49 protein-coding genes, 4 tRNA genes and 1 pseudogene are annotated in these 57,671 nt (G+C 52.9%); 18 read left to right on the top strand and 36 right to left on the bottom strand.

The features are described 5' to 3' along the window. Positions 1-43: 43 nt before the first annotated feature. From truB to rlmE, 12 genes are all read right to left on the bottom strand, one after another. Complete coding sequence (gene truB, locus CUC53_RS09350; RefSeq protein ID WP_100293907.1) at positions 44-991, bottom strand: tRNA pseudouridine(55) synthase TruB; 948 nt, start codon at positions 989-991, stop codon at positions 44-46. Position 992: 1 nt separating this feature from the next. Then, complete coding sequence (rbfA, locus tag CUC53_RS09345; RefSeq protein ID WP_100293906.1) at positions 993-1,427, bottom strand: 30S ribosome-binding factor RbfA; 435 nt, start codon at positions 1,425-1,427, stop codon at positions 993-995. Positions 1,428-1,480: 53 nt separating this feature from the next. Further along, the gene (gene infB, locus CUC53_RS09340; RefSeq protein ID WP_100293905.1) at positions 1,481-4,174 is read right to left on the bottom strand and encodes a translation initiation factor IF-2; all 2,694 of its coding nucleotides are present in this window, start codon (positions 4,172-4,174) and stop codon (positions 1,481-1,483) included. 24 nt (positions 4,175-4,198) lie between these two features. Next, positions 4,199-5,698: a transcription termination factor NusA gene (gene nusA, locus CUC53_RS09335; protein WP_100293904.1), complete on the bottom strand. Its 1,500-nt coding sequence runs from the start codon at positions 5,696-5,698 to the stop codon at positions 4,199-4,201. A 14-nt stretch (positions 5,699-5,712) separates the two neighbouring features. Further along, positions 5,713-6,171, bottom strand: coding sequence for a ribosome maturation factor RimP (rimP, locus tag CUC53_RS09330; protein WP_100293903.1), 459 nt, complete (start codon positions 6,169-6,171; stop codon positions 5,713-5,715). A gap of 164 nt (positions 6,172-6,335) precedes the next feature. Beyond that, positions 6,336-6,412: transfer RNA gene (locus tag CUC53_RS09325), tRNA-Met, on the bottom strand. Between the two features lie 88 nt (positions 6,413-6,500). Further along, positions 6,501-6,585, bottom strand: a tRNA-Leu gene (locus tag CUC53_RS09320). 7 nt (positions 6,586-6,592) lie between these two features. Continuing rightward, the gene (secG, locus tag CUC53_RS09315) at positions 6,593-6,919 is read right to left on the bottom strand and encodes a preprotein translocase subunit SecG (protein WP_100293902.1); all 327 of its coding nucleotides are present in this window, start codon (positions 6,917-6,919) and stop codon (positions 6,593-6,595) included. A 258-nt stretch (positions 6,920-7,177) separates the two neighbouring features. After that, positions 7,178-8,512 (bottom strand): phosphoglucosamine mutase, encoded by a 1,335-nt coding sequence (gene glmM, locus CUC53_RS09310; RefSeq protein ID WP_100293901.1) that lies wholly within the window; start codon positions 8,510-8,512, stop codon positions 7,178-7,180. Between the two features lie 16 nt (positions 8,513-8,528). Then, complete coding sequence (gene folP / locus CUC53_RS09305; RefSeq protein WP_100293900.1) at positions 8,529-9,374, bottom strand: dihydropteroate synthase; 846 nt, start codon at positions 9,372-9,374, stop codon at positions 8,529-8,531. Positions 9,375-9,433: 59 nt separating this feature from the next. Beyond that, positions 9,434-11,380, bottom strand: a complete 1,947-nt coding sequence (gene ftsH, locus CUC53_RS09300) for an ATP-dependent zinc metalloprotease FtsH (RefSeq protein WP_100293899.1) — start codon at positions 11,378-11,380, stop codon at positions 9,434-9,436. A gap of 45 nt (positions 11,381-11,425) precedes the next feature. Next, complete coding sequence (rlmE, locus tag CUC53_RS09295) at positions 11,426-12,055, bottom strand: 23S rRNA (uridine(2552)-2'-O)-methyltransferase RlmE (protein WP_100293898.1); 630 nt, start codon at positions 12,053-12,055, stop codon at positions 11,426-11,428. 97 nt (positions 12,056-12,152) lie between these two features. On the opposite strand from rlmE, the gene yhbY reads away from it, so the two are divergent. Continuing rightward, positions 12,153-12,449, top strand: coding sequence for a ribosome assembly RNA-binding protein YhbY (gene yhbY, locus CUC53_RS09290; protein WP_100293897.1), 297 nt, complete (start codon positions 12,153-12,155; stop codon positions 12,447-12,449). A 247-nt stretch (positions 12,450-12,696) separates the two neighbouring features. Here yhbY and greA read toward each other — a convergent pair whose 3' ends face one another. The 3 genes from greA to pomA all read right to left on the bottom strand — a co-directional run bounded on the left by greA (position 12,697) and on the right by pomA (position 14,978). Next, positions 12,697-13,173 (bottom strand): transcription elongation factor GreA, encoded by a 477-nt coding sequence (gene greA, locus CUC53_RS09285; protein ID WP_100293896.1) that lies wholly within the window; start codon positions 13,171-13,173, stop codon positions 12,697-12,699. Positions 13,174-13,322: 149 nt separating this feature from the next. Beyond that, positions 13,323-14,210 (bottom strand): flagellar motor protein MotB, encoded by an 888-nt coding sequence (locus CUC53_RS09280; RefSeq protein ID WP_100293895.1) that lies wholly within the window; start codon positions 14,208-14,210, stop codon positions 13,323-13,325. Positions 14,211-14,219: 9 nt separating this feature from the next. Then, positions 14,220-14,978 carry a flagellar motor protein PomA gene (gene pomA / locus CUC53_RS09275; RefSeq protein WP_100293894.1) on the bottom strand — a complete coding sequence of 253 codons (759 nt, stop codon included), beginning with the start codon at positions 14,976-14,978 and terminating at the stop codon, positions 14,220-14,222. A gap of 209 nt (positions 14,979-15,187) precedes the next feature. On the opposite strand from pomA, the gene xseB reads away from it, so the two are divergent. Genes xseB through dxs form a run of 3 tightly spaced genes read left to right on the top strand, consistent with a single transcriptional unit; the run spans position 15,188 to position 18,220 of the window. Further along, positions 15,188-15,439, top strand: coding sequence for an exodeoxyribonuclease VII small subunit (gene xseB, locus CUC53_RS09270; protein ID WP_100293922.1), 252 nt, complete (start codon positions 15,188-15,190; stop codon positions 15,437-15,439). Next, on the top strand, positions 15,440-16,330 hold the full coding sequence (ispA, locus tag CUC53_RS09265) for a (2E,6E)-farnesyl diphosphate synthase (protein WP_100293893.1): 891 nt from the start codon (positions 15,440-15,442) through the stop codon (positions 16,328-16,330). It begins immediately after the preceding gene. 21 nt (positions 16,331-16,351) lie between these two features. Next, positions 16,352-18,220: a 1-deoxy-D-xylulose-5-phosphate synthase gene (dxs, locus tag CUC53_RS09260; protein WP_100293892.1), complete on the top strand. Its 1,869-nt coding sequence runs from the start codon at positions 16,352-16,354 to the stop codon at positions 18,218-18,220. 132 nt (positions 18,221-18,352) lie between these two features. On the opposite strand, the gene glyA is transcribed toward dxs, so the two are convergent. From glyA to CUC53_RS09235, 5 genes are all read right to left on the bottom strand, one after another. After that, positions 18,353-19,606, bottom strand: a complete 1,254-nt coding sequence (gene glyA / locus CUC53_RS09255; protein ID WP_100293891.1) for a serine hydroxymethyltransferase — start codon at positions 19,604-19,606, stop codon at positions 18,353-18,355. Positions 19,607-19,926: 320 nt separating this feature from the next. Then, positions 19,927-20,838 (bottom strand): Gfo/Idh/MocA family protein, encoded by a 912-nt coding sequence (locus CUC53_RS09250; RefSeq protein ID WP_100293890.1) that lies wholly within the window; start codon positions 20,836-20,838, stop codon positions 19,927-19,929. A 259-nt stretch (positions 20,839-21,097) separates the two neighbouring features. Further along, positions 21,098-22,528 carry a PTS glucose transporter subunit IIBC gene (gene ptsG, locus CUC53_RS09245; protein ID WP_100293889.1) on the bottom strand — a complete coding sequence of 477 codons (1,431 nt, stop codon included), beginning with the start codon at positions 22,526-22,528 and terminating at the stop codon, positions 21,098-21,100. Between the two features lie 423 nt (positions 22,529-22,951). Continuing rightward, a complete protein-coding gene (locus CUC53_RS09240; protein ID WP_100293888.1) occupies positions 22,952-23,935 on the bottom strand; it encodes a MalM family protein in 984 nt (327 codons plus the stop codon). Between the two features lie 76 nt (positions 23,936-24,011). Further along, positions 24,012-25,331, bottom strand: coding sequence for a maltoporin (locus CUC53_RS09235; RefSeq protein ID WP_100293887.1), 1,320 nt, complete (start codon positions 25,329-25,331; stop codon positions 24,012-24,014). A gap of 638 nt (positions 25,332-25,969) precedes the next feature. On the opposite strand from CUC53_RS09235, the gene mscM reads away from it, so the two are divergent. Then, a complete protein-coding gene (mscM, locus tag CUC53_RS09230) occupies positions 25,970-29,242 on the top strand; it encodes a miniconductance mechanosensitive channel MscM (protein WP_100293886.1) in 3,273 nt (1,090 codons plus the stop codon). Positions 29,243-29,277: 35 nt separating this feature from the next. After that, on the top strand, positions 29,278-29,970 hold the full coding sequence (locus CUC53_RS09225) for a glycerophosphodiester phosphodiesterase (RefSeq protein WP_100293885.1): 693 nt from the start codon (positions 29,278-29,280) through the stop codon (positions 29,968-29,970). An 88-nt stretch (positions 29,971-30,058) separates the two neighbouring features. On the opposite strand, the gene CUC53_RS09220 is transcribed toward CUC53_RS09225, so the two are convergent. Further along, positions 30,059-31,222, bottom strand: a complete 1,164-nt coding sequence (locus CUC53_RS09220; RefSeq protein ID WP_100293921.1) for an FAD-dependent oxidoreductase — start codon at positions 31,220-31,222, stop codon at positions 30,059-30,061. A 293-nt stretch (positions 31,223-31,515) separates the two neighbouring features. On the opposite strand from CUC53_RS09220, the gene miaB reads away from it, so the two are divergent. The 5 genes from miaB to lnt all read left to right on the top strand — a co-directional run bounded on the left by miaB (position 31,516) and on the right by lnt (position 37,180). Continuing rightward, positions 31,516-32,949 carry a tRNA (N6-isopentenyl adenosine(37)-C2)-methylthiotransferase MiaB gene (gene miaB, locus CUC53_RS09215; RefSeq protein ID WP_100293884.1) on the top strand — a complete coding sequence of 478 codons (1,434 nt, stop codon included), beginning with the start codon at positions 31,516-31,518 and terminating at the stop codon, positions 32,947-32,949. A gap of 52 nt (positions 32,950-33,001) precedes the next feature. After that, positions 33,002-34,045 carry a PhoH family protein gene (locus tag CUC53_RS09210; RefSeq protein ID WP_100293883.1) on the top strand — a complete coding sequence of 348 codons (1,044 nt, stop codon included), beginning with the start codon at positions 33,002-33,004 and terminating at the stop codon, positions 34,043-34,045. Beyond that, positions 34,042-34,506, top strand: a complete 465-nt coding sequence (gene ybeY, locus CUC53_RS09205) for an rRNA maturation RNase YbeY (RefSeq protein WP_100293882.1) — start codon at positions 34,042-34,044, stop codon at positions 34,504-34,506. Before CUC53_RS09210 ends, ybeY begins: the two co-directional genes overlap by 4 nt. 100 nt (positions 34,507-34,606) lie before the next feature. Further along, complete coding sequence (corC, locus tag CUC53_RS09200; RefSeq protein WP_100293881.1) at positions 34,607-35,491, top strand: CNNM family magnesium/cobalt transport protein CorC; 885 nt, start codon at positions 34,607-34,609, stop codon at positions 35,489-35,491. 144 nt (positions 35,492-35,635) lie between these two features. Next, entirely contained in the window at positions 35,636-37,180 is a 1,545-nt protein-coding gene (gene lnt, locus CUC53_RS09195) for an apolipoprotein N-acyltransferase (protein ID WP_100293880.1), read from the top strand. A gap of 265 nt (positions 37,181-37,445) precedes the next feature. Here the strand turns inward: lnt and CUC53_RS09190 are convergent. The 13 genes and pseudogenes from CUC53_RS09190 to CUC53_RS09130 all read right to left on the bottom strand — a co-directional run bounded on the left by CUC53_RS09190 (position 37,446) and on the right by CUC53_RS09130 (position 48,567). Continuing rightward, positions 37,446-37,530, bottom strand: a tRNA-Tyr gene (locus tag CUC53_RS09190). 33 nt (positions 37,531-37,563) lie between these two features. Beyond that, a tRNA-Tyr gene (locus tag CUC53_RS09185) sits at positions 37,564-37,648 on the bottom strand. A 333-nt stretch (positions 37,649-37,981) separates the two neighbouring features. After that, positions 37,982-38,206, bottom strand: a complete 225-nt coding sequence (gene nqrM / locus CUC53_RS09175; RefSeq protein ID WP_100293878.1) for a (Na+)-NQR maturation NqrM — start codon at positions 38,204-38,206, stop codon at positions 37,982-37,984. A 9-nt stretch (positions 38,207-38,215) separates the two neighbouring features. Beyond that, entirely contained in the window at positions 38,216-39,253 is a 1,038-nt protein-coding gene (locus CUC53_RS09170) for an FAD:protein FMN transferase (RefSeq protein ID WP_100293877.1), read from the bottom strand. A gap of 3 nt (positions 39,254-39,256) precedes the next feature. Further along, positions 39,257-40,480: an NADH:ubiquinone reductase (Na(+)-transporting) subunit F gene (nqrF, locus tag CUC53_RS09165; RefSeq protein WP_100293876.1), complete on the bottom strand. Its 1,224-nt coding sequence runs from the start codon at positions 40,478-40,480 to the stop codon at positions 39,257-39,259. A gap of 33 nt (positions 40,481-40,513) precedes the next feature. Beyond that, on the bottom strand, positions 40,514-41,110 hold the full coding sequence (nqrE, locus tag CUC53_RS09160; protein ID WP_100293875.1) for an NADH:ubiquinone reductase (Na(+)-transporting) subunit E: 597 nt from the start codon (positions 41,108-41,110) through the stop codon (positions 40,514-40,516). Positions 41,111-41,113: 3 nt separating this feature from the next. Beyond that, entirely contained in the window at positions 41,114-41,746 is a 633-nt protein-coding gene (locus tag CUC53_RS09155) for an NADH:ubiquinone reductase (Na(+)-transporting) subunit D (protein WP_100293874.1), read from the bottom strand. Continuing rightward, positions 41,739-42,527, bottom strand: coding sequence for a Na(+)-translocating NADH-quinone reductase subunit C (locus tag CUC53_RS09150; protein ID WP_100293873.1), 789 nt, complete (start codon positions 42,525-42,527; stop codon positions 41,739-41,741). Before CUC53_RS09150 ends, CUC53_RS09155 begins: the two co-directional genes overlap by 8 nt. Next, on the bottom strand, positions 42,517-43,746 hold the full coding sequence (locus tag CUC53_RS09145; RefSeq protein ID WP_100293872.1) for an NADH:ubiquinone reductase (Na(+)-transporting) subunit B: 1,230 nt from the start codon (positions 43,744-43,746) through the stop codon (positions 42,517-42,519). The genes CUC53_RS09150 and CUC53_RS09145 overlap by 11 nt, the downstream gene beginning before the upstream one ends. 3 nt (positions 43,747-43,749) lie before the next feature. After that, positions 43,750-45,093: a Na(+)-translocating NADH-quinone reductase subunit A gene (locus tag CUC53_RS09140; RefSeq protein ID WP_100293871.1), complete on the bottom strand. Its 1,344-nt coding sequence runs from the start codon at positions 45,091-45,093 to the stop codon at positions 43,750-43,752. Between the two features lie 575 nt (positions 45,094-45,668). Further along, positions 45,669-46,046 (bottom strand): annotated as a pseudogene (locus CUC53_RS19220) (transketolase C-terminal domain-containing protein). 75 nt (positions 46,047-46,121) lie between these two features. After that, positions 46,122-46,373, bottom strand: coding sequence for a transketolase family protein (locus tag CUC53_RS19040; protein ID WP_201796738.1), 252 nt, complete (start codon positions 46,371-46,373; stop codon positions 46,122-46,124). Between the two features lie 46 nt (positions 46,374-46,419). Further along, positions 46,420-48,567: an AsmA family protein gene (locus tag CUC53_RS09130; RefSeq protein ID WP_100293870.1), complete on the bottom strand. Its 2,148-nt coding sequence runs from the start codon at positions 48,565-48,567 to the stop codon at positions 46,420-46,422. 14 nt (positions 48,568-48,581) lie between these two features. Between CUC53_RS09130 and CUC53_RS18855 the strand changes: the two genes are divergently transcribed. Genes CUC53_RS18855 through CUC53_RS09120 form a run of 3 tightly spaced genes read left to right on the top strand, consistent with a single transcriptional unit; the run spans position 48,582 to position 49,710 of the window. Beyond that, on the top strand, positions 48,582-48,743 hold the full coding sequence (locus CUC53_RS18855) for a hypothetical protein (protein WP_157798238.1): 162 nt from the start codon (positions 48,582-48,584) through the stop codon (positions 48,741-48,743). A 57-nt stretch (positions 48,744-48,800) separates the two neighbouring features. Further along, entirely contained in the window at positions 48,801-49,175 is a 375-nt protein-coding gene (locus tag CUC53_RS09125) for a cytochrome b562 (protein WP_100293869.1), read from the top strand. Then, a complete protein-coding gene (locus CUC53_RS09120) occupies positions 49,156-49,710 on the top strand; it encodes a cytochrome b/b6 domain-containing protein (protein ID WP_100293868.1) in 555 nt (184 codons plus the stop codon). The genes CUC53_RS09125 and CUC53_RS09120 overlap by 20 nt, the downstream gene beginning before the upstream one ends. A gap of 330 nt (positions 49,711-50,040) precedes the next feature. Here CUC53_RS09120 and metJ read toward each other — a convergent pair whose 3' ends face one another. Further along, positions 50,041-50,364, bottom strand: coding sequence for a met regulon transcriptional regulator MetJ (metJ, locus tag CUC53_RS09115; RefSeq protein ID WP_100293867.1), 324 nt, complete (start codon positions 50,362-50,364; stop codon positions 50,041-50,043). Between the two features lie 209 nt (positions 50,365-50,573). Here metJ and metB point away from each other — a divergent pair, with 209 nt between their 5' ends. From metB to CUC53_RS09100, 3 genes are all read left to right on the top strand, one after another. Further along, the gene (gene metB / locus CUC53_RS09110) at positions 50,574-51,746 is read left to right on the top strand and encodes a cystathionine gamma-synthase (protein WP_100293866.1); all 1,173 of its coding nucleotides are present in this window, start codon (positions 50,574-50,576) and stop codon (positions 51,744-51,746) included. Next, complete coding sequence (locus tag CUC53_RS09105) at positions 51,747-54,197, top strand: bifunctional aspartate kinase/homoserine dehydrogenase II (RefSeq protein ID WP_100293865.1); 2,451 nt, start codon at positions 51,747-51,749, stop codon at positions 54,195-54,197. It abuts the gene before it with no gap. A 306-nt stretch (positions 54,198-54,503) separates the two neighbouring features. Then, positions 54,504-56,465 (top strand): LTA synthase family protein, encoded by a 1,962-nt coding sequence (locus tag CUC53_RS09100; RefSeq protein WP_100293864.1) that lies wholly within the window; start codon positions 54,504-54,506, stop codon positions 56,463-56,465. 92 nt (positions 56,466-56,557) lie between these two features. Here the strand turns inward: CUC53_RS09100 and CUC53_RS09095 are convergent, their stop codons facing one another. Then, the gene (locus CUC53_RS09095) at positions 56,558-57,055 is read right to left on the bottom strand and encodes a lactoylglutathione lyase family protein (RefSeq protein ID WP_100293863.1); all 498 of its coding nucleotides are present in this window, start codon (positions 57,053-57,055) and stop codon (positions 56,558-56,560) included. A gap of 102 nt (positions 57,056-57,157) precedes the next feature. On the opposite strand from CUC53_RS09095, the gene CUC53_RS09090 reads away from it, so the two are divergent. After that, the gene (locus CUC53_RS09090) at positions 57,158-57,652 is read left to right on the top strand and encodes a LysR family transcriptional regulator (protein WP_100293862.1); all 495 of its coding nucleotides are present in this window, start codon (positions 57,158-57,160) and stop codon (positions 57,650-57,652) included. Positions 57,653-57,671: the final 19 nt, after the last annotated feature.

Raw genomic sequence — 57,671 nt, 5'->3', positions numbered from 1 at the left:
CAACGGTAAAAATCAGCAACACCGCGAACGGACATGGTGATGACTATTCGTCGTTATAACGCACCAGGCGTTTGGGTGCGACACGCCCCTCATCGTCGATCTCACCTACGCCAATGAACAGACGCTCTACGCCCACTGTCATCCGGACTTGCCCTCGGTCAGGCGCAGCAGACACTTGGACGGCTTGGCCTTGGTTCACATAGGCTGCAACAGCTGTCGGCATGTTGACCTCTGGCAATACTGAGACGGCCGTGTCCATAGGCAGTAAAAGGGGATCAAGGTGATCACGCGGTGAGATACCGTCCGCTTTGGCCTGTTCGAAACGGCGCTCGAGCTCGTCCAGCATCAGCATCCTTTCATAGGGATAGCTGGCCACTTGGGTACGACGAAGCTGGGTGACATGTGCGCCACAGCCGAGTAGCTCGCCCAAGTCATCAACCAGTGAGCGAATATAAGTACCTTTGCTGCAATGCACTTCCAGCTTCAGTTCGCTCGCTTCGAAACTGATTAATTTCAATTCGAAGATCGTGATAGGACGCGCTTCGCGTTCTATTTCGATGCCTTCGCGGGCATACTCGTAAAGAGGACGTCCGTTGTGTTTGAGCGCAGAGTACATGGAAGGGACTTGCATGATCGCACCACGAAACTGATCCAGTGATGCAAGCAAACGTGCCATAGTGACATCCACCACTCGAGTTGCAACAACTTCACCGTCTGCGTCACTGGTGTTGGTACGTTCACCAAGCTTGGCTGTCACTTCATAACGCTTGTCTGCATCGAGTAGGTATTGCGAGAACTTTGTTGCCTCTCCAAGACAGATAGGCAACATACCGGTCGCTAGCGGATCGAGTGCACCGGTGTGACCGGCTTTGGCTGCGTTATAAATCCGTTTGACTTTCTGCAACACATCATTAGAAGTCAGGCCGGTTGGTTTGTCCAACAGCAAGATACCGTGTACCTCGCGGCCCTTAAAACGACGTCTACGAGACATCTCAGCCTTCATCCTTTATGTCATCTGACGCAGAGTGCGCCTCGTTATCACGACCAGCTTCTGCCATACGCCGATTATCTTCACGTACCGTATTGGTGACCAAATTAGAGAGACGCATTCCTTCCACTAGGGTCTGGTCATAGTAGAAGCGCAGCTCAGGGACGACCCGCAAACGCATGGCACTGCCGAGCAAGCTACGAATATAGCCAGCAGCCTCCGTCAGGCCTTTGAGCCCCTCTTTAATTTGTTCATCATCATTATCTAACTGCAAAAAGGTGACATAGACCTTGGCGTAATTGAGGTCTTTAGACACATTTACATCAGATACGGTGACCATGCCTATGCGAGGATCTTTCACTTCACGCTGCAGGATCAACGCAATTTCACGCTGTATCTGCTGGCCGACCCGATTGGTCCGGCTAAATTCTCTGGCCATATTCTATCCTGCGATAAAAGGGGGCCGTGGCCCCCCTATTTTTAACTTTCGGCTTACAGCGTCCGCTTAATTTCCACGGTCTCGTATACCTCGATCTGGTCGCCTTCGCGCACATCGTTGTAGTTTTTGACCGCGATACCACACTCGTATCCGTTCTTGACTTCGTTAACGTCATCTTTAAAACGACGCAGAGACTCAAGCTCTCCTTCGTAGATGACCACGTTGTCACGTAACACACGAATACGGTTGGAACGCTTCACTACACCTTCTGTGACCATACAACCGGCCACAGCACCAAACTTCGGTGATTTGAAGACGCTACGGACTTCGGCCAGACCAATAATCTCTTGGCGATACTCGGGCGCTAACTTGCCGCTCATTGCCTGTCTTACTTCGTCAATCAAGTCGTAAATGACGGAGTAATAACGCAGATCTAAGCTCTCAGCATCAATCACCTTACGAGCTGACGCGTCGGCACGGACGTTGAAGCCCACCAAGATAGCGCTAGACGCTGCAGCCAAGGTCGCATCCGTTTCAGTAATACCACCGACGCCAGAGCCCAGAATCTTGACTTTGACTTCGTCAGTAGAAAGCTGAATCAACGCATCGCATATGGCTTGAACAGAGCCTTGTACGTCAGCTTTGATCACCACATTCACTTCAGACACTTCGCCTTCATTCATATTGGCGAACATGTTTTCCAGTTTGGCTTTTTGCTGGCGAGCAAGTTTGACATCACGGAACTTACCTTGACGATAAAGCGCCACTTCACGGGCCTTTTTCTCGTCACGCACCACGGTTGCTTCATCACCTGCTGAGGGCACACCAGATAAGCCCAAAATTTCTACGGGTAACGAGGGTCCGGCTGACTTGATCTCACGACCGAGTTCGTCACGCATTGCACGAATTCGACCATATTCGAGACCACACAGCACGATATCACCCTGACGCAGGGTACCCTCTTGCACCAGTACGGTGGCGACAGGACCACGACCTTTATCCAAGAATGATTCGATGACGACACCGCTTGCCATGCCATCGAATACCGCTTTCAGTTCCAACACTTCAGACTGAATCAAGATAGCTTCGAGCAGTTCATCGATCCCTTCGCCTGATTTGGCTGAGACATGAACAAACTGGCAGTCACCACCCCAATCTTCAGACATGACTTCATAACGAGCCAGTTCAGTCTTAACGCGGTCTGGGTCTGCTTCTGGTTTATCAATTTTATTAACGGCAACAACCAGTGGCACGCCAGCAGCCTTAGCATGCTGGATAGCTTCAATGGTTTGCGGCATCACGCCATCATCGGCGGCAACAACCAGTACCACGATGTCAGTGGCCTTCGCACCCCGAGCACGCATAGAGGTAAACGCAGCGTGACCTGGAGTATCCAAGAAGGTGATCATGCCACTGTCAGTTTCGACATGGTAAGCACCGATATGCTGGGTAATACCGCCAGCCTCGCCAGCTGCAACCTTCGCTTTGCGGATGTAGTCGAGCAAAGAGGTCTTACCGTGGTCAACGTGACCCATGATGGTCACGACCGGCGCACGTGATTTTGCTTCCGAGGTTTCATCTCGATCAGACAATACGGCCTCTTCGAGCTCGTTCTCACGACGAAGCACAACCTTATGTCCCATCTCCTCAGCAACCAGCTGTGCCGTTTCTTGATCAATGACTTGGTTAATCGTCGCCATGGCCCCCATCTTCATCATCGCTTTGATGACTTCGACGCCTTTGACGGCCATTTTGTTAGCCAGCTCAGCAACGGTGATGGTTTCACCAATGACAACATCACGGTTAACCACAACAGCCGGTTTATTGAAACCATGTTTCATGGCGTTAGGCATCGCGACTTTGCCGCGTTTGCCTTTGCGAGCGCGAGGATTACGAGCATCCCGATCATCTTCACGACGACCCGCTTTTTTGGCTACCTTCACCGCTGCAGCAGCGGTACGACGGCTGTTTTCTTCTTTACGATCCAGCTCATCTTCAGCCGCTTGCGCGTGCTTATTGGTCGTCAAATGATAGTCACTGCTCTCTTTGGCACGAGCAGCTTCTTCTTCTGCCCAGCGAGGGCCATTCTGTTCTGCCATAAGACGAGCCTCTTCGGCTTTCTTAGCGGCAAGTTCTTCTGCTTTTTGCAAAGCAGTTTGTTCTTGTTGGCGCTTAAGTTCTTCTGCTTCGCGCTTGGCCATCTTTTCTGCCTCTTGCTGAGCTGTGCTACTGGCTGCTTTGGCGGGCTGTTGAGCCTGTCGAGCCTTAGATTGTGCTTCGATTCGCGCCTTTTCCTCAGTTTCACGACGAGCTTGCTCAGCCTCACGGCGAGCCTTCTCTTCAGCATCGAGGCGAGCCTTATTTTCAGCCTCACGACGAGCATTTTCTTCTGCTTCCAAACGCGCTTTTTCCTCTGTTTCCACCTGACGCTGTTCATCTTCCAACGCCGAGCGTCTTACATAGGTACGAGATTTGCGAACCTCGACCTGTACTTCTTTCTTACCACCAGACCCTTGAACACTGATTGTGCTCTTGGTCTTGCGCTGTAAAGTCATACGAGCAGGAGCGGTGTTATCTTCCCCTCCATGCTGTTTCTTCAGATGCGTCAGTAATGTCTCCTTTTCAGACTCACTGACTAGGTCGTCGGCCTTACTCTTGCTGATACCGGCATCGACAAACTGCTGGAGAAGACGATCAACCGGTGTGTCGATGTCAGTGGCAAGTTGTTTCACTGATACTTCTGCCATTCATTTTCCTCCGTTTGATCCCACTTAAGACTGCTCTTCTCCGAACCAACAGATGTTACGAGCAGCCATAATCAGCTCACCGGCTTTCTCTGCCGTCAGCCCTTCAATATCAGCAAGGTCATCAACACCTTGCTCAGCTAAATCTTCCAATGTACCAATGCCACGAGACGCCAAGACATAAGCTGTTTCACGACCAAGACCATGTAGATTCAGTAGATCTTCGGAAGGCTCCACACCCTCAAAAGACTCTTCTTTAGCTAAGGCTTTGGTAGTTAACGCATGCTTAGCCCGTGTGCGCAGCTCTTCGACCATTTCCTCATCTAAACCATCGATAGCTAACAGTTCGTTGACAGGAACAAAGGCGATCTCTTCCAAGGTAGAGAAGCCTTCATCCATCAACAAACTGGCAAAGTCATCATCGATATCGAGTGCGGTGGTAAAGAGCGTTAAGATTCGGTCATTTTCAGCTTGGTGCTTGGCACGCATGTCCTCCACCGTCATCACGTTTAGTTCCCACCCAGTCAGCTGGGAGGCCAAACGTACGTTTTGACCATTACGACCGATAGCTTGGGCTAAGTTAGCCGCTTCCACGGCGATGTCCATGGTGTGGTTATCTTCATCAACAATGATGGAAGCCACATCAGCAGGCGCCATGGCGTTGATCACGTACTGAGCAGGGTTATCATCATATAACACGATGTCTGCACGCTCACCGCTTAACTCAGCAGAAACAGCTTGCACGCGGGCGCCACGCATACCGATACAGGCACCGATGGGATCAATACGGCGATCATTGGTCTTCACCGCGATCTTGGCCCGAGAGCCAGGATCACGAGCAGCACCCATGATTTCAATCATCTCTTCGCCAATTTCCGGCACTTCAATACGGAATAGCTCCTTGAGAAAATCAGGGCTGGAGCGACTAACAAACAATTGGGAGCCACGTGCCTCTGGACGCACAGCATAAAGTAGACCGCGCACACGATCGCCAGGACGGAACGTCTCACGTGGCAGCATGTCATCACGGAAGATAACTGCTTCGGCATTACTGCCTAAGTCCAGAATCACATTATCTCGCGTGCTCTTTTTCACCACGCCACTGATAATGCTGCCTTCTTTATCTTTAAACTGCTCAACCACTTGCGACCGCTCAGCTTCACGCACCTTTTGCACGATAACCTGCTTAGCAGTTTGGGTAGTAATACGGTCGAAGGTAACCGACTCTATAGGGTCTTCTACATAGTCACCAAGCTGAATATCGGGTTGCTCGATTTGCGCAGCTTCTAGGGTAATTTCACCATACGGGTTTTCCATTGACGCTTGATCAGCGACAACAACCCAACGACGATAAGTATCGTAATCACCGGTTTTACGGTCGATTTCTACCCGAACCTCAATCTCACCTTCATACTTTTTCTTGGTTGCGGTGGCCAGTGCAGTCTCCAGAGCCTGGAAAATTTTCTCACGGGGCACAGCTTTCTCGTTAGACACGGCGTCAACGACCAGCAAAATCTCTTTATTCATGTCCGATAGCCTCGTTAACCAAAGTTCGGCACTATGTTAGCTTTTTGAATATTGGTAAAAGCCAACACGTCGTCCTTACCATCTACCATCAAAGTGATCATGTCACCCTGTACGGCTTTGATCACGCCTTTGAACTTGCGGCGGTTATTTGTTGCCATACGAAGCGTTACCGCCACCTCTTGGCCAACGTACTTCTCAAATTGGGTGACCTTGAACAGTGGACGGTCTAGACCAGGCGAGGAAACTTCAAGGTAATATTCCTCAGCAATCGGGTCTTCGACATCCATAATGGCGCCCACTTGATGGCTAACTTCAGCACAGTTTTCAACTGTAACGCCGTCTTCACCGTCAATGTAGACACGTAGAGTGGAGTGTTTACCAGCACGGATAAACTCAACTCCCCAAAGTTCAAAGCCCAAGGCAACGACAGAAGCCTCGAGCATATCGGTCAAACGTTGCTCTAACGTAGCCAAAGTCACCCTCCAAAAAACAAAAAAAGGGCATAAAGCCCAGATATATAACTATTCAGAGTAAATTCTACATAACAAAAAGCCCCGATTTCAAATCGGGGCTTGGCGCTTTACCCTGATTGTCATCTTTCGATGACCGCTTTCCTGAGCCTAGGAAATGCGTGATATGGTTGCGGGGGCCGGATTTGAACCGACGACCTTCGGGTTATGAGCCCGACGAGCTACCATGCTGCTCCACCCCGCGGCCGAAACCACTTAAAGATTGCACATAATTGAATATCAACTATATGAATCTCAACAACAATCTACATTTTACGTAGACAATATTAAATTGGTGCCGTGGGCGGGACTCGAACCCGCACACCCTAGAGCACTACCCCCTCAAGATAGCGTGTCTACCAATTCCACCACCACGGCTAAACTATCACTCTGGGACATCAGCATCTTTACTAGCTGGTTCTTTGATTTGCTCGACTTTATTAGTCTGTTGCAAATCATCCCATTCACCACCCTGTTTTACTTTATTGCTCGACATTGAGCCAAGCACCAAGCTTATGACGAAAAACAAGGTTGCCAAAATCGCTGTAGTTCTTGTCAGAAAACTCCCTGACCCACTAGAACCAAAAACAGTATTTGATGCGCCAGCGCCAAAAGATGCTCCCATATCAGCGCCTTTGCCTTGCTGAACCATCACAAGCCCGATTAAAGCAAGAGAAACTAGCAAGTAAAGCACTAAAAGAATTTCATACATTAACGTGTATCCTTTACCACCTATCACATACCAACATAATCAAAAAAATGAATAATAGTTGGCGGGGTTATTTTACACTCTGGCGTGGCGTAATATTTATTTATAACAAAAAGGTTGGCTAGATTCTCTAGCAGCCATCTTGTTAGAGCGCGGCAGATAATATCGACAGGATTGTCTGCTGACAAGCGCTATTTTTCATTTCGCGAGCTGATTGAACAAGATACAAGCAGGGCGACTAAAAATCGCCCGCTTTGTTAACTAAAACGCCGATACCACTTGGTCCGCAATACGTTGCGCCATATCACGTACCTGCTGTTCACTTTCCCCTTCTACCATCACCCGGATAAGGGGTTCGGTACCGGATTTACGCAGCAGTACGCGGCCACGGCCAGCCAGCTCTTGTTCGACCTTGGCAACCTCCTGCTGGACCGCCTCTGCGGTTAGAGGATCTTTACCTTCGGCAAAGCGAACATTCACTAATACTTGCGGAAACTTACTCATACCAGAGCGCAGTTTTGCCAGCGGCATCTCCGCACAGCGCATAGCCGTGAGTACCTGCAGCGCCGCAACGATGCCATCCCCAGTAGTGGTTTGATCTAGACAAATGATGTGACCGGAATTCTCACCACCAATGCGCCATCCTTTCTCTTCCATCATCTCAAGCACATAGCGGTCACCTACCTTGGCCCGCGCAAACGGGATACCAAGGGTCTGCAACGCCAACTCCAAACCCATATTGGCCATCAGGGTACCCACTACGCCACCTTTTAGGCGACCATTGCGCAAGGCATCTCGGGCAATGATGTAGAGGATCTCGTCGCCATCGATGAGATAACCACTGTGATCAACCATGATAAGGCGGTCACCATCGCCATCAAATGCCACACCAAGATCAGCATTGCACTCCAGTACCTTGGCAACCAGCGCCTCGGGAGCCGTCGAACCGACGCCGTCGTTGATGTTGAGACCATCTGGGGCACAACCCATGGTAATAAGCTCAGCGCCCAGCTCGCGGAAAACCGACGGGGCGATGTGATAAGTAGCACCATGACCACAGTCGACCACTATCTTTACCCCTTCCAGATTCATGTGGGAAGGAAAGGTACTCTTACAGAACTCAATGTAGCGACCTGCGGCATCGTCAATACGCACTGCTTTGCCAAGCTCAGCAGAATCAACGCATTTGAGTTCGTGATCCAGCTCAGCCTCAATGGCCAGCTCAACCTCATCAGGCAACTTAGTGCCATCAGCAGAGAAGAATTTGATGCCGTTATCGTAGAAAGGATTATGGGAGGCGCTGATGACGATCCCGGCTTCGGCACGGAAAGTGCGAGTTAGATAAGCAACAGCTGGGGTAGGCATAGGGCCCATCAGAATGGCTTTGAGACCTGCGGCGGAGAGGCCTGCTTCTAGAGCAGACTCCAACATGTAGCCAGAGATACGGGTATCTTTACCAATCAATACCTTTTTGGTGCCCTTCTTGGAGAGAACCTTACCGGCAGCCCAACCCAGCTTCATCACAAAATCAGGGGTGATGGGATATTCACCAACCTTGCCACGTACCCCATCAGTGCCAAAATACTTTCTTGCCATTGTCTGTTCTCTTTAATTATCTGGAAATAAAATCTTGTCCCGTCATTGCCAACCAGCCGACGCGCAATGCGTCCATGGTCTCCCGCACATCGTGGACCCGAATGATACGTGCCCCATGCTGCATGCCGATAAGGGCGCATGCCAGACTGCCGGGTAGGCACTTATCTACTGGACGGCGAAGCAAGTTGCCTATCATAGACTTTCGCGACATCCCTACCAATAGCGGCAAGCCATAATCAAGCAGTTCCTTTTGAGTAGCTAATAGCTGGTAGTTATGTTCAAGGGTCTTGCCAAATCCGTATCCCGGATCCAGCAATAATTGCTCACGCTTAAGCCCGGCAGCAAGGCAGGCGGCAATCCGTTCATCGAAAAAGGCCCGCATTTCTACCAGCAAATCATCATAGTGTGGTTCGAGCTGCATAGTTCTTGGCTGCCCTTGCATATGCATGAGGCAAACGGGAACGTCAGCTTCTGCTGCAACGGCAAGTGCACCGGGTTCCTGCAAAGCCCGTACATCGTTTATAAGATGTGCCCCAACCGCACATCCTTCACGCATCACCACAGCCTTGGAAGTATCGAGAGAGATCATCACATCCAACTCACAAACCAAGCGCTCTACCACTGGGATGACTCTATCTAGCTCCTCCTGTTCGCTCACCTCGGGCGCACCAGGGCGGGTTGACTCACCACCGATGTCGATGAGGGTCGCCCCATCGGAGACCATCTGCCGCGCATGAGCCATTGCCTGTTCGAACTGATTGAAATGTCCACCATCGGAGAAGGAGTCGGGCGTCACATTGAGGATCCCCATCACATGGGGACGATCGAAGGAGAGGCTAAGCCCCTTGCTGATTAACTGCATTTTCACGTCCATCTGATAAAGAAAAACCCCGGGCAAGCCCGGGGTTTGGAGAGTCACGATTATTTGGCCGGGGCGTCGTTGGCTTTGTCGATAGAGACCTCCGCCACCGGCGCAGCTTCATCAGCCGACCTGACCTCAGCAGCCACGGTAGAACCGCCTTGCGGGGTATCTCCGTGCTCGTCATGCCAGTTGCTGGGCGCACGAACCTCACGGCGCGCCATCAGATCATCGATCTGCTTAGCATCAATGGTCTCGTACTTCATCAGCGCATCTTTCATGCTGTGCAACACGTCCATGTTATCCAGCAGGATCTGCTTGGAGCGGGCGTAGTTGCGGTCGATGACCAGCTTGACCTCGGCATCAATGACGCGAGCGGTATCGTCGGACATGTGCTTGGCCTTGGCCATGCTGCGACCAAGGAACACTTCACCATCTTCTTCCGCGTAGAGCATTGGGCCGAGACGTTCGGACATCCCCCACTGGGTTACCATCTTACGAGCAATATCAGTGGCACGTTCGATGTCATTGGAAGCACCAGTAGAAACCCTTTCAGTACCGTAAATCAGTTCTTCCGCCAGACGACCACCATATAGGCTGGAGATCATGGATTCCAGATGCTGCTTAGAGTGGCTCCAGCGATCCTGTTCAGGCAGATACATAGTCACACCCAGTGCACGACCGCGAGGAATAATGGAAACCTTGTAAACGGGGTCATGATCCGGAACCACGCGACCGATAATGGCGTGACCCGCTTCGTGATAAGCAGTCATCTCCTTTTCGGACTCTTTCATTACCATGGAACGACGTTCAGCCCCCATCATGATCTTATCCTTGGCCTTCTCGAACTCGGCCATGGAGACCACACGGCGGCTCTCGCGAGCAGAGAAGAGGGCAGCTTCGTTGACCAAGTTAGCCAAGTCAGCCCCAGAGAAACCTGGCGTACCACGGGCAATCAGCGCCGGATTGACGTCATCCGCCAACGGCACTTTGCGCATGTGCACTTTCAGGATCTGCTCGCGACCACGGACATCCGGCAGACCGACCACAACCTGACGGTCGAAACGGCCCGGACGCAGCAGTGCCGGATCCAGTACGTCAGGACGGTTGGTGGCAGCAATGACGATAATGCCTTCGTTGCCTTCAAAGCCATCCATCTCTACCAGCATCTGGTTAAGGGTCTGCTCACGTTCATCGTGCCCCCCCCCCAGACCGGCGCCACGCTGGCGGCCGACAGCATCAATTTCATCGATAAAAATGATGCAGGGGGAGGATTTCTTGGCTTGTTCGAACATGTCACGCACCCGAGAGGCACCGACACCGACGAACATTTCCACGAAATCGGAACCGGAGATGGTGAAGAACGGTACCTTTGCCTCGCCCGCAATGGCCTTAGCCAGCAAAGTTTTACCGGTACCGGGAGGACCAACCAGCAGCACGCCGGTCGGGATTTTGCCACCCAGCTTCTGAAATTTGCTCGGATCGCGCAGATAGTCAACCAGCTCCTTCACCTCTTCCTTGGCTTCATCGCAACCTGCAACATCAGCAAAGGTGGTCTTGATCTGATCTTCGCTCATCAGGCGAGCCTTGCTCTTGCCAAACGACATGGCACCTTTGCCACCGCCGCCCTGCATCTGACGCATGAAGAAGACCCAGACACCGATCAGCAGCAGCATCGGGAACCAGGAGATGAAGATAGAGGTCAACAGAGACGGCTCTTCCGGCTTCTCGCCCATCACTTTGACATTGTGATTGAGCATGTCGTTGAGCAGCTGGGGATCCGGCGCAGGGATGATGGTGGTGAATCGTTCACCAGTACGCTTGACGCCATTAATGACCTTACCGTCCATCCGCACTTCACGGATCTGCTCTTGGGTCACCTCTTTAACAAAGCTGGAATAGTCCAGCTGGCGACTTGTGGTATCGCTGGGGCTGAAGCTATTGAACACCGACATCAAAACGACGGCGATGACCAGCCACAGGATTAAGTTTTTCGCCATGTCACTCAAATCAGTAACCTCGCAGACTGACAGTTAACGATGAAGGTTAGGGTACTACAGTTTAAAACCGGTAGCCACAATGTAGACTTCCCGTGATCTGGCTCGGGATGAGTCTGGTTTACGAATTTTGACAGCGGAGAAAAGTTTACGGATTTCATTGAGATAGGCATCAAAGCCCTCTCCCTGAAACACCTTCACCACAAAACTGCCGTCATTGCGCAATACCTGATTGCACATGTCTAGCGCCAGCTCGACCAGATACATGGCGCGAGCCTGATCCACCTGCTGGGTACCGCTCATGTTGGGCGCCATATCAGACATCACGACATCAACCTTGTCAGGACCCACACGCTCCAGCAAGGCGCCGAGCACAGTTTCCTCCCGAAAGTCCCCTTGCAGGAAATCGACACCGGCAATGGGATCCATCGGCAAAATGTCACATGCGATGACGCGACCCGAATCACCAACCTGTTCAACCGCGAACTGGGACCACCCACCGGGGGCTGCCCCCAAATCTACTACAGTCATGCCATTTTTCAGCAAGCGATCCTTGCCCTGGATCTCGTCAATCTTGAAAACAGCACGAGAACGCAGGCCCATTTTCTGGGCTTTTTTGACGTATTGATCGTCGAAATGTTCTTTTAACCAGCGAGTTGAACTGGGGGAACGTTTTTTCTGGGTCATGATAATCGACTTTAAAAAACCACAAGGGTTATTAGTATTAAGGGCTAAGTGGGGGTAGAATACGCCCCTTTCAACCCTGACTTATGAAGAAATTGCGATGATTCTCAACAACAAACAAAAACAGTACCTGAAGGGCCTTGCCCACAACCTCAAACCTGTCGTTCTGCTCGGTCAGCATGGCCTGACAGAAGGTGTACTGGTAGAGATCGACCTAGCACTCAGCCATCACGAGCTAATCAAAGTTAAGGTTGCCTCGGAAAATCGCGAGATGAAGCAGCTGGTTATGGATGCCATCGTCCGTGAAACAGGCGCTGTAAAAGTACAAAGCTTAGGGCATATCCTGACTATTTATCGTGCTGCTAATATTCCCAAAATCCAAATACCTAGGAAATAAATAGTAAGCATTTTTATAATTTAAAACTTTATAGCCCACGATACATCGTGAGATATAAACCGCTTATGAATGCGCAATAACTACTAATGATTTTAGAATCGATATGACTGACTAGCTAACAACAGTCGAGTATTTATCCAAATATCGTTACTAAAGTACAACACTAATTTTTTACTTGTTTACACCTGTAACATTGCAAATCTAAGAATAATCAGGGGAATTTAAATCCCCTGGATATTAACTATTGTTATATGTAAGCAATGTCGACTATTTCATACTCAACATCACCTGCAGGTGTTTTTACGATTGCGACGTCATCAACCTCTTTTCCTACAAGGGCTCGTGCTATAGGTGAATTCACAGATATAAGATTGTGCTTAATATCCGACTCATCATCACCAACAATCCGATAAACCACCTCTTCCTCGCTATCTAACTTTAACAGAGTAACAGTTGAGCCAAATATCACGCGGCCATTGTTGGTTACCTTAGTTACGTCTATCACATGGGCGTTTGAAAGCTTGGCTTCAATCTCTTGAATACGCCCCTCACAAAATCCCTGCTGTTCTCTAGCTGCATGATATTCGGCGTTTTCTTTTAAATCACCATGCTCACGCGCATCCGCAATGGCTTCTATAATTTGTGGGCGCTGCACCGTCTTGAGATAATCGAGCTCTTCGCGCAGCTTTTCAGCGCCGCGAACAGTCATCGGGGTATAATTCATAATAAAAACCTAGGTTGTTTGACAATCGATACTACGGCTTTCTAATGCTGTATGTAGCCGCCAATTAGGATTCAGTATCTTAGTATGAAGCCTAGGTAAAATCCATGTCAGTCCTGTACTGATATTTTAGTGAAAAAAATGCTTCACCTTTATGGTACCGATAGAGGGGCTGATACGGCTGGTTTTCCTTGCATAATAGCAATCTCAACTCGTCTATTAATTCGTCGATTCTCTGGTGTGTTATTAGGTACTAGAGGTTTAGCATCCGCCATCCCCTGTACCACAAGACGTCCTTGTGCAAAACCAGGTACTTTTATCATCTGATGCGCAACAGCAACAGCACGCTGTGAAGAAAGTTCCCAGTTGGAACGAAACAATTCATCGTCGGTTGCTACATTATCCGTGTGACCTGAAATAGTTATCTCACCAGGTACATCTTTAAGTAATTCAGCAACCTTGCGAATAACTGGCCAAAATTGAGGCTGCAAGAAAGCAGAACCTGCAGGAAACGACGCTTTTTCCCTAATTCGAATAATGACCTGCTGCCCTAATGCTTCAATTTCAATCGCCCCATCTTGAATCTGGGCTTTCATTTGTTCGGCAAGAGATTTAGCTAATGCGTTGGATTCTTCTTGAGTATCTTGCAGCGTTTCCTTGGAGGTGTCTCGGCTGGGCTGCTGATTATCTTTTTGATTCTGACCACCAGTTTTATCCTCTTCGCCAGGCAAGAAATCTAGCTCCGTTTTAGTCATGTCTGACGTCTGTTGCATAATAGTGTCGATAGGAGTCGGTTCAGGACGGCCGGGGCTGAACTCTTGTGCAATCACTGACGTTCCTTTAGGAATATCTTGGACTTCTAGTGTATTTTGTATTCCAAAGGCTTTTTCCATAGAACCAGCTATCTGCTTAAACTTTTGCACGTCCATCTCAGCAAACGACAATAGTAATACGAAGAAGCACATCAATAGAGACATAAGGTCCGCAAAAGTGCCCATGTAGCCGGGCAGACCAGGTGGTGGACACTTACAATCAGACATAATCGCCTCTTATTCTGCGCCAGTATTGCGTTTGGATTGATTCAGATAATTCTGCAACATCGACTGTACAACCCTAGGGTTCTGGCCGTCTTGAATACCCATGATAGCATCGAGAATTAACGCCCGACTGAGCTTCTCTTCACCGCTACGTAGCTCTAGTTTGTCAGCGATAGGGATAGCAAGCATATTCGCTTCAATAGCGCCATAAAGCGTTGTTAACAATGCCACCGCCATTGCTGGGCCGATTGATTTGGGGTCACTCATATTCGCCAGCATCGCCACCAATCCGACTAAGGTACCGATCATCCCCATCGCAGGCCCCAAGTCACCTAGTGAGCGGAATACTTTTATCGCAATAACATGTCGCTCACTAGTCAGATCCATGTCTTTTTCCATGACAGCACGTACTACATCAGCATCATGGCCGTCAACCAACATATCGATCCCTTTCTTCATAAAGGCATTAGGTATCTCTGCAGCCTCAAGTGCCAAGAACCCCCCTTTGCGAGCGGCATCGGCTAGCTCAACGGCCTTAGCAATCAAATCTTCTAACTTATCACCCTTGTACATGAAGGCTTTACCAGCGACTTTGAATGCCATCAAAAACTGCCCAAGATTGAACTTCATCATGGCGATAAAGATAGAACCAAGAACGGTGATATAGATGGAAGGCATGTCTACATACATGTTCATGGGGCCACCCAATAGCATGCCGTACACTACAACCCCAAATCCGAGAATTATGCCGATTAGACTTGCTAGATCCACGTCCCTTACTCCTGTCACCAGCTTGGCGTTATTTATTATATTAAATAGTCTGTAATCACATCACTAGCGGTAAGTTTGAATCTACCGACGAGCCCTGCTTCTTATCGGCCGTTTTTCTAGGAGTTTGAGTGAACAGTGATTTTTCCGCCTCCCCCAAGGGAGCAGCCAATGTTAATATAGGCTGCTTTTTTCCATTTCTAAGGGTGAACATGGCCACTAAAAAAAACCATCGGCTTAGTTTTGATGCCATTCTGGACGAATTAGAGACGATTGTTCACCGCCTTGAGAACGGCTCTGTATCGCTAGAAGATGCCCTTCAGAGTTTTGAACAGGGAGTTCATTTGGTTCGCGCTGGCCAGCACAAACTGGAGCAGGCTGAACAGAAAATCCAAATTCTCCTGACACAATCAGGTGACGTCGAACAGCTGTCGTCTTTCTATCCAACACAAGGAGAGGAGTGAATGACACTGGACGATTTTGCCAACCAGCATCGTCAGCGCATTGATGACTGTCTGCTCACACAACTCGATACCTTACCCACAATGGCACCACGTTTACTGGACGCCATGAAGTACGGTTTGCTCCTAGGCGGTAAGCGTGTTCGTCCTTTTTTAGTTTATGCCGTAGGAGAAATGCTGGGAGTAAACAGCGACCTGCTCGATGGACCTGCCGCTGCGGTAGAGTGCATCCATGCGTATTCCCTGATACATGACGATTTACCTGCCATGGATAACGACGATTTACGCCGCGGCCAACCCACTGTTCACAAAGCATTTGATGAGGGAATTGCCATTTTAGCTGGCGATGCCTTACAGACCTTGGCGTTTACTATCCTAGCCGACCATCCCATGCCAACAGAGCTAATGGCCAACCGAGTCAGGATGCTAAGCTCACTGGCGCGAGCATCTGGCTACCTCGGAATGTGTGGTGGTCAGGCATTAGATCTGCAAGCTGAAGGCTGTCGAATCAACCTCGCTGAACTAGAAAAAGTGCATCGCCACAAGACGGGTGCACTGATTGAGTGTGCTGTTACCCTAGGCGCCCTCTGTAAACCGGATGTCGATGAGGCCACGCTTAGCGCACTACACGCCTATGCAGCCGCAATCGGTCTCGCTTTTCAGGTGCAAGATGACATTCTAGATGTCACGGCTGATACCACCATACTCGGTAAGCCCCAAGGATCGGATCTCGCGCAACAAAAGAGTACGTATCCAGCCTTAATGGGGCTGTTGGAAGCCCAGAAACTCACACTTCAGCTTCATGCTAAAGCCTTAACAGCACTGCAAGCTTTACCTTACAATACCGATATTCTTGAAGCGTTTGCCGATTACATCATCGAGCGAACCTACTAAACGCTGGATAACAGTAACTATATGAGCGTTGATATTAGCAATTTTCCCAATCTAGCCCTCGCAGACACGCCGGTTGAGTTACGCTCCCTCCCCTTCGAGCGCCTGCCGTCTTTATGCAACGAGTTGCGCGAGTATCTGCTGCGCTCGGTGAGCCGATCCAGTGGTCACTTTGCCTCTGGGCTTGGCACCGTCGAGCTAACCGTGGCACTTCATTATGTCTACAACACGCCATTTGATCGCTTGATCTGGGATGTTGGTCATCAGGCCTATCCTCACAAAATTTTGACTGGGCGCCGTGACCAAATTCATACCATTCGCCAAAAAGAGGGGCTGCATCCCTTCCCTTGGCGTGGCGAGAGTGAATACGACGTGCTCAGCGTTGGCCACTCCAGCACGTCCATCGGTGCTGCGTTAGGTATGGCGGTCGCGGCTGAGAGCGAAGGTCGGGGCCGCAAAGTCGTTGCGGTCATTGGCGATGGGGCAATTACTGCTGGGATGGCATTTGAAGCACTCAATCATGCAGGGGATGTGCACAAGGATATGCTGGTAGTGCTCAATGACAACGAGATGTCCATCTCTGAAAATGTCGGGGCACTCAACAATCACTTAGCCAGGATGATGTCTGGCAAACTTTACACCACCATACGCGAAGGCGGCAAAAAGGTGCTTGCCGGACTACCGCCAGTCAAAGAGCTTGCTAAACGGGCGGAAGAACATCTTAAGGGGATGGTCGTCCCTGGCACCCTGTTCGAAGAGTTCGGCTTTAACTATATAGGCCCAATTGACGGCCACGATATTCATGCACTAGTTGAAACGCTACGCAACATGCGTAACCTAAAAGGCCCCCAACTACTGCACGTCAAGACCAAGAAAGGCAAAGGGTATGAGCCTGCAGAAAGAGATCCAATCGGTTATCATGCAGTCCCTAAGTTCAATCCTGACGATACTGCACTGCCCAAGAAAAGTGGTGTTAAACCGACATTTTCTGCCATTTTTGGGCAATGGTTATGTGATATTGCCGCGCAAGATGAAAGAGTCATTGGCATTACTCCCGCCATGCGTGAAGGGTCTGGATTAGTCAAGTTCAGCCAACAGTATCCGGATCGCTATTTTGATGTCGCCATTGCCGAGCAACATGCCGTCACCTTTGCGGCTGGCCTTGCCATCGCCGATAAAAAACCGGTTGTCGCTATCTACTCAAGCTTCTTGCAACGCGCTTACGATCAAGTGATCCATGATGTGGCGTTACAAAATTTACCCGTGTTGTTTGCTATCGATCGGGCGGGATTGGTTGGTGCAGATGGCCCTACACACCAAGGGGCATTCGACATTAGCTTCCTGCGCACCATACCCAATATGGTGGTGATGACGCCATCCGATGAAAATGAATGCCGTCAAATGCTCTATACCGGTTACCTACACCAAGGGCCTGCCGCAGTTCGTTATCCACGTGGTAATAGCCAGAGCGATGCACCCATTTCCTCAGAAATGCAGGCTATTACGCTCGGAAAAGGTCGCCTCATACGAGAAGGTCAAGGCACAGCAATCTTAGCCTTTGGCACCCTACTCCAATCAGCTAAATTAGCGGCGGATGCTCTCGATGCCACATTAGTAGACATGCGCTTCGTCAAACCGCTTGATGAGGCACTGGTACTCTCGTTAGCAGCAACACACCATCAGTTTGTGACGATTGAAGACAACGCCATCATGGGTGGTGCAGGATCGGCCGTTAACGAGCTGCTGATGCGTCAAAAACGGCGTAATCCCGTCCTTAACTTAGGTTTACCTGATCGCTTCATCGAGCAGGGCACCCAAGAAGAGATCTACGCAATGCTGGGGCTGGATAGTCAGGGCATTCAGGCCAGTATTGAGGCGTGGTCACGCGTCTAACGCCACAAGGTTCATACCTGCAACAGGTTGTTATGGTATTGGCCTGAAAAAATCCCCGAGCAGTAGCTCGGGGATTTTTTATTTCGTGGCTCCTAGCGGACAGGCTTGTGTCCCATAGGCAGGCCCTGCCTATCAGGCATACACTGGGAAGCGGCGGCAGATGTCCAGCACCTGCTCGCGTACGGTGGCCAGCACGGCATCGTTGTCGTGGTTGTCCAGTACATCGCAGATCCAGTTGGTCAGCTGGATGGACTCGGCTTCCTTGAAACCACGGCGGGTGATGGCCGGGGTACCGATCCGCACACCTGAGGTGACGAACGGGGAGCGCGGGTCGTTAGGCACGGAGTTCTTGTTGACGGTGATGTTGGCTTTGCCCAGTGCAGCGTCAGCCTCCTTACCAGTCAGCTCGCGGCCAATCAGGTCAACCAGCATCAGATGGTTGTCGGTACCGCCGGAGACGATCTTGTAACCGCGCTCGATAAAGGTCGCAGCCATCGCCTTGGCGTTTTTCACTACCTGAGCCTGATAGGTCTTGAACTCCGGCTCCAGCGCCTCTTTAAAGGCAACGGCTTTACCGGCGATGACGTGCATCAGCGGGCCACCCTGACCACCCGGGAAGACGGCGGAGTTGAGCTTCTTGTAGAGCTCTTCGTCGTCAGCGGCGGAGAGGATCAGACCACCACGGGGACCGGCCAGGGTCTTGTGAGTGGTAGAGGTCACTACGTGAGCGTGGGGAACCGGGTTCGGGTAGACGCCTGCGGCAATCAGACCAGCCACGTGGGCCATGTCGACGAACAAGTAAGCACCCACCTTATCGGCGATTTCGCGCATGCGGGCCCAGTCAACGATGCCGGAGTAGGCGGAGAAGCCACCTATCATCATCTTCGGCTTGTGTTCAACAGCCAGACGCTCCATCTCGTCGTAGTCAATTTTGCCAGACTCATCGATACCGTAAGGAATGATGTTGTAGAGCTTGCCGGAGAAGTTAACCGGAGAGCCGTGAGTCAAGTGACCACCGTGGGCCAGATTCATGCCCAGTACGGTGTCGCCCGGCTGCAGCAGAGCCATGTAAACGGCGCTGTTGGCTTGGGAGCCGGAGTGCGGCTGCACGTTAGCGTAAGTAGCACCGAACAGCTCTTTGGCGCGCTCGATGGCCAGGGTTTCGACCACATCCACATACTCGCAACCACCGTAGTAACGCTTGGCGGGGTAACCTTCGGCGTACTTGTTGGTCAACTGGGAGCCTTGTGCTTCCATGACACGGGGGCTGGTGTAGTTCTCAGACGCAATCAGTTCAATATGCTCTTCCTGACGACGGGTTTCGTCGGTGATGGCCTGCCACAGCTGGGGGTCATAGCCTGCGATGGTCATATCACGTTTCAACATCCGTTTCTCTCCTGAAAATCGTTTGCGCGTTAGATAAAGTGGTCGCTGGCATTGTAACGTGAGCGGGATCAAAGGGACAGTCAAAGCACCTAAAAAAATGTTTAATATATGTTGTAAAAAGCAAGTTTTCAGGATGAATGCACCTCGTCACAAGGCCAGATATGTGCACTAAATACCGTCATCACCACAGGGCTAACCGCTCCTCATCCCTATCACGCTCTGGGTAAAAACCCATAAAACCAGCGATCCGCGCCCCAATAAATCGTTCATCGCTACCGCTGATGTTGGCTTTATTCATGCCCCAGAGTGACGCGCAACGCTCACGATGGCTTAGCTAAGTGAACGAGCTGCTCTGCTAGCCGATGCCCGTGGAGATATGAGGCAATCAGTTCGCTATCCGCATAACCTGCTTCAATCTGTTGATACCAATGCGCCAGCATAGCGGCAAACCCGCGCTGAACCAGTACCGGCTGCCAGTCGTTAGGCGTCAATAAGTGAGTTGTATTGTCCCGAGCTATCACGCCACGAGTACAGTTTTCGAGGTGGATAGAGAGGTTATCCCCATAACAGTCAATCCGCTCTTCAGTAATGCCCGCAGTCCGATTCATACTGCCACTGATAGCGCAATCACCATGCTGCCAACTTACGCGTACCCCAGCCAATAGCTTGCGATTTTGCAGATGTGGCCGTAACACCGCCTGCACCTCCCCATCAGGAGGGCCGCCATAAAAACAGAGACTATCAAGGACGTGGATAAAGTCATCGAACAGAAAATCCCGTGCTGGCCCAGGCAAAGCAAAACGGTGCTTTTGCCAGTGCAGCTCCGTTATCGGTTGGGCGCACGCACCACTCATCGCCGGTAAATAACGGCGATTAAAGCCGACAAACAGCGGGCAATTTTTCATGATGGCTAGATTCGCGAGATCTTCGACATCGGCAACATTGTCACACAATGGTTTATCGACAAAGGTCGGGATACCGGCGTGCAGGCACTGCCGAGCAATCTCACCATGGGCAGCCGTAGCGGTATGGATCATCACGGCATCTGGGCGGCTTGCCAGCAGTGCCGCTAATTCCGTAAAACACTCGGCAATCCGGTACTGGCGGGCGAGCGTGGCCAATTTAGCTGGCGTACGGGTGCAGAGCAGCGGGGTAACCCGCTCATCACTGGTTAACAACGGTAAATATGCTTTTTGGGCGATATCTCCTAGGCCAATCATGGCAATACGCATCTGAGCTCCTTGTTCGTTGGGCTACGCCGTATCTTATCTGTAAATCCAACATAATAACGACCTAATGCGCCACCGGATAAACCCCTTTGCTGTGCTCGGCGCTGTTGGGTTAGTGCCCATTGATGGCCACTAGCCACCGAAGGAGGGAGAGTCGTATCACGTCGAGCGGGATCTTGCGCGCGATGAGTGTAGCCAGCGCATATAAAACAAGAGGGAGGCTAATGCCTCCCTCTTTGCTGTGATGTGTTAGGCAACCGGGTTAGTTGCTTTTCATCCACAGATCCATGTCAGTTTTCAAGTTGTCAGACTTAGTACCGAAAATGGCTTGTACCCCAGACCCAGCAACCACCACACCGGCGGCGCCCAGCTTCTTAAGCTCAGCTTGATCGACCTTAGCAATATCGTTAACGCCAACCCGCAAACGAGTAATGCAGGCATCCAGAGAAGCGATGTTCTCTTTACCACCAAACGCAGCAACCAATGCGGCAGACATCTCATCTTTACCTTGGCCAACGCGCTCTTCGGCTGAATCATCTTCACGGCCTGGCGTTTTCAGATTCATGGCACGGATCACGAAGCTAAATACCATGTAGTAAATCGCGGCGTAGACTAGCCCTAATCCGACCAGCAGCAACATGTTATCGGCACGTGGCGATTGCACTACAAAATCGATAAAGCCGTTGGAGAAGGTGTGGCCGTGGACGATACCCAACGAGTTAGTCAGCACATAGGCCAGACCAGCCAGTACCGCGTGGATTGCGTACAAAATCGGTGCGATGAACAGGAAGGAGAACTCAATCGGCTCAGTGATACCGGTTAGGAAAGAGGTCAACGCCGCAGAGGCCATGATACCCAAGATCTTGGCACGGTTTTCTGGCTTAGCCGCATGAGCAATAGCGAATGCGGCAGCAGGCAGACCGAACATCTTAAACAGGTAACCACCCGCCAGCTGACCGAAGCCATTGCCAGCAGCGCGTGATGCTTCATCGGCAGTCAGGAAACAGGTCATGATCCCGTGTACCGTTTCACCGGTGCCATTAACGCACGTCCCCGCCTGATAGAAGAACGGTACGTTCCAGATATGATGCAGACCGAACGGGATCAGGGAACGTTCAACCACACCGTAGATACCAAAGGCCAGCACCGGATTTTGGTTAGCAGCCCAGTCAGAGAAGGTACCGATAGCACCACCTACTGGCGGCCAAATCACCGACAGGATCACCCCTAAACCGATGGAGAGGAAACCGGTAATGATAGGAACTGCACGCTTGCCCGCGAAGAAGCCTAGGTATTCTGGCAACTGGATCTTGTAGAAGCGGTTAAAGGCCCACGCCGCAACACCGCCGGCCAAGATACCCCCCAGCACGCCGGTCTCGATGGTTTCAACCCCCATCACAGGCGCCATGACCTTCAGCGTCGCCACCATGATGCCGTAGCCAACAATGGCAGACAGACCAGATACGCCATCGTTATTGGTAAAACCGAGCGCAACCCCGACCGCAAACAACAATGCCATTTGCCCAAAGACAGAGCCACCCGCTTGCTCCATCAAATGCGAAACGATTTCTGGTAAAAAGCTGAAATTAGCAGCACCGACGCCAAGCAGAATACCCGCCACTGGCAAGACAGAAACTGGCAACATCAGCGATTTACCAACCTTTTGCAGATTAGAAAACGCGTTATTAAACATATCGCAACACTCCCAAATTTATGGTTACCCGAATCGTCTCCCATCATGAATATACGAATATTCAATTCAGGAAATAATGACATTCAACACAATTAAATATAACCCAGTGCAGTAAAAAATGCTGCTAACACCACTGCCTAATGATTATTTTTCAGGGAGCGATCACAACTTGATGATGCCACCATGCAAATAGGAAACGACTATTTAGATTTATGCACGATAATTATATCTAAATATCACCACAAGCAGTGTTTCGCTTTGTATTTTTCCACCCCCAAAGGTTGCGCCATGAAATTAAATGTAACCTAACGTAACTGGTTATATTATCGTCGGATATTCATGCTCGTACTAATGGTAGTAAAAAGACCTCCATATTATGTAGGAGGTCTTCAAAAAATAAGAACAATGATAAACGCTAAGCGGTTATTTCTGAGAACGCTTCACGGCATCAATAAACACTGCTTTTGCATTGCGCGAGCCTGCTCGTTCTGCCTCCCCCACCAACTGCATCGCCTTATCGATGTCACCGGCACTCACTGATTTCTTAATCTGCTCATGATAAAAGGCCTCACTATCACTTAACATAGCAGGAGGCATCTGTGTCACCACCGGTTTGGTTACCGCGACGGCGGCCGGCACAACCAGCTTGTTTGGCGCAGGATCGACGACCGGGGCATTCGCCGTTATGGCATCCTGATAAACCGGCTTGTAAAAGTTGTCGCCTATTACTGTGGCGCTCGTATCTTCAACCTCAACGTTGACAACCCCCCACGCGGAATGCGGAATAAGAGGATCTTTCGCCCCATAATCTTGCACACTCATCGCCTTGGCCATCATCTTAGAAGGGCTCATTATTTGAGTCTCGTCAGCCAACGTCGCCTGAGTGGTATAGATCACCATATAGGTTTCATTATTCGGATTACCCACATAAGAGCGATCGACCGTAAACACGCCTTCCACTCTGTCCCCATCTAACAGCCGCGCTGGCTGATAGCTAATAATATCCGCGCCAATGGTTCGCGTAACGTTGAATTGCGCGTCGAGTAATAATACCGATGGATTAAATACGGTCTGGTCGATCAGGCCAGCCACGGTAATTTTCAGATCGCCCGAGTGAGTGGGTAATTTAAATGCGGCGTAATAACTGTTTCCTTCTGGAAACGCAAATACGGGTGAATTGCCATCAATGGCGACTAACTGTGCCTTGCCAGCCGCCAACGGCTGATACTGTAATTTACTGATATGACTGCAACACACTGAGGCGTTATTCAGTTGTTGAGTCGCTTGTTCACGACTATTCAAAATTTGTTTGAATGCTTGAGTGGGTGCCACTGCGGTTTCAAGAGACGCACACGCTGTTATTAAAGTGGAACAAAAAACCGCCAAGGCTATTTTGGTATATTTCATTGGGATGTCCTACACGCCATCTTGAAAAAAAGAGCCCCCGACATGCGGGGGCGATTGATATTCGATGCAGGTGAGATTACCACCAAGCTTCAGCTTGGACACCAACGTTCCAAGCGTCATCTTCTTTCACACCATTGCTGTTTTCGCGGAAATTACCATCTTCTTGCATATAAGAAGCGAATACACGAATTTCCGGACGAGCCCAGAAGCCGGGGCCTGCAGACCAAGCCTGAGCCAAGGTGTATTTAGCTCCGTTAGAGTTGGTCTTTACACCACCCGCGTCTTTATTGTCGTTAAAGTAGCCGATCTCTGCGATCGTCTTCATCACATCGTTCCACTTATACATTGGACGAACAACGGCAGAGAAGGTATCCATGTCGGTAGTGTCTTTGTCCAGACCATTGGCTTGAGCGTAAAGAATTTGATGACCAAACTCGACCTTATCGCCGACCGGTAACACACCCCAGTTAATCAAACGGAAACCATCTCCGCTTGATGCTGCTTGACTCAGACCATTACCTGAACCGGCACCATAATCAACGCCTTGCTTAGCAAGACCATCAAGGAAATATTGAGCTACGGTCTTATTGAAGCCACCCAGCATGGACTGAGTCAGCTCAGCTGTGAACATGTGACCGTCTTTGTAGTCAGGATTCTGGCGCTCTTGCTCATCAGTCAAGTTTGCCATTGCATAGTCATAACCCACTTCAAGAGATGCATCGGTCCAAAGTGGAATACCAGCGTAACGGATATCGAAAGTGTTGGTATTTACACGATCATCAATTTTGATCTTGTTACCTTTGTCATCCAGCACGAAATTACCATTTGCATCAAGGCGATATTGAGTGTTGGCCTCGGTGTCGCCTTTATAGATAGCATCCCATGGATCGTTACGAACTACGGCAACAGACAGCTTACCAGGACCTACTTCGATATTTTCTACCCCTGCACCTGCACCAGAAACATCCCAGTAGTAGGTATCGGAGATATGAATGTCATGACGCTGGTAGTAACGTTTTCCCGCCCAAAAGGTTTCATTACCACCAAACAGGTTTTTGGCCTGTACGTTGAACTGGCGCAGAGCGAATTCGGCACTGTTGTCGCCCGTACCTTCCCAATCACGGCCCTGCTGATTAGCGACCATTGCAAACATCGAATCGACGTAAAAAGTCTGGTTGTTCTTGTTGTAGAGCTCTTGGCCTAACTGAACTTCAGAATAAGTTTCAGCTTCATTACCAAGACGACCTACACGGAACTTGTTCATAGTCTGCATATCACCGTTATCGGAAACCCCGACACCGGAACGGAAGTAACCGTGGAAATCCACGGCAAAGACAGCTTGAGAAGCCAGGGCGGCAGTAACAGCTGCAGCAATCGGGAGCCACTTCATTTTCATTGTCATATTCCTTATTTTCCCGTTGTGAGGAGTGCAATCTTGAGTTTAAAGCTGGGCAGGTCGCTGGCTAATTAAGCTTGTGACGACCGCGTTTGATTATAAGGAGCCCTCCGATATACAGATATGAGCCAATTCACAAAACAGCGATAAATCTCACACCCAACAACAAAAAAGGTGCAAGAAATTAAAAAAAGATAAAAAAGTGATATTAATGAATAAAATAAAAATTAAATAAGCAATTGTAGAAAGATGAAACCGCTATCAGACATTAATTTGCATCGAGATTTAAGTTTTTAGCTCATCAATAGCAACGCCATAGATAGCGACTATCGGCAGACCGATCAGCACGCCATCGAGTGTTAGCAGCCTCTTCGACACGCACCATCCGCGCCGCGTAATCCCACAGCGGTAGTGATCATCTCGTTAACGTAGCAGGCCCTAACAGGCACAACCCTCGCTGCCCATGGGGCTGGATTCGTTAGGCAGATGACCGCGCACTATTGGCCTGCTCTCGTGAGGCCATTGTTCCGGCTCAGATTTGTATGTTGCTACCCCACCCGCCCTCTTTACCGTTACCAAGCACTGCTTTAGGCTAACGCTAACCTTCAATGCACGCCTCCAACACGGAAACGAGCTTTATGTTACATCGCTTGTTTGTTCGCTTTATCGCCCTGTTAGTCATTCTGCCCCTATCACTTCACGCAGAGAATGTGATCACTCAGACTGAAGAGCTCTTACAAAGCGTTCCCAAGAGTGACACCCCTGAAAATCAAAAATTACGGGAAACTTATCAGCAAGCGTTACAGCTGGCTAAAGAGGCGGAACGCTACCGTGAACAGAGCAAGGTCTATCAACAGGTCATGATCGATTACCCCAAGGAGTCGACCACCCTTAAAGATCGGCTGCATGACTATCAACCCAGAACCAGACCAGCGCTCACTAGCCTTCAAGAAGAGGCATTACGCCAAGCAATTGGCTTGAGTAATAACCGCCTACTTAATCTGCGTAAAGAACGGCAAGGGGTGATGGACAACCTTAGCCAGATAAAAAATACCGGCCAAGAGTACCATCAGCGAATCGATGATCTGCGCAAGCAACTACAAGCCACCCGGGCTCAACTTGAGCGGCCAAGCATTGTTAGTGAAGCGGATCGCTTGCTAGAGGCACAGCTACTGCTGACCCGCATGAAGGAACGTAGCCTGTCGGACCGCATCCAGATGTTAGAGCTGGAACAGCTCTCGGCTCAGCAGCGTAAAGACCTTGGCAAACTCAAGTTACAAGACCTCAATTTAGCCATCACGGATGAGGATGAGTGGCAGTCGAACCTGATGATTTACCAAAACCAGCTGCGCCGAGAAAAAACGGATAGGGCATTAGCCGAGAGCGAGCGCTTGCGTAAGCAGCTAACGTCCGACGTCCCAGTCTTGCAGGAGCTGCAACAGAACAACCAAGCGTTATCGATCGAACTGGGGGCACTAGAGGCAGATATCGAACGCGTACAGGATGACCAATGGGAGGTGGATCAAAGCCTGTCTCACCTCAATTTGTTAGACGATTCAGTCCGCGAACAACTGGAGTGGCTGCAAATCAGCAATGCGTTTGGTGAAAATTTGCGTAACAAGCTGGCCGACTTACCCGCCTATTTTCCACTGGATAAACTCGAGTCCGCCATCGTCCAAGCAAGAATGGTGAAATATCAGTACGACGTGGAGCTGGAGTGGTTAAAAAACCCCGAACAGGCGCAGCAGGATCTGTTGGATGAGGACACCATTCTCGACCGCCCACAGCAGATGGTGCTTGATAACCTGTTGAAAGCACGCCGCCAGCTGCTCACCAGATTCAATGAAGCCTCAGACACACTGATCCAAGAGCAGACCAGACTTAAGCTGCAGTACAGTCGCCGAAACAGCAAGATCGATGAGATCCGCGATCTGAGTGCACGCCACTTATTTTGGATGCCCGACGTAAGGCCCCTCACCCCCGCAGTATTACTCGGGGTTCCCGCCGCCTTGAATTTAGCTTTTAGTTTGGATAACTGGCGGGAACTGCCACAGGCGCTCGCCGATAATAACCCCCTAACGCTGACAATCGCGGGGCTGGGACTGCTAGTGCTGAGTTGGTGCTGGTTCAAACTTGCCCGCCATCTGGTGCAATACAGCCAAGATATTGCCCCGCTAATTGGTAAGGTCACCCAAGACAAATTTAGTTTGACCAGTCGCTTACTACTGCGTGCCTTACTGGCGTCTCTTCCTCTGCCTGCCATGGTGATCATGCTTCATAGCCTGTTTGATGGGGCGTGGCAATATCCCTTTGCACGAGCAGTGGCACAGGGGTTTGGGGAGATATTGTTCTTGCTGCTAGCACTGCTGGTAGCACGCCATTTGACGCTAGATAAAGGGATACTGATCCTTCATTTTCGCTGGCAAAAAGAGCGGGTAGAGCGGGTTTGGGGGCAGTTTCGCACCCTGTTAATGGTCCTTATCCCGAGTTTTTTTGTACAAGGCATGGCTAACAGCTATCAGGAACATGCGTTTTACGACTCGATCGGCAGAATGGCATTCATCATCGGCGCCCTATGGGTATTGCTGTTTTTTGTTCGCCTTAACCGAGAGCGAATGCCCTTAACCTGGGGGCAAGCCAATATGAACAAACCCCACCTGCTGCACCATTTCGTTTGGAATGGCCTGATGCTCGCCCCGTTGTTGGCGGTGATGGGAACACTGTTTGGCTATTTTTATACATCTCGCACCCTGTTACGTCAGCTGGAGTTGAGCTTGCTGATGGGCTTGGGTTGCCTGCTTATTTACTATCTTGCCCATCGCTGGATGCTGATCCAGCGTCGTCGACTGGCATTTGAACGGGCTAAAAACCGGCGGGCTGAAACCCTCGCTCTGCGGGGCAGAGAAGATGACGCTAGCGCCGACATCGCCGATGTGGTGATAGAGGATACTGAGCTGGATCTCGATACCATCAGTGCCCAGTCACTGGGGTTGATCCGTACCTTGCTCATGTTGGGGTTTACCATGCTGGTGGTGGTGCAATGGTCTGAGCTCAACTCCGCGTTCAGCTTTCTCAGCAACATCAATATCTGGCAAGTAAGCAGTAAAATCGGCGGGATTGAGCACCTTTCAGCCATCACCTTGCAAGATTTAATGCTAACGGTCTTTATCTTTATCTTGAGTGTGGTGACGGCACGTAACCTACCGGGCTTAATGGAGCTCACCTTACTTCAGCACTTAAGCCTTTCACCTGGCACCGGCTTTGCCCTGACCACCATCAGCAAATATATGGTGATTCTGATCGGCACCTTGACTGGCTTTTCGATGCTCGGCATTGATTGGTCAAAAACCCAGTGGCTAGTTGCTGCGCTCTCGGTGGGGCTAGGTTTTGGTCTGCAGGAGATTTTTGCCAACTTTGTGTCAGGTCTGATTATTTTGTTCGAAAAACCGATCCGGCTGGGCGATACCGTCACCATTCGTGAGCTGACGGGCACGGTGACCAAAATCAAGACCCGAGCAACAACCATCGTGGATTGGGACAGAAAAGAGATCATCGTCCCCAATAAGGCGTTTATCACCGAACAGTTTATTAACTGGTCACTGTCAGACGCCATTACCCGGGTCAGGCTGAAAATTCGCATTGGGTTAACCGAGCAGCCAGCGGAGATCCAGCAAATCTTAGAGGACTCAGTAAAAGCCTCATCTTTGGTGTTGGAGAACCCGATCCCCGAAGTATTCTTGATTGAATTTACTGACTCGGCCTTGATTTACGAGATCCGTCTCTATGTCAACAACATGGATCATCGCATGCCGATTACCCATGAAGTTCACTCCTTGGTACTCGAAAAGCTCAGGCTCAAGGGCCTGACATTACCGCACCAACAGATAGACATTCGAATGAGCCGCAGCTAAGGACCTGCCTATTGGCCAACCAGAAGGAGTTTGCAATGAAAATCATCGCCCATCGTGGTGCCAGCGGCTTGGCCCCAGAAAATACCCTCAAGGCGATGACCATCGCCTTGTCGCTAGGGGTGGAGGCTATCGAGATCGACGTGCAGGAAGCTGATGGTGAACTCTGGGTGTTTCACGACCGACGGCTTGAGCGCTGTAGTGATGGCGAGGGGGTGCTAAGCGAGCACTCGCAAAGCTATCTCGCCAGTTTGAATGCAGGAGAGGGGGAGGCTATTCCTACCCTGTGGCAGGTCATGGCGCTTATTACCGGGCGCTGTGAACTGCATATCGAACTTAAAGGGGTCAATACTGCCAAGGCTGTTGCGGCCTTGACTCAGCGAGCTGAGGCAGAACTTGGCTTTACCCCCGAGCAGTGGGTCGTTTCCTCGTTTCATCATCCTGAATTAGCTCGCTTCGCCAAAGCTAGGCCCGAGATTCGTCTTGGCGCCCTCACTGCGAGTCTGCCGCTTACGTTGGCGCAGTTTGCAGAAGAGTTAGGGGCTTGGTCTATCAATTGTGATGTGGACTTTATCGACCAAGCCCTGATTGATGATGCTCATGCTAGAGGATTACAGGTCCTGGTCTATACCGTTGATCATCCCCTCGATCAGCAGCGATTAGCCCAGCAAGGGGTAGATGGTATCTTCACCAACCGCCCCGATCGCTTACTGGCACAAGCGCACTCTTAACGCCGATCCGGCTCAATACAATCCTGCCGATCGAGTTATGTGCGACGCCTCAAAGAGGTCACTCACCACCAGCGTGGCGGCACCGGCATTACAGCAATCCCAGTGCGTAGCGCAGCGCCATCTCTTTGAGTGGGCCCGCCTTGTCAGCCAGATTAAGGGCAAGATTGCGGGCCAGCTTGAGGGGGCCTATCTCGTTACTGAACACCCCGTAGAAGAGATCCATCCCCGACTGCATCAGCAGATTGTCAGGGCGCCGGCGCCGCTGGTAACGCTCAGCCAGCGCCAGCTGATGCCAGTCATCGCCTGCCCCTTGTAATAACTCAGCCCAGCAGGCCACATCCTTGAAGCCAAGGTTAACCCCCTGCCCCGCCAGCGGGTTGATGGTGTGGGCGGCATCGCCGAGTAGCACTATCCGACCAGCGTGGTAGTCGTTGGCGTGGCGGCGCACCAGTGGGAAGCTCCCCTTGCCGGTGACGGTAAAACTGCCGAGGCGGCTCGGGAAGTGGCGGCGCACTTCGGCGGCCAGCCCTTCGTTACTCATGGCGGCCAGCGCTTGAATCCGGGTAGGGCTGTCATACCATACCAACGAACCATGCTGGCCGGGCAGTGGCAGGAAGGCGCGCGGACCGCTCGGGGTGAACTGTTGCCAAGTGATATCTTGCTGCGCAAAGTCGGTGTCGATATTGATCAACATGCAGTGCTGGCGGTACTCAAAACGCGATACACCGATACCCGCCAGCTTGCGGGTATGGGATTCGGCACCGTCGCACGCCAGCACCCAGCGGGCCGCCAGCTCGGTGCCATCATCCAACATCAGCACCGCCTCGTCGGCACTCTGGCGCAGGCTCGTCACCGCCGCCGGGGTGTGGGTCTGGATGGTGGGAAAATCTTCCATTCGTTTGAGCAAGGCAAGCTGCACCAGCCGGTTCTCGATGATGTAGCCAAGCTGGGGCAGGCCAAGATCGGCGGCGTTAAAACGGGTGGCAAAACCATCGAGCTCCCAGGTTTCCAAGCGACGATATGGGCAGATCCGCATCTGTCGTAGGTGTTGCCAAGCGCCAGCCAGCTCCAGCAGTGCTACCGAGGCCTGACTGATGGCAGAGACCCGCAGATCCAGCGGCTGCTCTGGCGCGTACGGCGCCGGTAGCTGGGTCTCGATGACCCGTACCGAGAGACCTTGCGCTGCCAGCAGGCAGGCGGTGGCGGCCCCCACCATGCCAGCACCGACGATGGCGATATCACACTGCTCCATGACTTGATTTCCCATAAAGGATTCCTGCAAAAGGGGTGCCCCAGCTAGGGTGGCGGGGCCAAACCGAATGGCGCCATGATAGCGCAAGGGGAGGCGATAAACAGTGAAAGGCGTGGCGAAACGCGCCACCAGTGGGGCGGCTTAGCGTAATAAGAGCGTCGAGTTGTCGGCCTCCACGGCACGGGGGGCAAGCATACGGCTAAGCTGGATATTCGCTAGGCACTCTGGCGATTGCAGAGTAAAATGCTCGGTCATTTGACCTCAGCCGATTTCAACACCAGTCAAGAGTAGCAATGAGCAAGAAACTTCACATCAAGACCTGGGGCTGCCAGATGAACGAGTACGACTCGTCCAAAATGGCCGACCTGCTGGATGCCAGTAATGGCTACACCCTTACCGAAGAGCCAGAAGAGGCAGACGTGCTGCTGCTCAACACCTGCTCCATCCGCGAAAAGGCGCAGGAGAAGGTGTTCCATCAGCTAGGCCGTTGGAAAAAGCTCAAAGCAAACAAACCCGATCTGGTGATCGGCGTGGGGGGCTGTGTGGCCTCTCAGGAAGGCGATGCCATTCGCCAACGCGCTCCCTATGTGGATATCGTGTTTGGCCCACAGACCTTGCACCGCCTGCCGGTGATGATCAAACAGGTTCAGGAAGGGCGTGGTGCCCAGGTGGATGTCAGCTTCCCTGAAATCGAGAAGTTCGACCGCCTGCCCGATCCGCGCGCCGAAGGGGCCACTGCCTTTGTCTCGATCATGGAAGGCTGCTCCAAATACTGCTCTTTCTGCGTGGTGCCCTACACCCGCGGTGAAGAGGTGAGCCGCCCACTCGATGACGTGCTCTACGAAATTGCACAGCTCGCCCAGCAGGGAGTGCGCGAAGTGAACCTGCTCGGCCAGAACGTCAACGCTTGGCGTGGCGCCACATTTGACGGCGGCACCTGCAGCTTCGCCGAACTGCTGCGGTTGGTGGCGGCTATAGACGGGATCGACCGCATTCGCTACACCACTAGTCATCCCATCGAGTTCACCGATGACATCATCGAGGTCTACAAAGACACCCCGGAACTGGTCAGCTTCCTACACCTGCCGGTGCAAAGCGGCTCAGACCGTATCTTGACCATGATGAAGCGCCCGCACACCATCTTGGAGTACAAATCCAAGCTCCGTCGCCTACGCGCCGCCCGTCCCGACATCACCATCAGCTCCGACTTTATCGTTGGCTTCCCGAACGAAACTGATGAAGATTTCGAGGCCACCATGAAGCTTATCGAAGAGGTGGGGTTCGACATGAGTTTCAGCTTCATCTACAGCCCGCGCCCCGGCACACCGGCCGCTGATATGCCCGACGATGTCGACATGGAGGTGAAAAAAGCCCGGCTGGCCCGGCTGCAACACGCCATCAACAATCATGCGTTGCAAATTGGCCGCGCGATGCTCGGATCTACCCAGCGCATTCTGGTAGAAGGGCCTTCCAAGCTCGACCCGATGCAATTGCGTGGCCGCACCGAAAACAACCGCGTGGTTAACTTCGAAGGTCCACACGCGCTGATCGGCGGTTTTGCCGACGTAGCGATCACCGAAGTGATGCCCAACTCCCTGCGCGGCACCTTTATCCGTGGTGAAAGCGAGATGAATCTGCGCGTCGCCACCGCCCCGAGCGACATCTTGGCCCGCCGTCCAGACAACGTACCGGACGAACTTGGCGTAGCCGCCTTCACTCCCCATTAATCTCTCTCCCCATCCGCGAGGCGGGTGGGGAGTGCCGTGATCCGAGGACATTGTGAGCCGACACCTCTCGACCCTGAACCTACATCTGGAACCCGCCGACAACCAGCGCCTTGCCAGCTTATGCGGCCCCTTCGATGACAACCTCAAGCAGCTGGAACGCCGCCTCGGCATCGAAGTGAGCTACCGCGACAACCATTTCCAGCTACTGGGTAAGCAGGCTCAAGTGGACGCAGCTGCCGTTATCCTCAAGCATCTCTATTTGGAAACCCAACCGCTCAAGGGCGGCAAGGTGACCGACATCACCCCCGATATGGTCCATCTGGCTATTCTGGAGTCGCGAGTGCTGGAGCAGGATGACGAACCGGCGCCGAGCATCCCCTATGGCAAGGAGGTGACGGTGAAGACCAAGCGCGGCCTCATCAAGCCACGCAGCCCTAATCAGGCCCAGTACATCGCCAACATCGTGCGTCACGACATCAGTTTCGGTATCGGCCCAGCCGGTACTGGCAAGACCTATCTGGCGGTCGCAGCAGCGGTGGATGCCCTAGAGCGTCAGGAGATCCGCCGTATTCTGCTGACCCGTCCGGCAGTAGAAGCAGGTGAGAAGCTCGGTTTTTTGCCCGGCGATCTCTCCCAGAAAGTCGATCCCTACCTACGCCCACTCTATGACGCCCTGTTCGAGATGCTTGGCTTTGAGCGAGTAGAGAAGCTGATGGAGCGCAACATCATTGAGGTAGCCCCGCTTGCCTATATGCGCGGCCGTACTCTCAACGATGCCTTCATCATTCTCGATGAAGCTCAGAACACCACCACTGAGCAAATGAAGATGTTCCTTACCCGCATCGGCTTTAACTCCAAGGCGGTGGTCACTGGCGACATCACTCAGACTGACCTGCCCCGCCATGTCAAATCTGGCCTACGCCATGCACTTGACGTGCTACAAGGGGTGGAGGGGCTGTCATTTAATTTCTTTGAATCCAAAGACGTGGTGCGTCATCCAGTCGTGGCCCGTATTGTGCAAGCCTATGAGGCATTCGATGCGAAGCAGGCAGCAGAAAAAGCCGTGACCCAGCTCGGGAAGGAGACGGCGCAATGAGCATCATATTGGATTTGCAACTGGCCAGCGCCAGCAGTGATGGCCTGCCGAGCGAGACCCAGTTACAGGACTGGCTCAACGGTACCATCCTCGGCTTCCAGCAGGATGCAGAAGTGACGGTGCGTATCGTCGATGAGGCAGAGAGCCACGAGCTTAACCTCACCTATCGTGGTAAGGACAAACCGACCAATGTGCTCTCCTTTCCGTTCGAGGCACCACCGGGTCTGGATCTGCCGCTGCTCGGCGATTTGGTGATCTGCCGTCAGGTGGTGGAACAAGAAGCAGCGGAGCAAAACAAACCCCTGCTGGCCCACTGGGCCCACATGGTTGTGCATGGCTGTCTCCATCTGCTAGGTTATGACCATATCGAGGATGAGGAGGCCGACGAAATGGAACAGCTTGAGCGTGACATCATGCAGGAGTTAGGTTTTGCCGATCCTTATCACAGCGACGAAGAGTGAGCGCGCACCATTGTGGTTGATCGGCTTGAAACTGGTGGCCACCATCCTCATATAGCTGACGTGAAATTCCCCAATTTTCAATGAGTAACCAAGAGCAAAAATGACCGACGAACACCCTAGTACCGGCTCACCGAAGAAAACCTGGCTCGACAAACTCAGCCAACTCTTTCAAGGTGAGCCAAAAGACCGCAACGATTTGGTCGATGTGATAGCGGATGCTGAAGAGCGTGATCTTATCGATCAGGACACCAAGGACATGATCGAAGGGGTGTTAGAGATCGCCGAGCTGCGGGTCCGTGACATCATGATCCCCCGCTCCCAGATGGTCACCATCGAGAAATCCCAACCGGTGGACGAGATCTTGCCAGTGATCATCGAGTCAGGTCACTCTCGCTTTCCGGTGATCAATGAAGACAAGGATCATGTCGAGGGCATTCTGCTCGCCAAAGACTTACTTCCATTTGGCTTCGGTGGCCACCCTGCCAGTGAACCACTGCAACTCGAGAAGATCCTGCGACCCACGGTGATCGTCCCCGAGAGCAAGCGGGTTGATCGTCTGCTCAAGGAGTTTCGTGAAGAGCGCTACCACATGGCCATCGTGGTGGACGAGTTTGGCGGCGTCTCCGGTCTCGTCACAATCGAAGACATTCTTGAGTTGATCGTCGGCGAGATTGACGACGAGTTCGACGATATTGAAGATGAACCGGACGAAATTCGCCGCCTCAGTAAGCGGGTATTTGCCATCAGCGCACTGACCGAAATTGAGGATTTTAACGAATTTTTCGGCACCCAATTTAGCGATGATGAGGTGGACACGGTCGGCGGTCTAGTGATGCACGCTTTCAGTCATCTACCCAAGAAGGGCGAGGAGATCGAGCTCGATGGCTATCTGTTCAAGGTCATGCACGCCGACAAACGCCGCCTGCAGCAGTTACAGGTGAAGATCCCCGAAGACCATGCGGTAGCACAATCAGAATTGCCATAAGCTGCCAACTTTATTATCAACAACGCCCCATCACTGGGGCGTTGTGCTATCTGCAACTGGCATCGAGGCTCGCCGTTGGCAGCCGTACAAGGTAAGATACCGGCCATTCGACCCTATTGCTGACCAAGACGAGCACCACCGCCCGTGAGATTATCCCCCACTACGTCAAAAATCCTGCTGAGTCTCAGCGCGCTGGCCTCTGGCGCTATCGCCGTGCTCGCTTTCTCTCCCTTTGGCTACTGGCCACTGGTGATCCCTTCCCTGCTGGGTCTCTATGCCCTGCTCGACAAAGCCAGCCCCAAGCAAGCGGCGTGGCGTGGCTTTGGCTACGCCATGGGCCTCTTTTTGCCAGGACTGTGGTGGATCCACATCAGCATGACCGAATTTGGTGGCATTGCCCTACCTGTCGCGTTCGTGCTGCTGGCAGGGCTCTCCGCTTATCTGGCACTCTACCCGACGCTGGCCTGCTGGGTCTTCGCCCGCTTTTTCAGCGGCCGCCACTGGAGCCGCTGGCTACTCGCCTTCCCAGCCCTTTGGCTAGTGGCAGACTGGCTGCGTGGCTGGGTAATGACTGGCTTTCCTTGGCTCTGGTTTGGTTATACCCAGATCGACGGCCCCCTCAAGGGATTCGCCCCGATTCTAGGGGTACAGGGAATAACCCTAGCACTACTGCTTAGCACCTCTGCCATCTGGTTGGTGTGGAAATCCCGCACGCCACTGTGGCTGACAGTGCCCGTCCTATTAGCCGCTGGCGCCCACGGCCTGATGCAGCTCAACTGGGTGACCCGTGGCGAGCCCGTAAAGGTAGCGCTAGTGCAAGGTAATATTGCCCAGTCTCTCAAGTGGGACCCAGAGGCATTGGCACCCACGGTGCGCACCTATCAAGATCTGAGCCGCGAGCATCAGGATGCCGACATTATTGTTTGGCCGGAATCAGCTATCCCTGCCCTCGAAAAAGTCATGGCTCCTTATCTAGAGAACCTCGACAAAGCAATGAAGGTGAATGATACCGGCCTGCTAGCAGGGATCATCCACTATGACGAAGAGCAGCAACGTTTCTACAATACCGTGCTTGGCATGGGCGTGCAGGATGCGGATGGCAGGGAAACTTACGCGTATGGGCATAGCAATCGCTATAACAAGTATCACCTTTTGCCCATCGGTGAGTTCGTGCCGTTTGAAGATCTGCTGCGCCCTATCGCCCCTTTCTTCAATCTGCCGATGTCCTCCTTCAGTCGAGGTGACGAAATCCAGCCCAACCTGATCGCCAAGGGACTCAAGTTCGCGGCTGCTATCTGCTACGAGATCATCTTCCCAGAAGAGGTACGCCGCAACGTCAATGCCAATACGGACTTTCTGCTGACCGTCTCCAACGACGCTTGGTTTGGCACCAGCATCGGCCCTTGGCAACATATGGAGATCGCCAGAATGCGGGCCCTTGAGCTCGCGCGTCCACTGCTGCGAGCAACGAATACAGGTATCACGGTCGTCACCGACATTGATGGCAGCATCATCGGCCAGATCCCGCAGTTTGCAGCAGGCGTGCTACTCAGCGAAGTGCGTCCTGCCCACGGTGAAACGCCCTTCATGCGCGTTGGTAACTGGCCACTGTACGGCATTACTGTTGTGCTACTGGGGCTAGCAATGGCACTGCGCCCTAAAGCTCATCCCTGGGCACGGGAGCGGTAATCACGCCAGATGATGGACAGGCGCATAGGCAGGAAATCCAACTAACATCCGAGGCTAGTTAGCCTCGGATTTTTTATGTCATCGCGAAGCTTACACACCTTGTCGCTGAGTTAAGAGCAGGGGCGCACAGAAGTTAACTACTTATTCCTTCCCTGGATAATGACGTTATCCATGTAGAGCAAAGGTATAGAGATCACGTGCAGTGATGCAGAATGCCTACGACCGAAAAGCGAAAACCCAGCACTAGGCTGGGTTGTCTAAATGATGGTGGAGGGAGAAGGATTCGAACCTTCGAAGGCAGTGCCGTCAGATTTACAGTCTGATCCCTTTGGCCGCTCGGGAACCCCTCCACGGGGTATTACTAACAAATTGTTGCACTTGAATGGTGGAGGGAGAAGGATTCGAACCTTCGAAGGCAGTGCCGTCAGATTTACAGTCTGATCCCTTTGGCCGCTCGGGAACCCCTCCCCAAGTGCGAGCGGCATAGTACCAGATTCGTGAGCTTTGTGAACTCTTTTTCAGGCGATAAGCGGTAAAAAATGACTGACTGTTTATTATTTGACAAGTAAAGCTCAAAATTCAGGCATATCAGAGGGTTATAAATGTACCTCTCGCTAAATAGATAGCCCATCTTAGCCCTCAATTTCTTTCTAAACAGCATCGCTAGACAATACATCAGCATTCAATCTATTTGCTATCCGTGAGCATCTTAACGATAGGGACAAAAAAGACATAAAAAATGAGAAATGGGTAGACTAAATACCCACTTCCCATGCTCTGCATGCAGACGACGTCTTGGTATTAAATAATGCGATGCTCGCTTAGCATCTTGCGGCGGGCGGCTTCTTTGGCCAGTTTTTGCTTACGATTGTCACACGGTTCAGGACAGTCGCACTCTTTTTCAATCCCAACACTGCCTAACCCGCCGCAAGAGCCAGAAATGGTCTTGCGCTGGAAGATGTAGCCAATAGCCATCGCTGCGATGACCAACATAAATACCCCAAAGGTGATGAGAAAAACTTGCATCTATCCCCCTTATTTTTTAACCAGATAAGGCTTGAATCCATCGGAATAAGACTCGTCAAAGCCGTCATCGGTCTTGGTGATAACGAAAATTGCCAAACCCCGCTCTTTAGCATACGCCAAACTTTTTTCAGGTCCCATCACCATAAAGGCAGTCGCAAGCCCATCGGCAGTCATGCAAGAAGGATGAATAACCGTCACCGACACCATGCGATGTTGGATAGGTTTGCCGCTACGCGGGTCGATGGTGTGAGAAAAACGCTGACCATCTAGCTCATAGTAATTCCGATAATCACCAGAAGTGGCAACGCCGTTGACACCGGGGATAATAACCTCTTGCACTGACCCCGCATCGACAGTCGGCTTCTCAATAGCGACACGCCAAGGATGCCCTTTACCGTTTATACCCGCGATCCTCAGCTCGCCACCGATCTCGACTAGATAATTGCGCGAGCCTAACAACTCCAGATACTCCGCTACTTTGTCGACCCCAAACCCCTTGGCGATGGCAGAGAGATCGATGTAGAGATCAGGGATGTCTTTTTGTAGGGTATCTGCATCCACCGAGGTGATCACATGTAGATTGCCAAGGCCTGTCTTTTGGCGAGTCTGAGTGATCAATTCGTCGGAAGGAATTTGGGTCGGCTTCTTATCTGGGCCAAAGCCCCATAGATTGACCAAAGGGCCAACGGTGACATCGAGCGCGCCTTGACTCTCACGACCGATATGAATTGCCTCGGTCACGACCCGTGTAGTATCGCGGGAAACCACCACCGGCTTGCTGTCACGGCTCTGGTTAAAGCGTGATAACTCGGAGTCAGGACGATAAGTAGACATCTGGTCATTCACCCGTTCCAGCAAAACATCCACCTCAGCTTGGAATTTTGCTGGATCTTTAATGACATCGTCCGCAACCTTGATCGAATAATAAGTACCCATAGTGCTACCGGTGATATGGATCTCCGGTTTGGATTGGACCGTTTCTTGACCGCACCCCGTCAAGAAAAAGGCTAGCCCAAGGGCTAGCCAGATCTTTACAACTCTGTGCATGGTTTAACCACCAAAATCATCCAACAGGATATTTTCGTCTTCAACACCTAGATCTTTGAGCATATTGATGACCGCGGAATTCATCATAGGAGGCCCGCACATGTAGAATTCGCAATCCTCCGGCGCCTCGTGGTTCTTGAGATAGTTCTCGTAGAGCACGTTGTGGATGAAGCCAGTGTAGCCATCCCAGTTATCTTCTGGTTGTGGATCAGACAAGGCGACGTTCCAAGTGAAGTTTTTGTTCTCAGCGGCCAACATGTCAAAATCTTCCACATAGAACATTTCACGCTTGGAACGGGCTCCATACCAGAAACTCATCTTGCGCTTGGACTTCAAGCGACGCAGCTGGTCGAAGATATGAGAACGCATCGGAGCCATACCAGCCCCCCCGCCTACAAATACCATCTCGGCATCAGTATCTTTCGCGAAAAACTCACCAAAAGGTCCAGAAATAGTCACCTTGTCACCGGCCTTGAGACTGAAGATGTAGGAGGACATCTGTCCCGGCGGGGCAGTCCAGTTGCTCGGGGGCGGCGTAGCGATACGCACATTCAGCATGATGATGCCGAACTCTTCTGGATAGTTGGCCATGGAGTAAGCACGAATGATCGGCTCATCAACCTTGGATTCTAAATCAAAGATCTTAAAACGATCCCAGTCACCGCGATACTCCTCGGGAATATCGAAGTTCTTGTAGCACAGGTGGTGAGCCGGCGCTTCAATCTGGATATAACCGCCTGCGCGAAACGGCACGCTCTCACCATCAGGGATCTGCAGTTTGAGCTCCTTGATGAAGGTGGCCTTGTTATCGTTGGAGATAACCGTACATTCCCACTTTTTCACCCCGAAGATCTCTTCTGGCAGTTCGATATCCATATCGGATCGCACGGTGACCTGACAGGCCAAGCGCTCGCCGTGACGGGCTTCGCCCTTACTGATGTGATCCAGCTCGGTCGGCAAAATATCGCCGCCACCTGATTTCACCCGCACCTTGCATTGACCGCAAGAGCCGCCGCCGCCACAAGCAGACGAGACGAAAATACCGCTGCCAGCCAGCACACTGAGCAGCTTACCACCAGCGGGGCTAGTCACCGCCTTACCCGGATCACCGTTGATACTGATTGTCACGTCACCGGCGGTCACCAGCTTGGACTTGGCAAACAAAATAACTACCACCAAGGCCAGTAGGATCACGGTAAACATGACCACACCTAAAATAATTTCCATCTATCGTTCCTTTCTGACTTACCGCAAAGCCGATTACAGGGAGATACCGGAGAAGGACATAAAGCCCAGCGCCATTAGACCTGCGGTGATGAAAGTAATACCAAGACCACGCAACCCTTCGGGAACATCGGAGTACTTCATCTTCTCGCGGATCCCTGCCATGGCAACGATGGCCAGCATCCAACCAGAACCAGAGCCAATCCCGTAGACCACAGATTCCACGAAGTTGTAGTCACGCTGCACCATGAAGGAGACGCCACCGAAGATGGCACAGTTCACGGTAATCAGCGGTAGGAAGATGCCCAAGGCGTTGTAGAGAGCGGGGAAGTACTTGTCCAGAGCCATTTCTAGGATCTGCACCAATGCCGCAATCACCCCGATAAAGGTAATGAAGCTTAGGAAACTCAGATCCAAGCCGGGCATCAATGCCCCATCTTTCAGCACATAGTTGTAGATCAGATTGTTCGCTGGCACAGCCACAGTCTGTACCACGATAACGGCAATCCCTAAACCCATGGCGGTCTTGACCTTTTTAGACACGGCCAAAAAGGTACACATCCCCAAAAAGAAAGAGAGGGCTAAGTTTTCGATGAAAATAGAACGAATCAACAGACTCAGATAGTGTTCCATACCTTAATCTTTCGCCTCCACCTGCTTGGGATCCTTCGTGCGCACACCCCAGATGATCAGACCAATAATGAAAAATGCACTCGGTGGTAGCAGCAGTAGACCGTTTGGTACATACCAGCCACCATTGTTCACCAGCGGCAATAACTCAATACCAAACCAAGTTCCAGAGCCTAATATTTCACGCACCGTCGCCACCGTCAGCAATACGGCACCATAACCTAGACCATTACCAATTCCATCCAAGAACGAAGGTAATGGGGCACTCTTCATGGCGTAAGCTTCAGCACGACCCATTACGATACAGTTGGTGATAATCAGGCCAACGAATACCGATAACTGTTTGGATATGTCATAGGCGTAGGCCTTAAGCACTTGGTCAACCACGATGACCAGCGATGCAATAATGGCCATCTGTACGATGATCCGCACGCTGTTCGGGATCTGATTGCGGATCAAGGAGATAAATAGGTTTGAAAAGGCCGTTACCACCATCACCGCGAGAGTCATAACAAACGCTGTTTTCATCTGGCTGGTCACCGCCAGCGCGGAACAGACACCCAGCACTTGCAGTGCAATAGGGTTGTTACCGAGCACTGGCGTCAACAGCAACTTTTTCATTTCGCTTTTATCAGCCATTGTTGATTTCTCCTGCTCGAACTTTGGCAAGGAAGGGGCCAAAACCTTTAGCGCCCATCCAGAAGTCGAAGGTATTTTGTACGCCGTTACCAGTGAGTGTTGCACCAGATAAGCCGTCAATCTCATGCTCTGAGCCTGCTGGGGCATGGCCTTTGATCACGCGCAATGATGGCACGCCATTTTGGTCAAATAATTTCTTGCCAACAAATAGCGCTCGCCAAGCCGGATTCTCAATTTCACCACCTAAACCTGGAGTCTCACCATGGTCGTAGTAGGTGATACCTTTGATAGTCTGGCCATCAGCCGCAACTGCAACGAAGGCATACATAGTGGACCACAGGCCTTGACCATAGATCGGCAGAATGATGCTATCGATCTTGCCTGCACTGTCTTTAGCGAAGAACACTGGAACACGTTTGGAAATTTGACGCAGGCCAGCCTTGTCATCAGCAGGAGTCAAATGCACGCTTTGAGCCGGATCTTTGGCCGCTAACTTGGCATCAAAGTTATCAGCATCGCCGTCAACAAACGCCCCTGTGGCCAAATCAACTAAGCGCGCCTCAATCTTCTCACCATATAGCTTGGCCAAGTCACGCTTAGCGACAGCACTAATATCTACACCCGCAACAGCAAGAATGTTGCTTTGCTTGTCCAGAGCCTTATTTTCCTGCTGAGCAGGACGCAGACCGACAGCGGCCACCGAGACAACAATAGAGCATGCCAAGCAGAGGGCTGTGACCACGCCGATAGTGCCGAGGGTTGAATCTTTGTTAAACGCCACGAGCAATCCTCCGCTTGATATTGGCCTGAGCGACGAAGTGGTCAAACAGGGGGGCAAACAGGTTCGCAAACAGAATGGCTAGCATCATACCTTCCGGAAACGCAGGGTTGACCACACGGATCAGCACCACCATCACACCGATAAGCGCGCCGTACCACCACTTACCCTTGTTGGTAAAGGCAGCGGAGACAGGATCGGTCGCCATAAAGGCCATTCCAAAAGCAAAGCCACCAAGCACCAGATGCCAGTGCCACGGCATGCTGAACATGGGATTGGTATCGGAGCCAATAACGTTAAACATCAATGAGGTAGCAACCATGCCGATCATTACGCCGGCAATGATGCGCCAAGAGGCGATGCGCATGTATACTATCATGGCTGCGCCCAACAGAATCATCAGAGTAGAGACCTCACCGATGGAGCCAGGCAAATTACCAAGGAATGCATCCATCCAGCTTATAGCTTGACCAGTTGCACCGTTTATCAATGCGGTCTGACCACCTTGCGCCCATTGGCTGAGTGCAGTAGCGCCAGAATAACCGTCCACCGCAACCCAGACTGCATCACCAGAGATTTGCCCAGGATAGGCAAAAAACAGAAAGGCCCGCCCTGCAAGAGCGGGGTTTAAGAAGTTCTTGCCAGTGCCACCAAACACCTCCTTGGCCATCACCACACCAAAGGTGATACCTAAGGCAGCTTGCCACAAAGGTAGATCCGGCGGCACGATTAGGGCAAACAAGATGGAAGTTACGAAGAAGCCTTCGTTAATCTCGTGTTTGCGCACCATGGCGAACAGCACTTCCCAGAATCCGCCGACAAGGAAGACGGTGATGTAAATCGGGAAGAAGTGAGTTGCACCGATCAGCATCTTGCTGCCGACTCCAGCCACAGCTGGGTCAAGTGAAGCACCTAACAACGTCGCTAGTGTATATTGCCAGCTACTAGCGCCCGCAACAGTACCTAAGTGAGCAATGGCTGCGATGGCTTGGTTACCAACGTTGTACATGCCCCAGAACATGGCCGGGAACACGGCTAGCCACACCATGATCATCATACGCTTCAAATCAAGCGCATCACGGACGTGAGCGGCATTGCGGGTCACTGAACCTGGTGTATAGAACAGGGTGTATGCCGCTTCAAACAGAGCATAATACTTCTCGTATTTGCCGCCTGGCTCGAAGTGGTGTTCCATTTTTTCAAGAAGTTGCTTGAAACTCATCGCTTAACCTTCCAGTTCAATCTTGGTTAGGCACTCACGCAAAATGGGGCCGTACTCGGTCTTACCAGGGCAGACAAAGGTACAAAGCGCCAAGTCTTCCTCGTCCAGCTCTAAGCAACCTAGCGCTTGTGCACTGTCACTATCGCCAGAGACTAAGTCCCGCAGTAGCAAAGTGGGCAGAATGTCGAGGGGCATGACTCGCTCATAGTTGCCAATAGGCACCATAGAACGATCACTACCATTGGTGGTGGTGGTGAAATTGATCAGCTTTCCCTTCATCAGATGAGAAAGAGTGGTACGGGTAATTGAAAACTTGTTGGCACTGGGATTAATCCAGCCAAGCAGCTCTTTCTCACGCCCTTCAGCTAGTGCGCAAACCTGATTGTGGTAACGCCCCAGATAGTCGTGAACACCATCCGCTTTGGCGCCGCTTAGGAGTGAGCCGGAGATCACTCGGTTTTCATCGGCACGCAGCTCGTTGTTGGCGAGTTGGCTAATACAAGCGCCCAGACGGGTACGTATCAAGCGTGGTTTGAGCACGTTCGGGCCCGCCAATGAAATCACCTTGTCGGTATAAATCTGTCCAGTAGTGAACAGCTTGCCGTAGGCAATCACATCCTGATAGTTGATGTGCCACTGTACTTTTTTGCTGCTAACAGGGTCCAAAAAATGGATATGGGTACCGGGCAAACCAGCAGGATGTGGGCCGACGAAGATCTCTTCTTTAACCTGCTCCAGTGACGAGTGCGGCAAACTGGCTTCGCCTTTACACACGTAAACCGAGCCATCGGTCAGACGAGTGAGTACTGCCAAGCCATCAAGGAAAGCCTGGGGCTGCTCCTTAATAACCAGCTCTGGATTGGCTGACAGCGGGTTAGTATCTATGGCGGTGACAAAGATCGCCCGTGGGGTTGAGCCGACCGCAGGTACCTTACTAAACGGGCGTGTGCGCAACGCCGTCCACTGACCTGAAGCAAGCAGTATTTCCTGCACCTTACTGCGCTCAAGCTGAGCAAGCTCAGCGGATGCAAAATGAGCAAAGCTGACCTGCTCATCGGAGCCGTCGAGGTCGATGACCACAGACTGCAGCACACGCTTGGCACCACGGTTGATTTCTGAAACGACACCGGTGGCAGGCGCTGTGAATTTGACGCCAGGGTTCTTCTTGTCTTCAAAAAGATCCTGACCCTTGATGACGCGATCACCTACTTTGACAAACATAGTTGGCCGCATCCCCACAAACTCTTCACCCAGTGTGGCAACACGGGTGATGGTGGGGCCATCGTAGATTACTTGCTCTGGTGCACCCAGCACAGGGATGTCCAGTCCTCTTTTGATTGTAATCATACTTAATTGCACTACCGTAACGGGAAGAGAGATTGGTTTGTGTCGAGACATATATCACGACAGATGGTTAATAATAGGATACACAGAAGCAAAACTACCGTTAGCACGTTATTTTTCACTCAGCATAACCATATTAATTGTATTTAACTCTACCACTTAAGACTCTTTTTCTGCCATGACAAAAAGGGGAAATTGCAGTGGCATCACAAAATTAATCAATGAAATCAGATAACAAACACATCGCGCTACTCTTGACTCGGCATTACATCTCAAACCAAAGCTCAGCTCGTCCTCCCCCCTTTAAAAAGAAAACGAACGAGTCCAATAAAATAGTTCGAGGGATAACCATGCCTCGACTGGGGCGGGCGGCATAAAATAAAGCAATAATCGGACCACATCACTTTTCGATGCAACCCCTGACAACCAGCGCTCAGTTACGGCAAGTACAACCCCACACAGTCCGCCCACGAATCAATAGCTCTCCCCCACCGTCGTAGCGTTCGAACATCACACAAAAAACAGAGCCAGTCCGCCTTAGCTAACTGGCTCTGGACTCATTACCTCAGGGCACGCCGTTAGAGCAGCTCACGGGCGGCTGCCACGATGGCGGCGGCGGTCAGACCATACTCCTCCTGTAAGAAGGGTTGGGGACCCATTTGACCGCAGCGCTCTTTCACCCCGACTCGGCGCATGGGCACTGGCCAGATTTCCACCAGCACTTCCGCCACGGCCGAACCTAATCCATTATGAATACTGTGATTTTCACAGGTCACGATCCCTCCAGTCTGTTAGGCGTACTGCTGCACCAGTGCCCGATCGAGAGGTTTGAGGGTGAACATGTCGATAACGGCGGCACTGACCCCTTGTTGCTGGAGTTCCCGGGCAGCGGCTAGCGCTTCGGTGACCATGATGCCGTTGGCAATCAGGGTGATATCGGTGCCATCGCGTAGCACATTGCCCTTACCGATGGTGAAAGTGGATCCCGGCAAATAGACAGTTGGCGCCAGTTTGCGGATGACGCGTACTCCTTAGAATCCCCACCAATCAATCAACTGGTTGAGAATAGCGGCAAACATCACCCCATCGGTGGCCTCCAACACCACGGCGTCGGCCAGCCCATGGATGATGCCCATGTCCTCAAACGACATGTGAGTGCCGCCGTTATGGCAGGCGGTGATGCCTGCATCGGAGGCGATCACCTTGACGTTGCCCCGTTGATAAGCTTGCCGCCAAACTCTGTCTACGGGACAATTGCTGACCCAGCAGGCTGATGGCGCCAAGTTGACCTCATCCGTTGTGGCGAGCAGTTGCTGTTCGCCCGCTCGGTTAGTTAAACAACCCTTTTAACAGCTGATCGGCGGCTTTTTTAACCCCTTCATGATTGGCCTTGTCGCCCAATAGCTTATTGAGACCACGCTCGGCCTCTCTGCGGGCTTTCTGTTCTAACTGCACGTTGCTGCTCAGCAGAGATTTTACGTCAAGCCGATAGGTGGGAGCCAGCCAATGGCCACCAATCCTGACCGGTATGGAGAGGTCTTTGAGTTCATCCACATCTTTGCCCCCTTGGCCCTTGCTGCTCTCGACGATGGCTAGTTGCAACAAAAAATCGAGCGTCTGCGCCGCTAGCTCAGTTTGACCTTGCCCTTTTACCCGTAAGGCGGGGGCAAACAGGGCAATATCTTGGCTACTAGCCAGTCCATTGGCGATCTGGAAGTTGGCACTCAGCGCAGCAAAATCGGTGCGGCGCGCCTCTTGCACCTCGGTGAGCCCCTTGCCGCTGAGAGTGGCCCGTGCCTCGCGGATCATTTGTCCCAGATGAATGCCATTTAGCGCCCCATCTCGCAGCGCAAGCGCAACCTTGCCCTGCATGTGACGAGAGAGGGCCTGTTCAGAAAGCCCCACCCCTTGCAGCGTGATGGCCAGATCGCCCTTGCCGATCAGCTGGTTGCTGTTGGCTAACGCCTGCAACAACGGCTGCACATTAACCCCGACTATCTGCTGGCTCAGTTGATAACGGGCCAAAGAGTGGCGGGCATCCAGCTGCCCCGTGGTGCGCACTTCCCCCCCCGCCACCTTGGCATTGAGTTTGGTTAGGGTCAGTTGACCACCCTGTAAGGCCAATTGCAGGTCGATGGCACTCGCCTCAAGCCCTTTTAGCCGCAGACGATCAAGTTGCAATTGGGCACTGACATCAAACTGTTGGAGCCCCTGCAAATCAGGCTCTGTAGTGGCCAGTGCAGGGCGTTTATCCGCACCTTGTGGGGTCACATCAGGGGCGCTTGGCGCTGGTCCTGCCGCCTTAGCCGAGGCACTGCTGCCTGCCGCGCTGGAGGGAAACCAGCTATCGAGATCAAGTCGATCCCCCTTGAGCGTCAACGCCAGCTTGGGAATGGCTCCCAGCTGAAGACGCCCATCGCCCGCTAGTTGGGTATCCTCTGCCTTGAGCGCGATCTGACTGAACACTAGCTGCTGGCGGGCGAGATCAACATGGCCCGCCCCACTCAGTGCTAGGGCGATGCGGGGCTTGGCCAACGCAGGGCCTTGCAAGGTAGCGGTAAGTTGCACCGCAGCGACCGTTAGTTGCTGTTCCCCTTGGTCTAGCTTGACCTTAAGCGTGCCCGCCACATCGCCCGTTAAGCTGGGCTGCGGCGCACCGAGCGCAGCCTTTAAGTCGATAGCAAGGTTGCCCCACTGCCCGACAGCGAGCCGATCGGCGGTCACCGACAAGGCCTCTACCCGCCGATCTGGCAAGCCAATGCTCCCGGTGAGGGTCAGCTTTTGTAGCTCACTCGCCAGCATGGTTGGCGCGAGCTTCAGCTCGGCCTTGCCGCTGAGGTCAAACCCGAGCGGGCCCTGGGTCCCCTTGGCCACCACAGTGATCGGCACCCATTGCCCGGCCGCTAGCTGGCCGAGCTCAAGGTCTAGCTGCGCCAGCTGAAATTGCCGCCCACTGCGATCATCGCGCAGCACCGCACTGGCCTGCGCCAATACCACGCCCTGCAAGCTGATCTGCCAAGGCTGGCTTGCGCCCTGCGCTGCCGTGGCATTAACCGCTGACGCTGGCGGCGTGGCGGCAGGGCGCGTTTGCACCAACCCCGTGAGGTTAGAGTCGCCATCGGGCTTGGTCTGAATAAAAAGGTGTGCCCCAGCTAGCGTTACCGTGCCGACAGCCAACTGGCGAGATAACAACGGCAGCAGCGCGACCGAGGCTTCGCCCCGCTCAAAGCGCAGCAAATCCGGCTCATCAAACCCCGCTGGATTACGGATGGCGACCCGCTCAAGGGACAAACCAATGGTTGGCCAAAAACGCCAGCCGATGTCACCGTCGATCACTAGCTCTCGACCCGTGTTATTGCGCACCAGCTCTACCAATGCTGGCTTGAATTGATTGGGATTGAGCAGGCTGACTAATGCGATGCCCGCCAGCAACGTAGCCATCACCAACCCCAGCAATATGTATATGACCTTTTTCACGATGGGCTCCTTGGATGCTGACCCTGTTGCCTGACTATACACCGCCGCCCCATACAAACGGCGACGGTGTCACCATCTTGATGATTGTTGTCACTTTTTGTCACAACAAATCGACAATTTCTCGCAACCTCATGGCATCGGCCATGGCATTATTGGATGCTGAATCATTGGCTTGATTCAGCATCCAATTACCAATAACGAATGTTGAGCATATCGTCATATAAGGAAATCCCATGTTGAAGCGTGTTAGCACCCTGTTGTTACCTGTGATGTTTGGCGCCTTAGCCCTGCCTGCGCTGGCTGGCGACCTTGAGCAGCCGATGAAAAAGATCGGCTTTAACTACAAGCAGGCGGTCAAAGCAGATGATGCTGCGGCCATGGAAAAACACATCAACGAGATGAAGGCACAATTCGACGTTGCCAAGCAAAGAAACATGCCCGCCGCCAAGAAAGAGAAGTTTTTAGAGGGCATGAACGAAGTACAGACTGAGCTGGATGCAAGCTTGGCCGCCCTTAAGGCTGGTGATGAGGCCAAAGCCCGCGAGCATCTAGCCAAGGTCGACAGCCTCAAGAAGGAGTATCACAAGTATGCCAAGCAAAAAGGGTAACGCCTTTCGCTGGGATACGGTGGTACGTTTCACCCATTGGGGGATAGCGGCGGTTTGCATCAGCAACCTCTGGATCAACGAGGCGGGGGAACAGTGGCATGAGTGGTTAGGCTATACCGCCATCGCCCTGATCAGCGTGCGCTTGGGTTGGGGGCTAAGTTGGGCCAAAGGGCATGCCCGCTTGGCCGCCCTGATTCCAACCGGTGCCGATTTTCGCCAACAAGCACAAGAGATGCGCGAGCGGCTGCCGCCCGCCCCAGGCCACCATGGCAGCGGTAAGTTGGCGGTCTGGGCCCTGTGGCTGGTGGTGCTGGCGACCGCAGGCAGTGGCTGGTTCCAAAATACCGAGCTGGGTTTTGAGCTCGGGGCCAGTGACTGGCACGAGTGGTGCACTTGGCTACTGCAAGGCTTGTTGGCCTTACACCTGCTGGCCATTGGCTACACCTCTTGGCGCCAACGGAGCAATTTGGTCAGTCGGATGCTGCCCGGCAGATCCATCAGGGCACTTAATCCCTCTCACACCGACCCACAGTAAGATGACACACAGGCCCCTTTGCACGGCAAGGGGCCCGCTTTAGCCCGCCACATCGCGGTAAGACAACCGCCACCCCACGGCGTCATCGCCTCCCCTTATCCCTCACGACCATCCCCGCCCATGCGTAGCCAAGCGACCTGCTCCCTGAGGGATGTCATCAGCAGAGTGAGGGCAATCGCGCGCCACGGTGCAAGGCACCAGCTAGGCAACACAGAGCAGGGGATCAACCTGAATGGGACAAGTGTGCGATGACGCGGACTACGCCGCGTCATGGTCAATAAGTGGGGATCTATCTTGGGGATTCACGCGAATAAATCACTAACGAGGCAGTTATTCCTGCTCGAAATCTTCGATCTCTTTGCCCAGCGCCACCATGATAGCCCGCACTTTGGCTGGCACGCTGTCAGGGTGATCTTTACGCAGATCATCATCATCAGGCAGCGGTTGACCGGTAAAGGCGTGCAGGAAGGCTTCGCAGAGCAGCTCGCTGTTGGTCGCATGGCGCAGGTTATTTACCTGGCGACGGGTGCGCTCATCGGTCAATACCTTTAACACCTTGAGCGGGATCGAAACGGTAATCTTCTTAACCTGTTCACTCTTTTTACCGTGTTCCGCATAAGGGCTAACGTAATCGCCGTTCCACTCTGTTCCCATGACTCACCTGTTCCTCATTGGCCGTGAGCGCGGATCTTAACCCTTGCCTTGATGAATGGCAATCCAACGGCAAAGCCATTTAGACGTCTGGAAGTGTTGACGGCTTTTTCATGCTGGCGTAGTGTGAGGCACCATAGGCTGACAATCTGGTCAGTCATGACGGGGCATGGATGTGGCACGCTGCGGCCACCAGTTGAAGGAGAACACTCATGAGTCATAAGGCCACCCTCGCGGTTCGTACCGGCATTGAAACAGACACCCAGCACGGGGCCGTGGTGCCGCCTATTTACCTCTCCAGCAACTACACCTTTGCCGACTTCGGCGAACCCCGTCAATATGACTATGCCCGCTCTGGCAACCCCACTCGCGCCAATCTGGCCGATGCGCTGGCGGCGCTGGAGGGTGGTGCTGGCGCGGTGGTCACCGGCACCGGCATGGGCGCGGTACATCTGGTCACCACCGCCCTGCTCAAGGCAGGGGATCTGCTGATCGCACCCCATGACTGCTACGGCGGCACCTGGCGCCTGTTCGAATATCTGGCGGCCAAGGGCCACTACCGCGTGCAATTTGTCGATCAAGGCAACGAGGCGGCCTTGGCCGAGGCGCTGGCGCAACAACCGACACTGGTATGGGTCGAGACCCCCTCTAACCCCTTGCTGCGGGTGGTGGACATCGCCGCGATCGCCACGGCATCCCATAAGGTCGGGGCCAAGGTCGTGGTCGATAATACCTTCCTCTCCCCCCTGTTGCAGCAGCCGCTGGCATTAGGGGCCGATGTGGTGGTGCACTCCACCACCAAATACATCAATGGTCACTCCGATGTGGTAGGCGGTGTTGCCGTCGCCAAAGAGTCGGTACTGGCCGAATCCCTGGTGTGGTGGGCCAACTGCTTAGGGCTTACCTCTGGGGCATTTGACTCTTACCTGACCTTGCGTGGCTTACGTACCCTGGCGCCGCGTTTGCGTACTCATCAAGAGAACACCGACCGCATCCTTGCCTACTTACAGCAGCAGCCACTGGTCAAGCATATCTATCACCCCAGCTTGCCAAACCATCCGGGCCATGACATTGCGCGCCGTCAACAATCGGGTTTTGGCGCCATGTTAAGTTTTGAACTCGATTGCAGCGAGATCGGCATTCGCGCCTTCCTCTCGGCCCTCACCCTGTTTTCGGTCGCCGAATCTTTAGGGGGAGTAGAGAGCTTAGTGGCCCACCCAGCCACCATGACGCACCGCGCCATGACCCCAGCCGCTCAGCAAGCGGCCGGGATCAGCCCGCAGTTATTGCGGTTATCGGTCGGCATTGAGCACGCGGACGATCTGGTCGCTGATTTGGCTAAGGGATTTGCCCACGCGCAACAGGCAGAACAAGGAGAACCATAAATGGAACAGCAACAGGGAGAACGAGTGGTGGCGACAGTAACCGCAGGCAAGCGGCGGCATGTGCACAAGTTTGGCGGCAGCAGCTTGGCTGATCCCGTCTGTTATCGTCGGGTTGCCGCCATTGTCGAGCAGCAGGTGAACGGGGATGAGCTGGTGGTGGTCTCTGCTGCGGGCAAGACCACCAATCGGCTGATCCAGCTGGTGGAGTTAGCAGAAGCCGGGGATGAAGCCGCCGGTGAGGCCATTACGGCGCTCCAGTCCTATCAGCAAAGCCTGATTGATGGCCTGTTAGAAGGTCCGCTCCAGCATGAGCTAAGCCAGCAGTTAGCGGATGACATGCAGTTGATCGCTAAAACCCTCGAAGGGCACTTTGATCGCTTCGAGCGCAACGGCTTGCTGGCGTTTGGTGAAGTCTGGTCCGCCCGCCTGCTCGCCGCACTGCTCACCAGCCGTGGGGATAAAGCGATCTGGCTCGATGCCCGTAGCTTCTTACGCGCCGAAGATGGCGCGTTAGTGAAGGTCGATACCGCCCTCTCCAGCGAACTGCTCAAAGCCAGACTGGCGGAACACCTAGGCCGGATCGTCGTCACCGGCTTTATTGCCGCTGACATGAGCGGCCGCTCGTTGCTGCTTGGCCGCAATGGTTCAGACTACAGCGCCAGCCTGTTAGCCCTGCTGGCGGATGGTGAATCCACCACCATTTGGAGCGACGTGGCAGGGGTCTACAGCGCCGACCCGCGCCGCGTCAAAGAGGCCCGCCTGCTAGAGCGCCTGAGCTTGGCTGAAGCCAATGAGCTCGCCCGGCTCGGCTCCTCAGTACTGCACTCGCGGACCCTGCAACCGGTGGCCGATAGCCGCCAACGCCTCACCCTGCGTTGCAGTTATAACCCCGATGAAGGTTGTACCCATATTCTGCGCCGCGCGCCCCGCTCTGGGGGGGCCCGCATCGTCTCATCAGTGGACCACATAGCCCTGATCGAGCTAAAAGTGCTGCCGCAGGCCCACTATGAGCAAGCCGTTGCCACCATCGAGGCCCACCTCGCTCGCCACCGCCTCAACCCGCTCACCTTGCAGCGCCAAGCAGACCGCCGCATCCTGCGCCTCGCTTACACCCTAGAGGTCGCCGAAGGAGCCTTCGACATCCTGCGAGACTTCCAATTGCAAGGCAGTTTCACTGGGCTTATCCAAAAAGAGGGCTACAGCTTGGTGGCGCTGGTGGGGGCTGGGGTGACCGATAACGCCGAACAGTGTCACCGCTTTTATCAGCTGCTGGCGGATCAACCGCTGGAGTTTGTCCACGTGGCCAAAGATGGCTTGAGTTTAGTTGCGGTACTGCGCCAAGTGGTGCTAGAGCCGCTCTTAATCACCCTGCACAGCGCCCTGTTTAGTCGTCCGACGCGGGTGGGGCTAGTGCTGTTTGGCAAGGGCAACATCGGCGGCCACTGGCTGGGGCTGTACGCCCGTGAGAAAGCCCGCCTCGAACATGAACTCAATCTGGCACTCACCCTCTACGGGGTGTTCAGCTCAGAGGGGGGACAGCTCGATGAAGAGGGGCTCGACCCACTTAAGCTGCCTGATGGCACCCTCAGACCCTTGATCTGGCCTGAGCTGCTGACCCAACTTGAGCAACATAGCTTTGACACCCTGATCGCTCTGGATATTACCGCCAGCGAAACCGTGAGTCGCTACTACCCGGACTTTGCTCAGCTCGGCATCCACATCATCGCCGCCAACAAGTTTGCAGGGGCCGCCGACAGCGAATTTTATCAACGGGTCAAGCAAAGCTGCCGCGACCATCAGGTGCAGTGGCGCTACAACGCCACCGTGGGCGCCGGATTACCGGTGCAATCGAGCATCCAGATGTTGCGCCAAAGCGGCGATCGGATTAAGGGAGTATCAGGTATCTTTTCCGGCACCCTCTCGTGGCTGTTCCAGCAATATGATGGCAGCCGCCCCTTCTCCGAGTTAGTGGACGAGGCGTGGCAACAAGGGTTGACTGAGCCGGACCCCCGCGAGGATCTCTCCGGCCAAGATGTCCGCCGTAAACTGCTGATTTTGGCGCGAGAAGCGGGTTTTGCCCTCGATTCAGCCGACATCACGCTAGAGAATCTGGTGCCTGCCGCCCTGCGCAACGCCAGCGCTGAGCAGTTTATGGATCGGCTCAACGAGCTCGATGAACCGATCTTAAGCGCCTTTGAAGAGGCGCGCCGGGTCGGTAAGGTGCTGCGCTATGTCGCTCGGATTGAACACGATGGCAAGGCGCGAGTCGGCTTGGAGGTGTTAGAGCCGCATCACCCCTTTGCCAACCTACTGCCCTGCGACAACGTGTTTGCGATCGAAAGTGACTGCTATCGGAGCAACCCGCTGGTGATCCAGGGACCTGGCGCGGGGCGCGACGTCACCGCCGCCGCGATTCAATACGATCTCTGGCAAATCTGCGCAGCGCTGTAACGGCGCATCATAGCCACTTCCCCTCATCAGGGCGCCATCACGGCGCCCTTTTTAATAGCTGAGATAATGTGTGAGTCAATTGGCCTCTTTGTGCGTTAGATCCACCTATTTTTCCCACCATCGAGAGATAATCTGTTTTTTATCAGTATGTTATGTGGTTTCCAGCTGCTTTTCTTCACACATTGCCGTTAAACTCACAGACTTAGTGCTCAGCACTGCAACCTTTGCGACATGGCAGTGTCATAAAGCTACAACCCCAAAAAGTGCTTTTGGACAAGCACTTATAGATTCAATAAGGAATAACGAATGCTCTCTCTCAAACAGCGGCTGGGGCCATTCTGGCCATTTGCTATCTTCTCGCTGATCGCGCTTTTATCCTTGTCGCTTAGCCGGATCGCCTTAGGGCTATGGCAACTAGAACGTGTCGAGGCCGTTGCCGGTTGGTCACAAATGCTGCTACAAGGAGTGCGGGTTGATGTGGCAACCCTGTGCTGGGTGTGGGGGGTGCCTGCGATGCTGACCCTGCTGCTGGCCAGCCCCACTGCCATCGGGCGTGCTTGGTTGCAGCTAATGCGGGTATGGCTGACGCTGGGACTCTGGTTGATGCTGTTTCTCGAGATCTCAACTCCGTCCTTCATCACCGAATATGGGGTACGCCCCAATCGCCTCTATGTCGAGTACCTCATTTATCCGAAAGAGGTGTTTGCCATGTTGTGGGCTGGCCGCAAGGGGGAGTTACTACTGGCCGCATGCTTTAGCGGTGCGCTACTCAGTGGCAGCTGGTGGCTAAGCGGCCGCCTGATGGCAGGCCTCAGCTTCCCACGCTGGGTGCTGCGCCCGCTGTTTGCCCTGCTGATCTTGGCCATCGGTTTTCTCGGGGCCCGCTCTAGCCTTGGTCATCGCGCCCTCAACTCAGCGATGGTGGCGTTTGCCAGTGATCCCTTGGTCAACGCCTTGACCGTCAACTCCGCCTACTCGGTGTTCTTCGCCATCAAGCAGATGGGCGCGGAAGAGAACGCCAGCCAGTTTTACGGCAAGCTCAGTGAGCAACAAGTGCTTGCTATCGTGCGCCAAGAGAGCGGCCGCCCAGCCAGCGCGTTCAATTCCCCCACCCTGCCGAGCCAGACCTTCAATCTTGCCAGTGCCCAAGGTAAGCCCAAAAATTTGGTGATCTTGCTGCAAGAGAGCCTCGGTTCTCAGTTTGTGGGCTACCTCGGTGGCTTACCCTTGACCCCCAACATCGACGCGCTGGCGCAGCAAGGCTGGGCATTTGAGCGGCTGTATGCCACCGGCACCCGATCGGTACGGGGGATCGAGGCAGTGCTCACGGGCTTCACCCCCACCCCGGCGCAAGCAGTGGTCAAGCTGGGCAAGAGCCAAACTAACTTTTTCACCTTGGCAGACCTGCTCAAGCAACGGGGCTACAGCACCAGCTTTATCTATGGCGGGGAGAGCCATTTCGATAACATGCGCAGCTTCTTCCTCGGCAACGGCTTCACCACCATCGTCGAGCAGAAAGATTATAAAAACCCGGTCTTCAAGGGATCGTGGGGCGCATCGGACGAAGACTTGATGGCCAAGGCCAATGAGACGTTTCAGGCGCTGCATAAAGAGGGTAAGCCCTTCTTTAGTTTAGTGTTTAGCTCCAGCAATCATGATCCGTTTGAGTTTCCAGATAACCGAATTGAACTCTATGAACAGCCCAAACAGACCCGTAACAATGCGGCTAAGTATGCCGATTACGCCATCGGGGAGTTTTTCAAGCAGGCTAAGCAAGCCGACTACTGGCAAGACACCCTGTTCTTGGTGATCGCCGATCACGATAGCCGCGTCTCTGGAGCCAACTTGGTGCCGATCCCGCGTTTCCATATCCCCGGCGTTATCGTTGGCCAAGGCATTGCGCCGCAACAAGATAAGCGGCTGGTCAGCCAAATCGACATGGGCCCGACCCTGCTCTCTTTAATGGGGATCAGCGCGAGCTATCCGATGTTGGGTAAAGATCTGACCCAGATGCCGGCCGATTGGCCCGGACGCGCCATGATGCAATACGATAAAAACTTCGCCCTGATGCAGGGTAACGATGTGGTGATCCTGCAGCCTGAACGCCCCGCTGAGGGATACGTCTATGACTTTGCGAACGAACAGCTCAGCCCCGCCCCTCAGCCTGACACCCTCAAGCAACATGCCTTGGGGTTGGCGTTATGGGGCAGCCTTGCCTATGAAAAAGGGCTCTATCAAACGGCAAAAGAGACAGCAGCGGTCAAATAACCCCCACCACTTAGCACCCGTGCCGCGCCTGCGGCACGGGTCTCGCTCCTACCCGCAATGTCTGCCAGCAGCCATGGTGCTGAGCATCGCCCTTACCCCTGATATGCCCCCGCTGAATAGGTCAGCTCGTAACTATGGCTGTAGATCTCGACGATGTTGCCGAAAGGATCTTCCATGTAGACCATGCGATAGGGCTTCTCGCCGGGATAATACTCACGCACCGGCATCCGCTGCTTGCCACCCGCCGCGACGATCCGTGCCGCCAGCCCCTCAACGTCTGGATCCTGCACGCTAAAGTGGAATACGCCAGTCTTCCAGAACTCAAAATTGTTCTCGCGCTGCTCGCTGTTGGGGAACTGAAAAATCTCGATCCCAATCTTGTCACCGGTCGACAGATGAGCGATGCGAAATGAGCCCCAGCCAGGACCAAACACATCGTTGCACATCACCCCGATAGCGGAGTCATCTTCAGTGATGGTGGTGGGCGGCATAATGAGATACCAGCCCATGACTTGGGTATAGAACTCGACGGCTTTATCGAGGTCAGTCACCGTGATCCCGATATGGGAGAAGTTGCGTGGATAGGTCATAGGTCACCTTAACACTGTGTCTGTGGAAAACAGGTGACATGATAGGCAGGACAGCCATAATGAAAAATAAGGCCAAACTAATATAAGACATAAATAAAATTTATGGTTAATCCACTCTGGTTGCACACTCTGCTAGCGGTGCATGACACGGGGAGCTTTACCCGCGCCGCCGAACGGCTGGATCTCACCCAAGCCGCAATCAGCCAGCATATTTCGCGCCTAGAGGCCGAGTTTGGGACGCTCCTGCTGCGCAAGCCCCGCCAATTGGAATTGACCCCCCGTGGCATCATGGTCCTTGAGTTCGCTCGCCAACAGCAGCAAGCCAGCGCACAGCTACGAGCTCGCCTCTGTGACGATGATCCTTACCGTGGTGCCATTACCCTGGCCACCCCCGGCAGCATTGGCCTGCTGCTCTATCCCCTGCTACTAGATCAGCAGCAAGCCCACCCAGCCCTCACCATTGCCCACCGTTTCGCCCCCCCCCCAGAGATAGTGCAAGCGGGGCTGAGTGCCCGTGGCGATCGGGGCTTGGGGGACCAACCGCCTGACAATCCTACCCCCACCGCCGAGCCCTTCGCCCGCGAGCCACTCTCCTAAGTGCTTCCCAATGATGGCG

Origin of the sequence: Aeromonas cavernicola (genome assembly GCF_002795305.1) — a bacterium.
GTDB classification, from domain to species: Bacteria; Pseudomonadota; Gammaproteobacteria; order Enterobacterales; family Aeromonadaceae; genus Aeromonas; species Aeromonas cavernicola.
This window is presented reverse-complemented; position numbering and strand designations above follow the sequence as displayed.

Coding starts and splice junctions, on each gene's coding strand:
- CUC53_RS09155 (WP_100293874.1), bottom strand. CDS start 41,746: ATGGCTGATAAAAGCGAAATGAAAAAGTTGCTGTTGACGCCAGTGCTC.
- metB (WP_100293866.1), top strand. CDS start 50,574: ATGAGTCATAAGGCCACCCTCGCGGTTCGTACCGGCATTGAAACAGAC.
- dxs (WP_100293892.1), top strand. CDS start 16,352: ATGAGCGTTGATATTAGCAATTTTCCCAATCTAGCCCTCGCAGACACG.
- mscM (WP_100293886.1), top strand. CDS start 25,970: ATGTTACATCGCTTGTTTGTTCGCTTTATCGCCCTGTTAGTCATTCTG.
- CUC53_RS09125 (WP_100293869.1), top strand. CDS start 48,801: ATGTTGAAGCGTGTTAGCACCCTGTTGTTACCTGTGATGTTTGGCGCC.
- secG (WP_100293902.1), bottom strand. CDS start 6,919: ATGTATGAAATTCTTTTAGTGCTTTACTTGCTAGTTTCTCTTGCTTTA.
- CUC53_RS18855 (WP_157798238.1), top strand. CDS start 48,582: ATGCTGACCCTGTTGCCTGACTATACACCGCCGCCCCATACAAACGGC.
- CUC53_RS09225 (WP_100293885.1), top strand. CDS start 29,278: ATGAAAATCATCGCCCATCGTGGTGCCAGCGGCTTGGCCCCAGAAAAT.
- nqrF (WP_100293876.1), bottom strand. CDS start 40,480: ATGGAAATTATTTTAGGTGTGGTCATGTTTACCGTGATCCTACTGGCC.
- miaB (WP_100293884.1), top strand. CDS start 31,516: ATGAGCAAGAAACTTCACATCAAGACCTGGGGCTGCCAGATGAACGAG.
- CUC53_RS09145 (WP_100293872.1), bottom strand. CDS start 43,746: ATGAGTTTCAAGCAACTTCTTGAAAAAATGGAACACCACTTCGAGCCA.
- CUC53_RS09250 (WP_100293890.1), bottom strand. CDS start 20,838: ATGCGTATTGCCATGATTGGCCTAGGAGATATCGCCCAAAAAGCATAT.
- nqrM (WP_100293878.1), bottom strand. CDS start 38,206: ATGCAAGTTTTTCTCATCACCTTTGGGGTATTTATGTTGGTCATCGCA.
- CUC53_RS09120 (WP_100293868.1), top strand. CDS start 49,156: ATGCCAAGCAAAAAGGGTAACGCCTTTCGCTGGGATACGGTGGTACGT.
- metJ (WP_100293867.1), bottom strand. CDS start 50,364: ATGGGAACAGAGTGGAACGGCGATTACGTTAGCCCTTATGCGGAACAC.
- CUC53_RS09235 (WP_100293887.1), bottom strand. CDS start 25,331: ATGAAAATGAAGTGGCTCCCGATTGCTGCAGCTGTTACTGCCGCCCTG.
- CUC53_RS09240 (WP_100293888.1), bottom strand. CDS start 23,935: ATGAAATATACCAAAATAGCCTTGGCGGTTTTTTGTTCCACTTTAATA.
- CUC53_RS09105 (WP_100293865.1), top strand. CDS start 51,747: ATGGAACAGCAACAGGGAGAACGAGTGGTGGCGACAGTAACCGCAGGC.
- CUC53_RS09095 (WP_100293863.1), bottom strand. CDS start 57,055: ATGACCTATCCACGCAACTTCTCCCATATCGGGATCACGGTGACTGAC.
- CUC53_RS09220 (WP_100293921.1), bottom strand. CDS start 31,222: ATGGAGCAGTGTGATATCGCCATCGTCGGTGCTGGCATGGTGGGGGCC.
- CUC53_RS09090 (WP_100293862.1), top strand. CDS start 57,158: ATGGTTAATCCACTCTGGTTGCACACTCTGCTAGCGGTGCATGACACG.
- greA (WP_100293896.1), bottom strand. CDS start 13,173: ATGAATTATACCCCGATGACTGTTCGCGGCGCTGAAAAGCTGCGCGAA.
- CUC53_RS09140 (WP_100293871.1), bottom strand. CDS start 45,093: ATGATTACAATCAAAAGAGGACTGGACATCCCTGTGCTGGGTGCACCA.
- ptsG (WP_100293889.1), bottom strand. CDS start 22,528: ATGTTTAATAACGCGTTTTCTAATCTGCAAAAGGTTGGTAAATCGCTG.
- folP (WP_100293900.1), bottom strand. CDS start 9,374: ATGCAGTTAATCAGCAAGGGGCTTAGCCTCTCCTTCGATCGTCCCCAT.
- ispA (WP_100293893.1), top strand. CDS start 15,440: ATGACACTGGACGATTTTGCCAACCAGCATCGTCAGCGCATTGATGAC.
- CUC53_RS09100 (WP_100293864.1), top strand. CDS start 54,504: ATGCTCTCTCTCAAACAGCGGCTGGGGCCATTCTGGCCATTTGCTATC.
- nqrE (WP_100293875.1), bottom strand. CDS start 41,110: ATGGAACACTATCTGAGTCTGTTGATTCGTTCTATTTTCATCGAAAAC.
- truB (WP_100293907.1), bottom strand. CDS start 991: ATGTCTCGTAGACGTCGTTTTAAGGGCCGCGAGGTACACGGTATCTTG.
- rbfA (WP_100293906.1), bottom strand. CDS start 1,427: ATGGCCAGAGAATTTAGCCGGACCAATCGGGTCGGCCAGCAGATACAG.
- glmM (WP_100293901.1), bottom strand. CDS start 8,512: ATGGCAAGAAAGTATTTTGGCACTGATGGGGTACGTGGCAAGGTTGGT.
- corC (WP_100293881.1), top strand. CDS start 34,607: ATGACCGACGAACACCCTAGTACCGGCTCACCGAAGAAAACCTGGCTC.
- rlmE (WP_100293898.1), bottom strand. CDS start 12,055: ATGACCCAGAAAAAACGTTCCCCCAGTTCAACTCGCTGGTTAAAAGAA.
- infB (WP_100293905.1), bottom strand. CDS start 4,174: ATGGCAGAAGTATCAGTGAAACAACTTGCCACTGACATCGACACACCG.
- yhbY (WP_100293897.1), top strand. CDS start 12,153: ATGATTCTCAACAACAAACAAAAACAGTACCTGAAGGGCCTTGCCCAC.
- ybeY (WP_100293882.1), top strand. CDS start 34,042: ATGAGCATCATATTGGATTTGCAACTGGCCAGCGCCAGCAGTGATGGC.
- CUC53_RS09170 (WP_100293877.1), bottom strand. CDS start 39,253: ATGCACAGAGTTGTAAAGATCTGGCTAGCCCTTGGGCTAGCCTTTTTC.
- xseB (WP_100293922.1), top strand. CDS start 15,188: ATGGCCACTAAAAAAAACCATCGGCTTAGTTTTGATGCCATTCTGGAC.
- nusA (WP_100293904.1), bottom strand. CDS start 5,698: ATGAATAAAGAGATTTTGCTGGTCGTTGACGCCGTGTCTAACGAGAAA.
- glyA (WP_100293891.1), bottom strand. CDS start 19,606: ATGTTGAAACGTGATATGACCATCGCAGGCTATGACCCCCAGCTGTGG.
- CUC53_RS09280 (WP_100293895.1), bottom strand. CDS start 14,210: ATGTCTGATTGTAAGTGTCCACCACCTGGTCTGCCCGGCTACATGGGC.